At 55.9% G+C, this 57,671-nt stretch carries 48 protein-coding genes, 1 tRNA gene, 2 rRNA genes, 1 other RNA gene and 1 other annotated feature (2 of these 53 cut by a window edge); of the genes, 27 read left to right on the forward strand and 25 right to left on the reverse strand.

Features of this window, described 5'->3' with window-relative positions; genetic code table 11:
- Positions 1-275 carry the start of a short chain dehydrogenase gene (locus NQ230_RS05565; RefSeq protein WP_159514756.1) on the reverse strand. 328 nt of this gene lie to the left of the window's left edge, so 275 of the gene's 603 nt are visible here — the first part of the coding sequence; its start codon is at positions 273-275; its stop codon lies beyond the left edge, outside the window.
- A 97-nt stretch (positions 276-372) separates the two neighbouring features.
- Between NQ230_RS05565 and NQ230_RS05570 the strand changes: the two genes are divergently transcribed.
- Positions 373-1,266, forward strand: a complete 894-nt coding sequence (locus NQ230_RS05570; RefSeq protein ID WP_257260361.1) for a LysR substrate-binding domain-containing protein — start codon at positions 373-375, stop codon at positions 1,264-1,266.
- Here the strand turns inward: NQ230_RS05570 and NQ230_RS05575 are convergent.
- A complete protein-coding gene (locus tag NQ230_RS05575; protein WP_121424476.1) occupies positions 1,259-1,615 on the reverse strand; it encodes a hypothetical protein in 357 nt (118 codons plus the stop codon). The two genes, NQ230_RS05570 and NQ230_RS05575, sit on opposite strands and share 8 nt — an antisense overlap.
- 150 nt (positions 1,616-1,765) lie before the next feature.
- Between NQ230_RS05575 and NQ230_RS05580 the strand changes: the two genes are divergently transcribed.
- Both NQ230_RS05580 and NQ230_RS05585 read left to right on the forward strand, forming a co-directional pair.
- On the forward strand, positions 1,766-2,947 hold the full coding sequence (locus NQ230_RS05580) for an aminotransferase-like domain-containing protein (RefSeq protein ID WP_252034163.1): 1,182 nt from the start codon (positions 1,766-1,768) through the stop codon (positions 2,945-2,947).
- A gap of 85 nt (positions 2,948-3,032) precedes the next feature.
- Positions 3,033-3,551, forward strand: coding sequence for a DUF6622 family protein (locus NQ230_RS05585; RefSeq protein WP_121424474.1), 519 nt, complete (start codon positions 3,033-3,035; stop codon positions 3,549-3,551).
- Positions 3,552-3,553: 2 nt separating this feature from the next.
- Here the strand turns inward: NQ230_RS05585 and NQ230_RS05590 are convergent, their stop codons facing one another.
- Positions 3,554-3,973, reverse strand: a complete 420-nt coding sequence (locus tag NQ230_RS05590) for a nuclear transport factor 2 family protein (RefSeq protein WP_257260364.1) — start codon at positions 3,971-3,973, stop codon at positions 3,554-3,556.
- 97 nt (positions 3,974-4,070) lie between these two features.
- On the opposite strand from NQ230_RS05590, the gene NQ230_RS05595 reads away from it, so the two are divergent.
- Positions 4,071-4,802: an AraC family transcriptional regulator gene (locus NQ230_RS05595; RefSeq protein WP_257260366.1), complete on the forward strand. Its 732-nt coding sequence runs from the start codon at positions 4,071-4,073 to the stop codon at positions 4,800-4,802.
- Here the strand turns inward: NQ230_RS05595 and nudI are convergent.
- From nudI to NQ230_RS05620, 5 genes are all read right to left on the reverse strand, one after another.
- Positions 4,774-5,199 carry a nucleoside triphosphatase NudI gene (gene nudI / locus NQ230_RS05600; protein WP_121424471.1) on the reverse strand — a complete coding sequence of 142 codons (426 nt, stop codon included), beginning with the start codon at positions 5,197-5,199 and terminating at the stop codon, positions 4,774-4,776. The genes NQ230_RS05595 and nudI overlap by 29 nt on opposite strands.
- Before the next feature lie 733 nt (positions 5,200-5,932).
- Complete coding sequence (locus NQ230_RS05605; protein ID WP_121424815.1) at positions 5,933-7,102, reverse strand: beta-barrel domain-containing protein; 1,170 nt, start codon at positions 7,100-7,102, stop codon at positions 5,933-5,935.
- A 10-nt stretch (positions 7,103-7,112) separates the two neighbouring features.
- Positions 7,113-9,311 carry a type I secretion system permease/ATPase gene (locus NQ230_RS05610; RefSeq protein ID WP_257260368.1) on the reverse strand — a complete coding sequence of 733 codons (2,199 nt, stop codon included), beginning with the start codon at positions 9,309-9,311 and terminating at the stop codon, positions 7,113-7,115.
- Positions 9,308-10,711: a TolC family outer membrane protein gene (locus NQ230_RS05615; protein ID WP_257260369.1), complete on the reverse strand. Its 1,404-nt coding sequence runs from the start codon at positions 10,709-10,711 to the stop codon at positions 9,308-9,310. The genes NQ230_RS05610 and NQ230_RS05615 overlap by 4 nt, the downstream gene beginning before the upstream one ends.
- Before the next feature lie 80 nt (positions 10,712-10,791).
- Positions 10,792-20,880 carry a BapA/Bap/LapF family large adhesin gene (locus NQ230_RS05620; protein WP_257260370.1) on the reverse strand — a complete coding sequence of 3,363 codons (10,089 nt, stop codon included), beginning with the start codon at positions 20,878-20,880 and terminating at the stop codon, positions 10,792-10,794.
- 760 nt (positions 20,881-21,640) lie between these two features.
- Between NQ230_RS05620 and NQ230_RS05625 the strand changes: the two genes are divergently transcribed.
- The 3 genes from NQ230_RS05625 to NQ230_RS05635 are packed head-to-tail and all read left to right on the forward strand — an operon-like array spanning position 21,641 to position 23,494.
- Positions 21,641-22,168 carry a tetratricopeptide repeat protein gene (locus NQ230_RS05625; protein WP_159514749.1) on the forward strand — a complete coding sequence of 176 codons (528 nt, stop codon included), beginning with the start codon at positions 21,641-21,643 and terminating at the stop codon, positions 22,166-22,168.
- A 7-nt stretch (positions 22,169-22,175) separates the two neighbouring features.
- The gene (locus tag NQ230_RS05630) at positions 22,176-22,706 is read left to right on the forward strand and encodes a sigma-70 family RNA polymerase sigma factor (RefSeq protein WP_257260374.1); all 531 of its coding nucleotides are present in this window, start codon (positions 22,176-22,178) and stop codon (positions 22,704-22,706) included.
- Complete coding sequence (locus tag NQ230_RS05635; RefSeq protein ID WP_257260375.1) at positions 22,703-23,494, forward strand: anti-sigma factor family protein; 792 nt, start codon at positions 22,703-22,705, stop codon at positions 23,492-23,494. Before NQ230_RS05630 ends, NQ230_RS05635 begins: the two co-directional genes overlap by 4 nt.
- Here the strand turns inward: NQ230_RS05635 and NQ230_RS05640 are convergent.
- On the reverse strand, positions 23,486-24,043 hold the full coding sequence (locus NQ230_RS05640; RefSeq protein ID WP_159514746.1) for a YceI family protein: 558 nt from the start codon (positions 24,041-24,043) through the stop codon (positions 23,486-23,488). The two genes, NQ230_RS05635 and NQ230_RS05640, sit on opposite strands and share 9 nt — an antisense overlap.
- A 174-nt stretch (positions 24,044-24,217) precedes the next feature.
- Entirely contained in the window at positions 24,218-24,574 is a 357-nt protein-coding gene (locus tag NQ230_RS05645) for a KPN_00521 family repetitive protein (RefSeq protein WP_029740047.1), read from the reverse strand.
- A 1,038-nt stretch (positions 24,575-25,612) separates the two neighbouring features.
- Here NQ230_RS05645 and NQ230_RS05650 point away from each other — a divergent pair.
- Entirely contained in the window at positions 25,613-26,284 is a 672-nt protein-coding gene (locus tag NQ230_RS05650; RefSeq protein ID WP_257260377.1) for a DNA-methyltransferase, read from the forward strand.
- A gap of 452 nt (positions 26,285-26,736) precedes the next feature.
- Here NQ230_RS05650 and ssrA read toward each other — a convergent pair.
- Together ssrA and smpB are read right to left on the reverse strand one after the other, a co-directional pair.
- Positions 26,737-27,100, reverse strand: a transfer-messenger RNA (tmRNA) gene (gene ssrA, locus NQ230_RS05655).
- An 89-nt stretch (positions 27,101-27,189) separates the two neighbouring features.
- Positions 27,190-27,672 (reverse strand): SsrA-binding protein SmpB, encoded by a 483-nt coding sequence (smpB, locus tag NQ230_RS05660; protein WP_008502505.1) that lies wholly within the window; start codon positions 27,670-27,672, stop codon positions 27,190-27,192.
- Between the two features lie 156 nt (positions 27,673-27,828).
- Here smpB and NQ230_RS05665 point away from each other — a divergent pair, with 156 nt between their 5' ends.
- Positions 27,829-28,266 carry a type II toxin-antitoxin system RatA family toxin gene (locus NQ230_RS05665; protein WP_257260379.1) on the forward strand — a complete coding sequence of 146 codons (438 nt, stop codon included), beginning with the start codon at positions 27,829-27,831 and terminating at the stop codon, positions 28,264-28,266.
- The gene (locus NQ230_RS05670) at positions 28,256-28,543 is read left to right on the forward strand and encodes an RnfH family protein (protein ID WP_023308884.1); all 288 of its coding nucleotides are present in this window, start codon (positions 28,256-28,258) and stop codon (positions 28,541-28,543) included. Before NQ230_RS05665 ends, NQ230_RS05670 begins: the two co-directional genes overlap by 11 nt.
- Positions 28,544-28,651: 108 nt before the next feature.
- Here the strand turns inward: NQ230_RS05670 and bamE are convergent, their stop codons facing one another.
- From bamE to nadK, 3 genes are all read right to left on the reverse strand, one after another.
- The gene (bamE, locus tag NQ230_RS05675) at positions 28,652-28,990 is read right to left on the reverse strand and encodes an outer membrane protein assembly factor BamE (protein ID WP_008502502.1); all 339 of its coding nucleotides are present in this window, start codon (positions 28,988-28,990) and stop codon (positions 28,652-28,654) included.
- A gap of 138 nt (positions 28,991-29,128) precedes the next feature.
- Entirely contained in the window at positions 29,129-30,790 is a 1,662-nt protein-coding gene (recN, locus tag NQ230_RS05680) for a DNA repair protein RecN (protein WP_032660461.1), read from the reverse strand.
- 85 nt (positions 30,791-30,875) lie between these two features.
- Positions 30,876-31,754: an NAD(+) kinase gene (gene nadK / locus NQ230_RS05685; protein ID WP_008502500.1), complete on the reverse strand. Its 879-nt coding sequence runs from the start codon at positions 31,752-31,754 to the stop codon at positions 30,876-30,878.
- A 122-nt stretch (positions 31,755-31,876) separates the two neighbouring features.
- Here nadK and grpE point away from each other — a divergent pair, with 122 nt between their 5' ends.
- The gene (grpE, locus tag NQ230_RS05690; RefSeq protein WP_023308880.1) at positions 31,877-32,470 is read left to right on the forward strand and encodes a nucleotide exchange factor GrpE; all 594 of its coding nucleotides are present in this window, start codon (positions 31,877-31,879) and stop codon (positions 32,468-32,470) included.
- Between the two features lie 52 nt (positions 32,471-32,522).
- On the opposite strand, the gene NQ230_RS05695 is transcribed toward grpE, so the two are convergent.
- Both NQ230_RS05695 and NQ230_RS05700 read right to left on the reverse strand, forming a co-directional pair.
- Positions 32,523-33,809, reverse strand: a complete 1,287-nt coding sequence (locus tag NQ230_RS05695) for an HlyC/CorC family transporter (protein WP_032665125.1) — start codon at positions 33,807-33,809, stop codon at positions 32,523-32,525.
- 18 nt (positions 33,810-33,827) lie between these two features.
- Positions 33,828-34,619, reverse strand: coding sequence for a cytochrome C assembly family protein (locus tag NQ230_RS05700; RefSeq protein WP_014884879.1), 792 nt, complete (start codon positions 34,617-34,619; stop codon positions 33,828-33,830).
- A gap of 166 nt (positions 34,620-34,785) precedes the next feature.
- Between NQ230_RS05700 and ffh the strand changes: the two genes are divergently transcribed.
- From ffh to NQ230_RS05735, 7 genes are all read left to right on the forward strand, one after another.
- Positions 34,786-36,147, forward strand: a complete 1,362-nt coding sequence (gene ffh, locus NQ230_RS05705; RefSeq protein WP_014884878.1) for a signal recognition particle protein — start codon at positions 34,786-34,788, stop codon at positions 36,145-36,147.
- Positions 36,148-36,263: 116 nt separating this feature from the next.
- The gene (rpsP, locus tag NQ230_RS05710) at positions 36,264-36,512 is read left to right on the forward strand and encodes a 30S ribosomal protein S16 (protein WP_003863133.1); all 249 of its coding nucleotides are present in this window, start codon (positions 36,264-36,266) and stop codon (positions 36,510-36,512) included.
- 15 nt (positions 36,513-36,527) lie between these two features.
- The gene (gene rimM, locus NQ230_RS05715; RefSeq protein WP_029741020.1) at positions 36,528-37,067 is read left to right on the forward strand and encodes a ribosome maturation factor RimM; all 540 of its coding nucleotides are present in this window, start codon (positions 36,528-36,530) and stop codon (positions 37,065-37,067) included.
- 31 nt (positions 37,068-37,098) lie between these two features.
- Entirely contained in the window at positions 37,099-37,866 is a 768-nt protein-coding gene (gene trmD / locus NQ230_RS05720) for a tRNA (guanosine(37)-N1)-methyltransferase TrmD (protein ID WP_014832949.1), read from the forward strand.
- A 43-nt stretch (positions 37,867-37,909) separates the two neighbouring features.
- Positions 37,910-38,257 (forward strand): 50S ribosomal protein L19, encoded by a 348-nt coding sequence (rplS, locus tag NQ230_RS05725; RefSeq protein ID WP_002914145.1) that lies wholly within the window; start codon positions 37,910-37,912, stop codon positions 38,255-38,257.
- Between the two features lie 132 nt (positions 38,258-38,389).
- Positions 38,390-38,794 (forward strand): DUF2946 domain-containing protein, encoded by a 405-nt coding sequence (locus tag NQ230_RS05730; protein WP_257260384.1) that lies wholly within the window; start codon positions 38,390-38,392, stop codon positions 38,792-38,794.
- Between the two features lie 39 nt (positions 38,795-38,833).
- Positions 38,834-40,204 carry a PepSY-associated TM helix domain-containing protein gene (locus NQ230_RS05735; protein ID WP_257260385.1) on the forward strand — a complete coding sequence of 457 codons (1,371 nt, stop codon included), beginning with the start codon at positions 38,834-38,836 and terminating at the stop codon, positions 40,202-40,204.
- Positions 40,205-40,206: 2 nt separating this feature from the next.
- Here NQ230_RS05735 and NQ230_RS05740 read toward each other — a convergent pair whose 3' ends face one another.
- The 4 genes from NQ230_RS05740 to NQ230_RS05755 all read right to left on the reverse strand — a co-directional run bounded on the left by NQ230_RS05740 (position 40,207) and on the right by NQ230_RS05755 (position 42,982).
- Positions 40,207-40,692, reverse strand: a complete 486-nt coding sequence (locus tag NQ230_RS05740; RefSeq protein WP_159514717.1) for an OmpA family protein — start codon at positions 40,690-40,692, stop codon at positions 40,207-40,209.
- Between the two features lie 12 nt (positions 40,693-40,704).
- Complete coding sequence (dgcN, locus tag NQ230_RS05745) at positions 40,705-41,925, reverse strand: diguanylate cyclase DgcN/YfiN (protein WP_121424410.1); 1,221 nt, start codon at positions 41,923-41,925, stop codon at positions 40,705-40,707.
- Positions 41,918-42,469: a regulatory sequestration protein YfiR gene (yfiR, locus tag NQ230_RS05750; RefSeq protein WP_228057921.1), complete on the reverse strand. Its 552-nt coding sequence runs from the start codon at positions 42,467-42,469 to the stop codon at positions 41,918-41,920. Before yfiR ends, dgcN begins: the two co-directional genes overlap by 8 nt.
- Positions 42,470-42,607: 138 nt before the next feature.
- On the reverse strand, positions 42,608-42,982 hold the full coding sequence (locus NQ230_RS05755; protein WP_213823028.1) for a DUF2799 domain-containing protein: 375 nt from the start codon (positions 42,980-42,982) through the stop codon (positions 42,608-42,610).
- Positions 42,983-43,194: 212 nt separating this feature from the next.
- On the opposite strand from NQ230_RS05755, the gene aroF reads away from it, so the two are divergent.
- From aroF to NQ230_RS05770, 3 genes are read left to right on the forward strand one after another with little or no spacing between them, the layout of a single operon-like run.
- Positions 43,195-44,265, forward strand: a complete 1,071-nt coding sequence (aroF, locus tag NQ230_RS05760) for a 3-deoxy-7-phosphoheptulonate synthase AroF (protein ID WP_063930426.1) — start codon at positions 43,195-43,197, stop codon at positions 44,263-44,265.
- Between the two features lie 10 nt (positions 44,266-44,275).
- On the forward strand, positions 44,276-45,397 hold the full coding sequence (tyrA, locus tag NQ230_RS05765) for a bifunctional chorismate mutase/prephenate dehydrogenase (RefSeq protein ID WP_121424407.1): 1,122 nt from the start codon (positions 44,276-44,278) through the stop codon (positions 45,395-45,397).
- A 59-nt stretch (positions 45,398-45,456) separates the two neighbouring features.
- The gene (locus NQ230_RS05770; protein WP_121424406.1) at positions 45,457-46,329 is read left to right on the forward strand and encodes an SMP-30/gluconolactonase/LRE family protein; all 873 of its coding nucleotides are present in this window, start codon (positions 45,457-45,459) and stop codon (positions 46,327-46,329) included.
- Here the strand turns inward: NQ230_RS05770 and pheA are convergent.
- From pheA to bamD, 4 genes are all read right to left on the reverse strand, one after another.
- A complete protein-coding gene (gene pheA, locus NQ230_RS05775; RefSeq protein WP_257260388.1) occupies positions 46,326-47,486 on the reverse strand; it encodes a bifunctional chorismate mutase/prephenate dehydratase in 1,161 nt (386 codons plus the stop codon). The two genes, NQ230_RS05770 and pheA, sit on opposite strands and share 4 nt — an antisense overlap.
- A 30-nt stretch (positions 47,487-47,516) precedes the next feature.
- Positions 47,517-47,642 (reverse strand) — a sequence feature (Phe leader region).
- A complete protein-coding gene (gene pheL, locus NQ230_RS05780; RefSeq protein WP_100249759.1) occupies positions 47,594-47,641 on the reverse strand; it encodes a pheA operon leader peptide PheL in 48 nt (15 codons plus the stop codon). Its footprint overlaps the feature before it by 48 nt.
- Before the next feature lie 110 nt (positions 47,643-47,752).
- Positions 47,753-48,094 (reverse strand): ribosome-associated translation inhibitor RaiA, encoded by a 342-nt coding sequence (gene raiA / locus NQ230_RS05785; RefSeq protein WP_003863162.1) that lies wholly within the window; start codon positions 48,092-48,094, stop codon positions 47,753-47,755.
- 268 nt (positions 48,095-48,362) lie between these two features.
- Entirely contained in the window at positions 48,363-49,100 is a 738-nt protein-coding gene (gene bamD, locus NQ230_RS05790; RefSeq protein ID WP_063144127.1) for an outer membrane protein assembly factor BamD, read from the reverse strand.
- Positions 49,101-49,231: 131 nt separating this feature from the next.
- Between bamD and rluD the strand changes: the two genes are divergently transcribed.
- From rluD to NQ230_RS05820, 6 genes are all read left to right on the forward strand, one after another.
- Positions 49,232-50,212 carry a 23S rRNA pseudouridine(1911/1915/1917) synthase RluD gene (gene rluD, locus NQ230_RS05795; protein ID WP_023333072.1) on the forward strand — a complete coding sequence of 327 codons (981 nt, stop codon included), beginning with the start codon at positions 49,232-49,234 and terminating at the stop codon, positions 50,210-50,212.
- The gene (gene yfiH / locus NQ230_RS05800; protein WP_257260391.1) at positions 50,209-50,940 is read left to right on the forward strand and encodes a purine nucleoside phosphorylase YfiH; all 732 of its coding nucleotides are present in this window, start codon (positions 50,209-50,211) and stop codon (positions 50,938-50,940) included. The genes rluD and yfiH overlap by 4 nt, the downstream gene beginning before the upstream one ends.
- A gap of 129 nt (positions 50,941-51,069) precedes the next feature.
- Positions 51,070-53,643, forward strand: coding sequence for an ATP-dependent chaperone ClpB (gene clpB / locus NQ230_RS05805; protein ID WP_213328577.1), 2,574 nt, complete (start codon positions 51,070-51,072; stop codon positions 53,641-53,643).
- Positions 53,644-54,073: 430 nt separating this feature from the next.
- Positions 54,074-55,613 (forward strand): 16S ribosomal RNA (locus NQ230_RS05810).
- 85 nt (positions 55,614-55,698) lie between these two features.
- A tRNA-Glu gene (locus NQ230_RS05815) sits at positions 55,699-55,774 on the forward strand.
- 193 nt (positions 55,775-55,967) lie between these two features.
- A 23S ribosomal RNA gene (locus NQ230_RS05820) occupies positions 55,968-57,671 on the forward strand; it runs 1,202 nt beyond the window's last position.
- The 16S and 23S rRNA genes sit together here with 1 tRNA gene alongside, the layout of an rRNA operon.

Consider the following 57,671-nt stretch of genomic DNA (forward strand, 5'->3'; position numbering starts at 1 on the left):
CGCACCTGTCCGAGCAGCTTATCCTGGAGGCCCTGGTTGAAGTCGCTGTCCTTCATGGTCGCGAGCGGGCCAAAGTAAAGGCTGCCGCTGGCGGACACAATCGCATCCACCGGACCGATTTTCTCAAACAGCGCCTGGACGCTCGCCTGGGAGGTGATATCCACCTGCTCGTCGCCCTGCGTGCGGCCCACGCGGATGACCTCGTGGCGACGACTCAGCTCTTCCGTTACCGCACGACCGACCGTACCGCTGGCACCAATAATGACGATTTTCATAGCAGACTCCTTATGTTGTGAGCCTTCATTCTTTAATAAATAAAAAGTCAGATAAACTGGGCTAACGTTAGAAGATTGATAACCAGAGGTTCGGAATATGGATAAGCTTCGCGGTATGGAGACGTTTATTGCGGTGGTGGAAAGCGGCAGCTTTACCGGCGCGGCGTCACGTCTGGAGATGTCGGCGGTGATGGTGGGGAAGTATATTGCTCTGCTGGAGTCCCAGCTCGGCACGCGGCTGCTGGAGCGCAACACGCGCCGTCAGAGCCTGACCGATGCCGGACGGGTTTATTTCGACGAGGCGAAGCGGGTGCTGGAGCAGGTCGTGATTGCTGAAAGCGCGGTGGAACGGCTGCGCGCCGCACCGTCTGGCACCCTGCGCGTCACGGCCCCCACGTCGTTTGGCGGCTGCGTGATTGCCCCGCTGACGGCAACCTTTTTACAGCGCTACCCGGAGGTACGCATCGAGCTGGATCTCACCAACCGGATGGTCGATCTGGTGGAGGAGGGCGTCGATCTGGCCATTCGCATTGGTGACGTTCGTAATGACGATCTGGTGGCGAAATACCTGTGCCCCTACAACATGGTGATCTGCGCCGCGCCGGACTATTTAGCGCGACACGGCACGCCGCAAACGCCAGACGATCTGGTGGATCATCTGTGTCTTTCGCACACGGTGTGGACCGCGCGTAACGAGTGGCGGCTGCCGGGCGTGGAAGGGGAGGTGCGCTGGAAGCGGGATGCGATCTTAAGATGTAATGACGGCTACGGCTTACGCATGGCGGCGCGAGCCGGGGCGGGGCTATTGCTGCAACCGGAAGTGCTGGTGGCGGAAGAACTGGCAAGCGGCAGGCTGGTGCGGGTGCTGGAGCAGTACACGCCCGTGCCGAGGCCGGTGCATTTACTGTGGCGCCAGGATTTGCGGCCGCTGCCTAAACTCACTCAGTTTATTGCGCACATCATGCAGAATGGGCATGTCAGCGTTAATTAGGGCAACGTCCGGTTGGCGCTTTGAGGGGGCCACACTCGTCATAGCCGTAGACGGTATAGCCCTTCTGCTTCATGCAATTCGATATTTTATCTTCTCTGGCAACGATTTCCTGAAGTGTTTGGTCAGGTCTGCTGCTGCCCCCGTTATAGCTGCCGTCATCAAGATTGGCGTCTTTGTCTACGCCACAGAAGTAAAGATCTTTCTTGCGCTGCTCGTTATCGGTGTAGCCTCCCGGCCCCGGCTTCTGGAAGGTTTGAGCATAGCGAACATATTTATAGTTGGAAGAGTCCATGTTATCGACAACACAGCCGCTCAGCAGGAAACAGGATAACGTTACGATGATTTTCATTATTGATGCCTTATGAGAATGTGTTTGCAGAGAAGACCACATCGAGCAGTGTAGCGAGGATCCTACGAAGCGCATGAAAAGAAGTTATCAAATCCAGGGACTTGTGCTAGTAAGAGTGGTCATATCATAAAAAAAGAAGGTAACAAGAGAATGTCCGTGAGTAAACTCGCCAGCAGTGCGCAGGGCCTGCAATCATCTGCCATCCGTGAATTATTAAAACATAGCAAAATGGCCGGCGTCATTTCGCTGGGCGGGGGTATTCCTAATCCCGATCTGTTCGATCACGAAGGGCTTAAAATTGCCGCCGATGCCGTCTTATCACAGCATTTTGGCGAGGCGTTCCAGTACGGCCTGACGGAAGGCGTCCCGGGGCTGCGCGAGGAAATTAAACGCATCTGCGAAGGGCGCGGTATCGCCTGTAAGGCCGACGATGTGGTCGTGACCTCTGGTTCACAGCAATCGCTTGACGTGCTGGCGCGTGCGTTAATCAACCCGGGTGACACCGTTGTGGTTGAGCGTCCAACCTATCTTGCCGCGCTGCAGGTCTTCGGCCTGGCGCAGGCCAACTTTGAATCCGTTGGCACCGACGGCGACGGCATGAAGGTGGATGAGCTTGAAGCCCTGGCGGCGAAGAAAACCATCAAAGCGGTCTATATTGTTCCGACGTTTGGCAACCCTGGCGGGGTAACCCTTTCTGAAGCGCGTCGCAAACAGCTGGTGGAATTATCGAAGCGTTATGACTTCGTGATTATTGAAGACGACCCGTACAGCGAAATTAATTACACCGACGAAGTCTTCCGCCCGTTGATTGCTCATGCCAAAGATATCGGCAATGAAGAGAACGTGGTGTATACCTCAACCTTCTCTAAAATCCTCGCCCCGGGAACTCGCGTAGGCTGGGTGCTGGTGCCGGAATGGCTGAAGCGTGCGGTAGTAAACCTTAAGCAAACCACCGATTTGCACACCAGCACGCTGTCGCAGCTGATGACGTATGAGTACCTGAAAACCGGTCGTCTGGCCGATCAGATTAGAATGATCCGTGAAGCCTATCGCCAGAAATACCAGACGTTCGCAACCGAGCTGGAGGCCGAGCTGGGCGATGTGATGTCGTTCCACAAGCCGAAGGGCGGTATGTTCCTGTGGGCGAAGATGAATAATGGGTGTAACACCACCCGCTGGCTTGAAAAAACGTTAAGCAACGGCGTAGTATTTGTGCCTGGCGAGTTTTTCTACTGCAATGAGCCAGACCCAACGACGCTGCGCATGTCATTTGTGACGCCAACGGATGAAGATCTGAAAGAGGCGGTTCAACGCCTGAAAAAATCGCTCTAAAAAAGCTGCGCATAATGGCTTTCCTGCCGTTATGCGCAATACGCGTTCAGGGCGGCACGGGCCGCGATCGTTCATGGTGAGTTCCATGTTTGAATTTCTGATCGGTGTCGTTACCCACACGCCCGTCTGGGTGTGGGTGCTGTTTATCTTCCTCATCTCTCGCGGCATTAAAGCACGCAGGCCCGCCACCGTTACGCTGGAGAGGCTTGCCATCATTCCGGCGATCTTTCTTATCTGGGATATTTACGATCTGGTGGTTTACCGCACGTTGACCCCCGGGACTGTCGCATTGTGGACGGCGGGGATCCTCGCCGGGGCCGCGCTGGGGTATTTCCTGATTAAGCAGGCGGTTATCACCCGTACAGAGGCGCCGCGCACCCTTTTCCGCCAGGCAGACTACACCGCGCTGCCGTTTATGATGCTGGCGTTCGGGGTGAAGTATGTGCTGGGCGTGATGAGCGCGGTCTCTCCCCAGACGATGCAGCAGCCCGCCATGAGCGCGCTGGCGATCGTCTCCGGCGGCGTGTTTGCCGGCGTGTTTATCGGAAAATTTGTGCGCTATATTGGCGTGTATAACAGCGCCGCACCGCGCCCGGCGGAGTGACGTTATTCTGTCGCGTGTGCCAGCGTGCGGTCTGCAGCATTGCCGCTGAGGGCTCGCGTGACTTCATGGATCCGCCAGATTTTCCCTTCACGCAGCGCGGCAAACAGATAAACCTCGATCTCTGCCTGACGACCGTCGGGATACGTGACCGTCACGATATGCCGGTCAGCCAGAAGTTCGTCATGACAGGCTATCTCCGCCACGGTAAAGGCGATCGTGCGGATCTGCGAGCTGACGTGGCTCAGATGCTGGACAAAACCCCGGTAGTCAAGCGCGTGATCGTCCGTAAACTGCTGGTAATCGGGCGTAAATACCTCTGCCGGATCGATATCGCCGTTGAATAAGCGGGTTAACAGGCACGCCATCTTTTCGCGCTGCGCGGCGTTGTCGGTGTCGGCTATCAGGGACGTGATAATGCTCATGCGGACTCCTTATGTGGTTGAATCACCATTATCCTTGACAGCCGAAGACGTAGTTTCTGTAATGCGTCGATGAATAACGATTTTCGGTCAAAATGAGATGGTCAGTTTTGAAACGCTCCTTCATCCCGGCGGGTACCGAACGCCATGGCACAGTCATCGCACCGGCCAGCTGTGGCGCATTGCAACAGGGCTGCTGGTCATTGAGACGCCGCAGGCGCGCTCGGTCGTACCGGCAAAACACATCGGCTGGATCCCGCCAGGTCAGCAGCACGCCGCTTTTTCTGAAAGTGAGATAGAAGGCTGCGCTATCTATCTTGAACCCGCCAGCTGTGCAGGGCTTCCCGATACGCCCGCGCTGTTCGAGCCCGACGATCTGACCCATGCTCTGTTTAGCCGTTTATGTGGTGCAGAGAGTGAGTACGATCCGCGAAAGCTGACTTTGCTGCTGGATGAGCTTGCCCTGACGCCCCAGGCTCACTTTTCTCTTCCCGTGCCGACGGATCCGCGTCTGAAGAACGTGGTCAGCCATTTGCTGCAGTTTGTCGATGATAACCAGACGGTCGAGAGCCATGCCCGCCGTGCGGGGATGAGCGTGCGTACGTTCAACCGTCGGTTTAGTGCCCAGACCGGAATGAACTTTGTTAACTGGCGGCAGCTGGCACGCGTCATGCGGGCTATGGAGTGGCTGGCGGCGGGGAAGCCGGTAGGGTGGATTGCACTGTCCTGCGGCTACAGCAGCGTCAGCGCATTTATTGAGGTTTTCAGAGCCTGGACCGGTAAAACGCCGGGGCAGTGGGCAATTAAAGAAGGCCCTTTTGGGCGAAGGTAATACGCGTGGCTTCGTTGAGATCCAGCTCTTTTAACGATTCCGGATTAACCCAGGCGATCTCCTGAAACTCGTCATTAAACGTGACGGCCCGGTTGGTGCTGATGCAGTCGAAGATCAGATAGATCATGTAAATCTCCTCTGTGGTGCCATCGGCGTAGGTTTTCACCCTGATGTCATCGCGAAAAGCCCATGGCGTGATCGAAGCGATCTCCAGCGCTTCGCCCAGCTCTTCGCGGATCTCACGGCGCAACGCCTGTTCCATGGTTTCGCCCGGCTCCATTCCACCACCGGAGAGAGCCCACTGGCCGGGGAACACGCCGCGATCGTCAGCCATTTTACATAGCAGGTAGGCACCGTCGTTCTGGATGATGGGGCAGACAATGGTTCGTTGGCGCATGATTTCTTCCTGAAAAATGAATTTGGGCTACTTTAGCAGAAGAAGTGGGGAGGTTATGTTAGGGGTGTTCGATTCTCATTCCTTTGTTTTCTGCGTTTTGTTGCAGATTCAGCCAGAATTCAATGCTGGTATCGAATGCGTTTGCCAGTTTTAACGCCATAACGGCGGTGAGTTTTATTTTTCATCCGCATGCAGGTGGTGTTGCGCTCTGATGCCCTCACCCCAACCCTCTCCCACAGGGCTGAGGGATCCCCAGTTATTTTTAACCCAAAGCGATGAATGTTGCTTAAAAGAAATAAATAACTTACAGCGATGCCCTGGTCCGGCTGTAAATCGCTGAGGCGTTTCCTGCAGGCCGGGGCGAGGCGCAGGGATGCGCCGAGAGGGCGGGCTTTACAGGGATGTTACCTTCGCCCGTCCCCGATAAGCCGGAAGGAATAAGCTGAGGGTACCGCGAAGCGGCGGTTTACCGCCGGAAGCCCGGGTCGCCAGGGTGGTGGCGATTGAGCCACCCTGGCACGTTCACCGGTCATGTCGTTACAGAGTAGCAAGGAACATGAAGTGAACGGAATGACCACCAGAGCCGTATGTTCCCCCTCACCCCAGCCCTCTCCCTCAAGGGAGAGGGGGTCGTCCGTGCAGGCATTATTTTGTGGAGATACCTCGACCCATAGGGAGAGGGAGATTAGAATGTAGGCCGGGTAAGGCGAAGCCGCCACCCGGCAATCCAGGCTTAACGCTCCCTCAGCGCCTCTTTCGCCCGGTTAAACGGCTTAATCAGATAATCCAGCACTGTTTTCTCTCCGGTCTTAATGTCCACCGTCGCAATCATCCCGGGCACAATCGAGAAGTGCCTGCCCGCCTTATTCACCAGGTAATCCTGGCTGGTGCGGATAAACACCCGGTAATAGAACACTTCCGGCTTGGCTTCGTCCTGGATGGTATCCGGGGAAATCGTCTCCACCACGCCATGCAGCCCGCCGTAAATGGCGTAATCATAGGCGGTGATTTTGACCAGCGCCTCCTGGTTCGGGTGGATGAAGGCGATATCGCGCGGCGACAGGCGGGTTTCAATCAGCAGGTGATCGTCCACCGGCACAATCTCCATCAGCTCGCCGTTGGGTGGGATCACGCCGCCGATGGTGGTGACCTTGATGTTTTTCACGATCCCGCGCACCGGGGATTTTACCGTCAGACGGGTGACGGAATCCTGGCGGCCCTTGAGGATCGCCGAAACCATATCCACCTCCGCGTTGGCTTTGGAGAGTGCCTCGCGCGCCTGAACGTAATATTGCGAGCGCACGTCGGTGAGCTTCAGCTCCAGGTCGCTTTTCTGCCGCTGCAGGCGCAGCACCTCCACGTGGCTGGCGGCGCCGGTTTTGACCAGCCGCTGGGTGATGGCCAGCTCCTTGTTGGCGAGATCTAACGCGGCGCGCAGCTCCCGCTGGGTATCCTCCAGCTGCGCGCGGCGGGAGTTGTAGAGCCGCGTTTCGTCAGCCATCAGATCCGGCCATTGTGCCAGCGAGGGGGGGAACTTCAGCGGGAGATCGTTCACCTCGGCGTACAGGCGGGCGCTGGAGGCCAGTGAGGCCCGGTAGCGCGCCGCGCTTTCGCCGACGTTCGATTCGGAACGCGTCGGATCGAGCCGCGCCAGCACCTGTCCGGCCTGCACCTGATCGCCCTCGTGGACGTTCAGCTCGGTGAGGATCCCGCCGTCGAGAGACTGTAAGACCTGCTCGCGGGAGCTGGGGATCACTTTACCCGAGCCGGTTGACACCTCATCCAGCATGCCAAACCACGCCCAGATGCCCAGCGCCACGAACATCAGCAGCGAGAAGATCACGATCCGACGCGCGCCGGTGTAGCCGCTTTCGGAGTCGAGGGCGTTATCCAGATCGTCCATTGCCGCCACGTCACGCTGACTGATTTTCATTTTTCCACTCCCGTCCGGTTGCTGCCTGCTGCTGCTGTTGCTGCATACGGCTGTTGTTCAGCGCCTGGGCTTTTGGCGCGTCCATTACCAGCATCCCCTCTTTCAACACCACGACGCGCTCCACCAGTTCGAGCACCGGCACGCGATGCGTGGCGACAATTAGGGTGCGATGCCCGAGCCAGTCGCCCAGACGCTGGATGAATTCCCGCTCGGTGTGCTCGTCCAGCGACGCGGTGGGTTCATCCATCAGCACAATATTCGGATCGCGCAGGAGCATTCGCGCCAGCAGAATCGACTGGCGCTGCCCGCCGGATAACCCCACGCCGTTTTCCATGATCGGGTAGTCCAGCCCTTTGGGGAGTTTCTGCACAAAGCCTGCCGCGCCGGTCAGCTCCAGCGCCTCGAAAATTTCTTCGTCGGTGGCGCGCGGCATGCCGAGGGTGATATTTTCGCGCAGGGTGCCGTAAAACAGCCGGGCGTTCTGGGTCATAAAGCCGACGTTTCGCCGCACGTCCGCCACGTCGAGATGCGGCAGGCTGAAGTTATCAAGCCGCAGCTCGCCGGCCGCCAGATCCATCCCGCCCGCCATGGCCTGCAGCAGGGTCGATTTCCCCGCGCCGTTGCGCCCCAGAATCGCCACTTTTTCACCCGGCCGGATCTCCAGCCGGTTAATGCGCAGCGCCATGCGCGGATCGTCCGGCTGATAGCGGAACTGCGCCTGCTCGAAGAGGTAGTGTCCGCGCAGCACGTCCTGGCGGATCGGCGTCTCCTCGCGCTGGTTTTCGGTGGGAAGCTGCATGATGCTGTCCAGCCCCTCTTTTGCCGCTTTGACCTGCTGCCAGCGCGCCAGCACACCGCACAGCGTCGCCATCGGGGCGATCATGCGGGAGGCCAGCATCGACGCGGCGACCACCGAGCCGGTGGTCAGGGTGCCGTCGATCACCATCGGGGCGCCGACCACAATCACTCCGGCGTAGACCAGGCTCTGAATGGTCATCCCCCAGCTGATCAGGTTCTGCGTCAGCTCGCGGGTGCGCAGGCCGGATTCGGCGGTGATCTGGATATAGCTGTTCCACTGCTGCAAAAAGCGGTTTTCCGCCTGCATCAGCTTGATGTCCTCCAGCCCCTGCACGCTCTCCACCAGCACCGCGTTGCGCAGGGTCGATTCATGGGCCGACTGTTTCGCCAGCTCCGCCAGCTTCTTCTGCAGCAGCAGGCCGGGCAGGACCATGATCACCGCCGCGACCGGGGCGATCCACGCCAGCTGCGGGGCGATGATCGCCAGCACCACCACGAACAGTAAAAAGAAGGGCAGGTCGACAATCGTCGAGATGGTGGACGAGGTCACCATCTCGCGGATCTGCTCCAGCTCGCGCAGCTGAGAGATAAAGCTGCCGGTGGAGCGGGGGATCGCGCTGTTGCGCAGCCGCAGCGCGTGGCCGAAGACGCGATCCGAAACGCGCATATCCGAGCGCTTGCCCAGCAGGTCCATAATGTGCCCGCGCGCCACGCGCAGCACAAAACCAAACAGGGTGGCGATCAGCACCCCGATGGTCAGGACGTAAAGCGTCGGATAGGACTGGGCGGGGATCACCCGGTCATAGACCTGCATGGAAAAGACGATCCCGGAGAGCGACAGCACGTTGATAAAGAGGGCGGCCAGCATGACCCAGCTGTAGGGGCGCAGGTCGCGCATGACCAGCCGGTAGAGCCAGTCCGGGCGGTATTTTGAGATATAGGCGTCCACGCGGCTGTCCTTCAGCGCGGCGAGAGGACGCAGGGCAATAACGTGGCGGATAGCGGGCAGCATCGCCGTCATCGACAGCCGGTTGGTGTAGGTCTCATTGTCGAAAAAGCTGACCTCCAGCGTATCGTCCCCGTCGAAATGCTCGATCACGCCGATCCTGCCGTCATGCATCGCCACCACCACCGGCAGACGCCAGCTGTTGATCGCCTGCCGATCGTCGGTAAGGAGCTGAAACGACAGCCCCGCTTCGCGGGCAAGCTGGGTGAGGGCGGGTACCATCGGTTTGCCTTTCAGCCACGGCGCACCCGCCAGCAGCGCGCCGGGAGAGCAGGCGACGCGGTAGCGCGTGGCGACAAAACCAAAGGCCTGCGCCCACTGCGCCAGCGCCTCATCCGTCATGTTTTCACCTTGCGGGATATCACGCTGCTTCATGGCAGGATCTCCACGGTCTGGATGGTGCGGTTATCAAGATCGAACGCATGACGCAACTGCCCGGTGTTATACAGGCAGTTGAGCTGCAGCTGGTGCAGCTGACCGAGGGTCTGCTGCTGGGTGAAGCGCGCCTGATAGACCTCCTGCTCGGCGTTGAGCACGTCGAGCAGCGGGCGCGAGCCGAGATCGAGATACTGCTGCTGGTACAGCTCGCGGGTGCGGGCGCTGAGGGCTTCCTGGCGGCCCTGGATTTGCAGCGTGCTTTGCAGGCTCATCACCTGGCTGCGGGCTTCCAGCAGCTTCTGGCGGACGTCAAGACGCGTACGCTGAATGGTGGACTGCGCTGCCTCCACCGCGTGTCCGGCAGCGTTACGCCGGGCGGTGAGGCCGCCGCCCTGGTAGAGCGGCATCTGCACTTTCACCCAGGCGGAATACTGGGTGCGATCCCGCGTTTCACTTCCCGCATAGCGATCGTTCATGTAGTGACGCACCTCCGGCTCCAGCGAGACGGTTGGCGTCATCTGCGCGTCGGCGTAGTCGAGGTTTGCCTGGGCGACGTTAGCCTGCGCCCAGGCGGCAAGCACCGCGGGAACCAGACGGTCATCCGGTTCGGCGATGTCGCAGCTCCGGCCCAGCTTTTGCGGAAAGTCATTGCTGATGGCGTTCAGGCTGTTCCAGCCGAGAAAGCTCATCAGCGTGGCGCGGGCGCTGTCCAGGCTGGCCTGGTACTGCATCAGCTGGGCGCGCGCGCCTTCAATGCGCGCATCGGTCTGCACCACGTCAGAGAGCGATGTGGCCCCTTCGTCGTTACGCTGGCGGGTCAGCGTACCAATAGAGGAGAGGGCGTCGAGCTGTTCTTTAGCAGTGTCGACCATCTGCTGCAAGGTTTGCACCTGCACCATGGCGATGGCGGTATCGTGGGCGATAGTGTCGATACTCACCAGCACGTTGGCCTGCTGCTGGGCAACGCCTGCGCTCTCGGCGCGCACCTGGCTGGCCACTTTGCCAAAGTCGTAGAGCATCTGTGAGAGAGAGAGCACCAGCGACGGCGTAAAGCCGTTCTGGTCGCCGTCATGGGAATAACCGCTGTCCACGCCGGCATTAATCTGCGGATAGTATTTTGATTTAGCGACGTCCACCTCTTCGCTCTGTTCATAGAGTTTCCCCACGGCTTCGCTAATGGCCGGGTGCCAGGTGACGGCGCGGTTGACGGCCTCGCCAAGCTGCAATGAACCGGGTGCGGCTTTGCCAGCCGCAGGGGCGACGCGGCCATTGAGTGAGGGGAGTTCCTGCGTTTCACGAAGCTGGCCGGTATTGATGGTTGCCGCCGGGTTCGCGCAGAGAGCGGGCACAGATATCAGGCAGCACGAGAGCCACCAGTAAGGCATCTTCATTCCCATGTCATGTCCCTATTAAAAAAATATAGCTTTATTATTTATGCCCGGGCGCTGTGCGCCCGGGTCATCTCTTGCAGGTGCTATCAGGTAATGATGTGTTGCTGGTTAACAAGCTCGTCGTAGGTGGTCTGAACGCCATCAAGCGTAACGAGAGTAGTATTAGTGTAGGTGGCTCCTGCGCCGTCACGGTCGATGGAGATCACGGTATTGCCATTACTATTAGTGACATGGATATAACTCCCCAACGAGGCGGTATTGCCGTCCCAGCCCACCAGCAGATCGCCGATGTCGATCTTGTCTCCCTGCGCCAGCGAGAAGCCGGTCCAGTGATCGCCCGCGGTGCTGCTGACGTTACCCGCCGTGGCATTCCCCACCGTACTGTTCAGCACCTGGTAAATCAGCGTATCGCCGTAGGCCGTACCGGTGATGGCGTCGTTATGCTCCGAGCTGATGAACTGCGGCGCCATATTGATGGTCAGCGTGGCGGTATCCGTGTTGCCGTTGGCGTCAGTCAGGGTGTAGTTGAAGGTCTCCTTCGAGGTCATGGATGAGAGCGATACCCCGCTGTTGAGGGTATAGGTGTAATGACCGTCAGCGCCGATCGCCAGGATGCCGTAATGGCCGGTGATGTTCACCGTTGCGCTACCGGTATACGGATCCAGCGTGGTGGCCACGCCGTTGTAACCGGTCACGCTCAGACGGGTATCCACCGAGTGGAGCTGATCCAGCACGCCGCCAGAGTCGGTGCCGTCAAAGATATTGCCGTTGACGGTGTGGCTGCCGGTGACGTCGAAATCACTCAGCGAGTAGGTGGTGCCGTTCACGCTTGGCGTGATGGTGATGGTCCCCACGCTCAGCCCCGGGACGCTACCGGTAAAGTTCAGCGTATAGGTCCCGGCGTTGAGATCCAGCCCGGTCAGCGGGACGTCGATACTGCCGCCCAGCAGCGAGCCGCCGCTGAAGGAGCCGCTGCGGATCACGCCCGAGCCGTCGCTGATGGACCAGTTTACCGTCAGCCCGCCCAGCGACAGCAGCGAGGCTACGTTAAAGTGCAGCGACGCGTTGTGCAGCGCGGTGTTCGGGTCGACCACGAAGGTTCCGCTGCCGGAGCCCTGGGTTGATGAAAACAGCGCCGTCGTCCAGTTGGCGACACCCACGGTAGTATCCGAGTAGACCGACGTGTGGTGCACCGAGGTGAGGTCCATCGTGGTGCTGACATCGTTAACCGCATTCATCGCCTGCGCGGTTGGGGTGATGTTAAGCGATGCCGTATCCTTTGAGCCGTCAGGCGCGGTAACGGTGTAGACGAAGGTGTCCGGCGTGCTGATATGGTCCGCCCCCACGCCGCTTCTCAGGGTATAGGTGTACTGGCCCAACGAATTGATGGTCAGCGTGCCGTATTCCCCCTGAATGTCGGTTGTGCCGCTGCTGTTGACCGTCACGCCGTTCACTTCCGTGACCACCGTGCCCGCCGGAACAGGGTCATTCGCCAGCACGTCGCCCGTAGTGGTTTCGCTGATGCTCGCCACGCTGTAGACATGATCCTGCAGGACGCTCAGCGTATACCCCGTCAGGACGGCGATCCCCGAGGCGGTATTGAGTAAGAACAGGTACTCCCCGGCAGGCAGATTCAGCGTCAGCTGGGATGACGTTCCTCCCAGCAGCGGAGCGCGCAGCCAGCCCGACTCGACGCGAACCTGCTCGAAGGTCTGGGTGGCGTTGTTGAACTTATAGACGTACAGATCGAATACCGACGCCAGCGCCACGCCGCCCACGGAGGCCTGGATGGTCATGGTGCGGGTCGTGCCTTCCTCCACGTTGTAGATAATCGGGTTGGTCATGTCGTCCAGCAGGTTAAGCCCCAGCGTGCTGCCGAGATTAATGCCCACCAGGGTAAAACCGTTCTGAGACGAGGCGCCGTTATTAATCTCACTCACGGTGGTGTCAAAGGTCAGCGAGGCCGTGTCGTCCACCGCCACAATGCCGTTGATTACCGTACCGGCCCCCAGAGACAGCACCAGGTTTGCTGACGCGCTGACGCCGTTATGGGTGATGGTGTAGGTGAAGCTCTCCGTCCGGCCAATGACTGCGGCGCTGGTGTCGGTCAGGTTGTAGGTGTAGCTGCCGTCGCGGTTAATGGTCAGCGTACCGTACTGCCCCTGGATCACCGTGCCGTCGGCGTTCACGCTGGTGGTGACGCCCTGGGCGTTAGTGACCGCGGAGATAGTGGTTCCGGCCGGCGCGTTGTCGCTGCCGGCGGTCGGGTCCGTATCGAGGATCACGTTGCCGTTGAGGCTGGTATCGCCTGTGACCGTACCCGGACCGGTCTCTTTTACCGCCACGTCGAGGCTGGTGTAGGAGCCAGTCGCCAGCAGGTTGGTGTTGTAGCTGAGCACGCGATAGTCGCCGTCAGCCAGCCCGGACAGGTTCAGCGATACGCCGGTTGCGCCGAGGGTCAGCAGATCGGCAAACTGTGGCTGGCCGGTATCCACCACGGTGGTCCAGGCGCCGTTGACGTAATGCTGAACCACCAGCTCCAGGGTATTGAGCAGAGAAAGCACCGCCCCCGTAGCGTTGGCGTTCACCACGATATCCGCGCTGCCGCCGCTGCCCACCGTGAAGTTCACCTGGGCGGTATCATTGCCCAGCAGCGTCAGAACGTTGCCTACGGCGCCGACCAGCAGGAAGCCGTAATCGCTGTACTGGCTGTTGGTCACGGTCGCCGTGGTGCTGAGGTTCAGCTCTTCGACGTTATTGCTGGCGGAGAGCGGCACCACCGGCGCAAGGGCGGAGCCAGGCAGCGAGGTGTTACCTGCGACGTCGGTGGCGGTGATTTGCAGCGTCTGGCCTTCAGTTTGTTTGTTAATGAAGGTGTAGCTGTAGGTGCCGTTGCTGCCCGCAATGGCGGTCACCGTCGAGCCGTCCGCAAGGCGGATAGAGACGGTGCTGCCTGCCTCCGCGGTCCCGGTCAGAACGCTACCGTCGGCGTTGAAGGTCCCGGTCGGCGCCGTTGGGGCGGTCGTATCGACGATAATCGTCGTCACGGCTGACGCCACGCTGGTGTTGCCCGCCGCATCGGTGGCCGTAGCGGTGAAGTTATGGGTGCCTTGCGTCAGCGTGGTGGTGGTTTGCGGCAGGGTCCAATTGCCGCTGCCGTCGGCGGTCACCGTGCCCACCAGCGTGATGCCATCGTAGATCCGCACCGTGGCATTCGCTTCGGCTGTGCCGCTCAGCGTTGGGCGCGTGTCGTTGGTCGGGTTCGTACCGGTCACCGGCCCGGTGACGCTGCCGACATCATCAATGACCGAGCTGATGACCGGTGCGCCCGGCGCGAGGGTATCGACGTTAATCACATACCCGGCGGTAGGCGCGCTGGCGTTGCCCACCGCATCGGTGGCGGTAAAGGTTAAATTGTGCGGACCGTTGCTGAGCGCCGGAGAAGGCGTATAGCTCCACGCTCCGCCGGTGGCCGTCACGCTGCCAATCTGCACGCCATTATCAAAGATTTTCACCGTAGAACCTGCTTCCGCCGTGCCGCTGAGGGTTGGCTGCGCGTCGTTGGTGAACCCGCCGTTCGCAACCGGCGTTGCCGCATTGCCCACGTCATCCAGAATGCTGGTCAGCACCGGCAGCGCAGGCGGCGTGGTGTCGACGGTGAGGCTGAAGCTGGTGGACGACACGCTGGTGTTGCCTGCCGCATCCGTCGCCTGCGCGGTGAAGCTGTGCGCGCCCGCCGTCAGCGTGGTGGTGAGCAAGATACTCCAGCTTCCGCTGCCGTCCGCGGTGCCCGTTCCGACAAGCGTAGTTCCCTCATAGATCTTCACGGTGGCAAACGGTTCGCTGGTCCCGACAAGGCGCGGTACCGTATCGTCGGTTGTTTGCCCGGACGTGAGCGGACCGGTAATGCTGCCGACGTCGTCAATCGCCTGGCTGATAACCGGCGCGTTCGGTGCCGCGGTATCAACAATCAGGGTAAAGTCCGGCGAGGTCGGGCTGACGTTGCCCGCTGCATCGGTAACCGTGGCGGTCCAGGTGTGGCTGCCGCTGGCCAGCGGCGTTGACGGCGTAAAGCTCCATGCGCCGGTAGCGTCCGCCTGCACGGTGCCGACCGGCTGCCCGTTCTCATACACGGTGACCGTGGCATTGGCGGTCGCGGTACCGTTCAGCGTCGGCGTGGTGTCGTCGGTGCTCTGCCCGGAAGTGAGCGGGGTTTGAATGCTGCCCGCGTTGTCACCCGCGGTCGAAATGATCGGCGCCGACGGCACGCCCGTATCCACCGTCAGGTTAAACGGCGTCGTCGTGCTGCCGGTATTGCCAGCCACGTCGGTGGCGTTGAAGGTGATGGCGTGTGGTCCGTCGGGCAGATCGGTACCCGGCGTGAAGGTCCAGATGCCCTGGGCATTGACCACGGCAGTGCCAATTTCGTTGCCATCAACGATCACGTGCACGGTAGAACCCACGTCGCCCGTGCCGTTGAAGGTTGGACGCGCGTCGTTGGTGCTGTTGCCTGTCGTGAGCGTCCCGGTGGCCGGACCGACATCGTCAATCACGCTGGTCACCACCGGTACGCCAGGGGCCGCGGTATCAATGGTGAAGGCGAAGACCGACGAGTTCGCCGAGGCGTTGCCTGCCGCATCCGTTGCATACGCGCGCAGGGAGTAGCTGCCATCGCCCAGCGGTGTGGTCGGCGTAAAGGTCCAGTTGCCGCTTCCGTCAACAACCGCAGTACCAATCTGCGTGCCGTTGTTCATGACGTGAATGGTGCTGCCCGCAAGCCCGGTGCCGCTGATGGTTGGGGTGCTGTCGTTGGTCACCTGGCCGCTGGTGAGGTTGCCCGTGACGCCGCCAGGGACGTTGTCGTTCACCGTGTCAAGCGTCGGAACCGTCGGTGCCGTCAGGTCAACCACCACGCTCCATGGGGCTGACACCGCGCTGACGTTGCCCTGCGGATCGGTCGCCCGAACGGTGAAGCTGTGCGAGCCTTCGCCGAGCGCGGTGTCAGGGGTAAACGTCCATGCGCCGTTGCTGTCAGCCGTCACCACGGCAATCTGCGTGCCGCCGTCGAAAATGGTCACCACGCTGTTTGCGTCCGCAGTCCCCGAAAGGGTTGGCGTGGCGTCGTTCGTTTCGCTGCCGCTAACCACCGTAGTGGCGGCGTTACCGACGTTATCCGTGACGTTGGTGATAACCGGCGTGGCGGAAACGGAGTCCACCACGACGGTGAAGCCCGCCGAAGGACCGCTCTGGTTCCCCGCCGGGTCTGTCTCGCGGATGGTCAGGACGTTATTACCCTCTGCCAGGGGCGACGTGGTGTAGCTCCAGGTGCCGGTATTGCCGATTACCACGCTGTCCAGCAGCACGCCGTTGTTGTAGATGGAGATGGTATCGCCCACCGCGCCGGTGCCGGTGAGGGTCGGCTGATTGTCGTTGGTGGTCTGGCCGCTGGTCAGCGGGCCGGTGCCCGGACCAACGTCGTCAATCACCGCACCGATAGTTGGTGTGCCCGGCGCGGTAAGGTCGACGGTTACGCTGGCCGCCGGAGAGCGGCCGCTGGTGGCGCCGTTGAGGGTCGCGGTCACCTCAAAGGTATGCAGCCCCTCGCCAAGCGCGGCTGGCGTATAGCTCCAGTTGCCGCTGCCGTCGGCGGTCACCGTCGTCAATGGGGTCGCGCTACCGTCCTGATAAATGGTGATCAGGCTGCCCGCTTCGGCCGTACCGGTAAGCGTTGGCGTGGTGTCGTTGGTGGTTTTGCCTTTCACATCGCCGGTGACCGGGTCCACGTCATCGACGATCGCCGTGATGACAGGTACCTGCGGCAGCTCAAGCGACGAGTCGGTGACGACAAAAGGCACGCCCGCGCTGGCATTCCCTGCGGCGTCCGTAGCGTTCACGGTCAGAGTGGTCGGATCCAGCTGAGCCGGACTCAGCGCAATGGAGAAGCTGCCGTCGCTGCCGACAACGCCGGTACCAATGACGGTACCACCGCTGTCTTTCACGGTAATGGTACTTCCTGCCTCGGCGTTACCGGTCAGCGGTGTTCCTTCCTGAGCCAGGGCCATGTTGATCGGGTCGGCAGGCGCGGCGGTATCCACCGTCACGCTCAACGGTGCTGAATTTCCTGATGTGTTACCGGCAGGATCGACAGACGAGACGGTGAACGTATGCGGACCATCCGGCAATGTTGTACCGGCAGTCCAGCTCCAGCTGCCGTCCGGCTGTATCGTCACCGGCACGCCAGACGGGTTACCGTCGACGGAGACGATAACGGTAGTGCCGGGTTCGCTGGTTCCGGTGAGCGTCGGCGTGCCGTCTTTCGTGTAGAGCACGTTATTGGACAGCTGGCTGTCAGCTACGGCGCTAATGACCGGGATCTCTGGCGCTACGGTATCGAGCGTGACGGAAACGACCGGGCTCAGCGCGCTGACGTTACCTGCGGCATCCACTGCTGCAACGGTGATGTTCAGCAGGCCGTCCGTTTGTTGTGGCAGGACAAGGCTCCATTCTCCGTTAACGACATCGACACGTCCTACCTCGACGCCGTTGTTGTAAACGATGACCGTCTCACCGTTAACGCCGGTTCCTCCGACGGTTGGCGTCGCGTCGGTGATAAAGCCACCATTCGGCTGCCCCCCGACGGCGTCAAATACCGGCGTATCCGGTGCTACGGTATCTACGGTAATCGTAATCGCTGGAGACGGGTCAGAGACGTTGCCCGCCTCATCGGTGGCGGTGGCGGTATAAACGTGGCTGCCCTCGCCAATATTACTGTCAGGACGCCAGCTCCAGTTGCCGTTACTGTCTACCGTGACGGTGCCCACGACGGTCGGTGTGCCGTTAACGGTATCAGTGATGTTGATAACGTCATTCGCCGTGCCGGTGCCGCTCAGGACCGGACGCGGATCGTTGGTGGTTCCGCCATCGGGAACGGGGCCGGTGATCTGGCTAACGCTGTCGGTGATCACCGGTGCCGCAGGCGTAGCCGGTGCATCGGTGTCAATGGTGATGGTGACCGGCTGCGACGGGGCGCTTTCGTTGCCCGTGCCGTCCATGTTGGTCACGGTCAGGGTAATGTCATAGGTGCCGTTAGGCAGCGGGGTAGCGGGTGTCCAGGTCCAGTTGCCGGTACCGTCCACGAGCACATCATCAAGTTTGACGCCGCCGTTGTAGATCGTCACGGTATCGCCCGGATTGCCGGTACCGCTAAGGGTCGGCGTGGTGTCGCGGGTGGTCTCGCCCGGGTTCAGCGGTATTTCTGTGCCGCCAGGATTGACGGTAATTGTCGGGATATCCGGCGTGGCAGGCGCGACGGTATCCACCGTCAATACAAACGGGCTGGAGATGGTGGTATTGCCGGCGGCATCCGTGGCGTGAACCGTCAGGGAATGCGGGCCGTCGGTGAGCGGGGTAACGGGTGTAAAGCTCCAGCCGCCGCTACCGTCGAGCGTAGCGGTACCGAGCAGGGTGGCACCGTCATAAATGGTGATCAACGCATCCGCCGGGGCGGAGCCCTGCAGCAGCGGCTGGGTGTCATCCGTGGTATCGCCGCTGCTGAGCGTGCCCTGAACGCCGCCGACGTCATCCGTCACGGTGGCGATGGTGGCTGCTGCTGGCGGTGTGGTATCGACGGTCAGAGTGAAGCCGCTTGACGGCTGGCTGGTATTACCCGCCCCATCGGTGGTAACGGCGGTAAAGGTATAGGTGCCGTTAACAAGCGGCGTGGTCGGGGTATAGCTCCACGTGCCGCTGCTGTCGATCACAATCGTTGTGACATCGACGCCGTCCTGGCGGATGGTGACGGTTGAGCCCGGCTCCGCGGTGCCGTTGAGCGTTGGCGTGGTGTCGTTGGTACTGTCACCAGAATTGAGCGCGCCGAGGCGTTCTGGCACGTCATCCACAACCTGGGTAATGACCGGCGCTCCCGGGGCCACGCTGTCAATAGTGATGCCCCAGCTGTTGGAGACGTTGCTGGTGTTGCCCGCCGCGTCAGTTGCGACGGCGGTCAGGGTATGTGGGCCTTCAGCGATCGGGGTGTCAGGGGTAAAGATCCACACGCCAAGGCCATTGGCGACGGTGGTACCAATAGCAACACCGTCCACGCGGAGGGTAACCGTTGCGTTTGGTTCGGCGGTACCGCTGAGGGTCGGGGTGGCGTCGTTGGTGGTCTCATTAATATCAAGCGAGCCGGTACGCCCGGGGACATCGTCCACGACTTGTGAAATTACCGGGGCGCCAGGTGCCGTCCCGTCGACGTTAATTGTCCACGCGGTTGATATTCCGCTCGGGTTACCGGCGGGATCCGTCGCCGTTGCCGTCAGCACGTACGTGCCATCGGTCAGCGGTGTGGACGGCGTAAAGCTCCACAGGCCGGAGGAGGGAACAACCGTCGTACCGAGGACATCGCTGCCGTTATAAATCGTGATGGTCGAGCCCGCCTCGCCCGTTCCGTTCACGGTCGGCGCCCGGTCGTTGGTGATCCCGTTCGGGCCCACAGGCCCGGTGGTGGCCTGCACATCATCAATCACAGATACGATAATTGGCGTCTGCGGTGGGGTAATATCCGGTGACGCTGCGGCGGTTGCAGGCCCGGTGTTGCCCGCAGCGTCAGTGGCGTCAGCGGTCAGGATTTCGCCGTTGATCTTCGGCGGGCTCAGCGTCAGGCTGAAGTTCCCCTGGCTATCGGCAACAACAGTGCCAAGGGTGACGTCGCCTTCACGGATGGTTACCGTGCTGCCTGGCTCGGCGGTGCCGGTGATGGTGCCGCCATCATTCGAAACGACGAGGTCGCCGGGGGCCAGCGGCGGTGTGGTATCCACGGTGAAGACGATAGGTTCTGATGCCGTACTCTGGTTTCCGGCGGCATCGGTTTCAACGACGGTTATCGTGTGCGTCCCGTCCGGGAGCGGGCCGTCTGGCGTGACGCTCCAGGTGCCGTTCGGCAGCACCGTTGTGGTTCCAACCGCGACGCCGTTATCGTAGATAGTGATTGTTCCACCGGGTTCGCCCGTTCCCGCCAGGATCGGCTGTGAAGCATCGGTAGGGGTGCCTGAGGTAATGGTCCCTCTGATAACGCCCGTATCGTCGGTCAGCACAATCGCGGTCGGTGCGTCTGGCGGGGTAAGATCCACCGTCAGGGTAAACACCGGTGAGGCTGGCCCGGTGTTGCCTGCGGCGTCGGTTGCCCGCACGGTAATCTGGTGAGTGCTTTCACTCAGGTCAACCGACGGGGTAAAGGTCCAGGTGCCGTTGCTGGCGACCACCGCCGTACCAATAGCGACGCCGCCGTCATAAATCGTCACGGTCGAGCCCGCTTCGCCGGTGCCGCTAAGCTGCGGACGCTGATCGTTGGTGCTGCCGCCGTTGCTGACTGCCCCCGTCTGCGGGGCAATATCGTCCGTTACGCTGGTGATTGCTGGCGCATCGGGCGCGGTGATGTCCGGCGCGTTGAGCGTTGTGCCCGGGCTGGTATTCCCGGCGTTATCCGTCGCGGTGGCGGTCACCTGCTCGCCGTTGGTCAACGGTGTGCCGAGGGAGACGGTAAAGTTGCCGTCGCTGCCCGTTTTTCCTGTACCAATAACATTACCGTTCGCGTCTTTCAGCGTAACGGTACTGCCGGGTTCGGCGGTACCGGTGAGGGTTTTGCCATCTGAAGAGAACTTAAGACCGGAAGGCGCATTCGGCGGTGTTGTATCCGGATCGACAGGTGTGTTGGGGTTGGTGCTATTGTTATTGCCGTCATCGCCACCCCCGCCGCCGCCACCGGTGCTTGCCGCCGCCGCGATGCCGCCCGCTGCGACAATGCCGCCCAGTGCCCACGGCCAGATGGCGGCGCCGCCGGCGTCACTCCCGGAGGCTGCAAGCAGCACGTCCGTAGAGGCGATAGATTCGTACGTCGCGGCTCCGGTTGGATCTTCAATCCACCATAATGCGCCGTTGCTGTCCTGCAGTACCAGCTGGCTTACGCCCTGCGCGTCCGTGACGTAGAAATTTTTAAGGGTGATCACCTCGCCGGAGTGCAGCGTAACCAGCAGATCGTTACCACTTCGCGCGAAGTGGGAGACGCTCGCTCGCTCGACGTGAAGCTCAACGATAGAGGAATGGCTCAGCGTAACCTGTGTGCCTTCCGTGGTCGTTTCCACGCCAGTAAGTTTCGATATAACAGAGATTTGGCTCATTTAGGTATTACTCCAGCAGATGTGTCATGAACGGCGAGCAAGACGAGCCATCTCTGCAGAAGGTAAAGGGCGCCCCCGGCGCAGTCGCTGCTATCACGCAGCACTGACCGTTGTTTTTAGCGCGCACGATGCCCGCCAGAATTCAGAGTGGCAACATCAGAGCGAATCTAATTTCTTATGAAAGTGAACCGTTTTTGTTGGTATTTTTTGTCGTATAAAACCCTGTAATTAATAGAGGAATTATTTTGAGGATATAAAAATGATATAGACAGAAAACGTAAGTTGTGCAAATTAAGCTTTCGTAAATAAGTGCTGAAATAGTGAAGAGGGTATTAATATATTCGCTCCGCTAATAGTTAAATTGGTTCAACTCTATGTTTTATATTGTTTTTGTCTGGCTCTCTGATGCTGATTGTTAATGTGGATTACGCAGTATGATTATTGGTAGGGAGTGTTTTTAATATAATGTCAAACGTTATTGTTTAAGTGTGCTTAATATGCATTTAAGTTAGGGTAACGTTTCTGATATAAGATATATTATGTTGCTTGAGAAATAAAATATATTCTCATATGGAGTTAAAACTCTGCTATCGCGCGAAAATAATAACGTTAAAACAAGGGTGAAATAACCTGATTCATTTTCACTGGGGCTACGACATCAGCATGGTTTTGCGACAGTAAAAAAATTACGGGGAGAATGAATAAAACTCGTCAGTCAGGCGTTTACTGACGTCACTCTCTTCTTACCCTGGAGCTTTATATGAACACGACCTCGTTTCGTTTGATCCCGGTGCTGATTTTTTCCCTGCTGTCTCCACTGGCGCTGGCCATGGGCGATAATAGTACCGAGAGCAAAACGCCCGACTGTCCTTCCGGACAGGTGTATGACAGCGCCACCCAGAAATGCGTGCCGGACAAGAGCAGCAGCCTCAGCGACCAGGACAAAACCAACTATGCGTACCATCTTGCGAAGAAAGGCGAGTACCAGGCGGCGCTGAATCTGCTTGATTCGCTGAAAAATGGCAATACGGCTGAAGCGTGGAACTATCGCGGGTTCGCCACGCGCAAACTTGGCCGCACGGACGAAGGTATTGGTTACTACCAGCGCGCGCTGGCTATCGCACCGGATTATGCCAAAGCCCGGGAGTATCTCGGTGAAGCGTGGATGGTAAAAGGACGTCCCGATCTCGCGAAAGAACAGCTGAAGGTGATTGCCGGTATTTGTGGCCAGTCCTGCGAAGAGTACCGTGACCTGCAGGCCGCCATCAACGGACATCCGGAATCCTGATTTTCTCGTGGAGGGAAAACACATCGCTACCCGTGAGGTTCGTCAACAGCTAGCGGCACACCTGTCGCGTCTCTGGCGCTATGGGCTGGTGCTGTCGCGAAACAGGGATATCGCCGAAGAGCTGGTTCAGTCCACCTGCGTGCGTGCGCTTGAAAGGAGCAGCCAGTATACGCCGGGCACGCGCATCGACAGGTGGCTGTTCGCGATACTGCACTCCATCTGGATCTCTGAGCTTCGGGCACGACACGTGCGTCAGGGGCAGGGGTTTGTGGCCAGCGACGAGCTCATGGCGCCAGACACCCGCGAACAGGATGAGACGCGCCTGCATTATCTGAAGGTGATGCAGCGCGTTAACGCGCTGCCTGAAGCCCAGCGCAACGCGGTATTTTTGGTTTATGTCGAAGGCTTTACCTACCAGGAGGCGGCGGAGACCCTGGCGGTGCCAATCGGTACCGTGATGAGTCGACTGGCGACGGCGCGGGCTCGGCTTGCCAGGTCCGCTGACGCACTGCCTCCGGTAAAGGAGAAACGCTCTTGAACTCGCACCGTTTTGCACCGCCCTATAACGACGACGCTATCGTGGCATGGATAGATGGCGAGATGTGCCGCGCCGACGCGCAGCAATTTGAAGAACAGTTGAAAAGTGACGAACGCCTCTCCGGGCGGACCGCGGAACTGATGAAAAGCAGCCAGGATTTCGCCGGGGCGTTTACCTCCCTGCTGGATGACGCCCCTCTGGAGACAATGCAGGCGCGTCTGGCAGCGATTCCCGATCCCCAGTCCTCCACGCCGGTCGGCGTCAGCAGGCGGGCGCTGATTGCCGCCTCGGTCAGCTTCTTGATGGTCGGCTCCGGGCTGGGCTACCTGCTGCGGCCCGCTTCCGCGCAGGCGGATGAGAACGCCCACATTCGCGACCTCGAAGCGCAATATATGTCCCTTTACAGCGTCGAAACGCTGCTGGATATGGACAGCGCAACGCCGGTCCTGCAGCGCGGGCTGGAACGGGCCGCGCAGGACATCGGCATGAAGCTGCAGATGTCGCAGCTTGTCCTGCAGGGGGCTGAGCTGAAAATGGTGCGAATGCTGCGCTATGAAACTACCTCGATCGCGCAAATTGCCTGGATCAACGCCGACTACGGCCCGATGGCGCTCTGTATCTCTCCTGTAGATGAGAAGACGACGGCCTCTCTGCGCCAGGAGCACCGGCACAGCATGAACCTGGCGTGGTGGCAGGAGGCGGGCTACCAGCTTGTCCTGATTGGCCGCAACCCGCCGTCTCACCTGCGGGAAAACGCGGAGCAGCTCCAGCGGCTCATCTCAGGATGAGGGCACGTCGTTCGTCTTAATCGCAATGGCGATGGCAATACGATCGTCCACGACCAGCGCAAACTTATCCATCCCGTAGGACGCGCGCGAGATCGCCGTCGTGGCATCCAGCGTGAGGGCTTGCGCATGCGGGTCTTTTACGATGGCCTCCAGGATCACCGGGCGGGCGATGTTGCGCACGGTCAGCGTGCCGAATACCCTGAACCGCCCGTCGCCCTGGGCGACCACGCGAGAGCTGATGAACTCGATAGTCGGGTAGCGCTCAGATTCAAAAAACATGTCGCTTTTCAGCTGCCAGGTGAGCAGCTTGTTCGACGCCACAAGCGTCGCGACAGGAATGGTGACGTGAATATGGTCGTCGACGTCGTTTTCCGGGTTGAGCGTCACGGCACCCGTCACGCCGCTGAACGTCGCCCAGGAGAGGATGCCGCCGAAGGCATGCCACGATAGCCGAATGTCGGTGTTATCGGTGTCGATAATGTAGCTCTTCGGGGCAGCCATCGCCCACGGACAAACCAAAACCAGTACTATCACCAGGCGTCGCAGCATCTCAGGATCTCATTTAGGGGGGCAGGGAGTAAACGCGTTACCTCCGGGATCTATTCGGCTTTGTTGACATTATTTCAACCGGAGCGCGATAACCGGACCTGGTGACAAGTGTAGCCTTGAGAACACAGAGCTACGGGGAATAAAAAAGGCCGCGTCTGCGGCCTTTCGAAGGGATTACTCAGTGACTTTCTTTTCCAGCTCGCTGGCACCTTCTTTGGTTTTGTTCCAGCCTTTCTCAGCGCCTTCTTTGGTGGCATCCCACCCTTTCTCGGTGCCTTGTTTGGTTTTATGCCAGGCTTTTTGGGAATCTTCGCTGACCTTGCTGCCCAGGCTCTCGCTTTTACCTTCCGCAGCATGCTTCTGTTTCAGCTTCAGCTCTTCACCTTTGTTCTGCTCTTCGTGCAGTTTTTGCTTCGCCTCGTTGGCGTTTGCGTTCGCCGCAGCGACGGTATCGTCAGTTGCATGTGTGGTCGCAGCAAATACTGGGGAAGCCAGCAGAACGGCAGATAATGCGATAATTGTTTTTTTCATAATATCCTCATTTAACGTTATCGGTTATGAGCGTGATTCAGCATGGCACAGGCGAAGCGGGATGGCTTTAGGAAAAAACTGTAATGAGATCAATGTGCCCTGATGAGAGGTATTTCGCCTGAGGATTATCCAAAGGATAAAAAGCCTATTTCAGCAAGGGCGGCGAGGGTCAGGAGAATGAAGATTATGACGGTTATGGGTTTGTACATGGTTGGGGTTCCTTCCGGGTTGGACGGCTAATCCGTAGCGCTGGGTGGGTTTTTTTTTATTCTGCATAATGGGAGGGGAGGCGTCGTTGATGTTTGTCAAAGGTAAACATTTAGCAAACGAAAAATGTCGAATAGGCATTGCAGAGTATTAGCAGTCGCGACAATCGGCTATTGTAATGAAAGATATATTTTAATGTTTTTAATTGTTACCTGGTTTTAACTTATTGATTTTAAATGAATTTATAATTTATAAATATAATTCTTTTAAACAATTTTTTAATAATTCAAATGTAATTCAGGCTAAATGCGTTTTGATAACTTCCTTACGGAAGTTATCAGTAGTGTTTAGTTGAAATGAATGTTAGATACACGTTCCAAATTTATTTTTTTGTTAAACTAACATTCAACCCACTGATTTTATAATAGAAATTTGTTGTTGATCACGGTTTAATAATTTTGGTAATTGTTTCGTTTTTTTTTGTTGACTCTGCTTAAAAGATAGAAGATAAATCTATCAAAGGTGATTTCGGGGAATGTAAATCATCTTTATCCGATTTTTTTAAAGGGAGGTTCTTATGGCTGCATGTAGTTGTTGTGGTAAAGCTCTGAATAAAGGGATTTGGTCTATAGATGGTAAACACAAAAGTTGTCCGCTTTGTTCCTCTACTCATGGTCAACAGCATATATTTCGACGTTATCCTGAGGATTTTGGTACAACGGAAGCCAGAGTCACACCCACCAACCCTGATGGCGCTCAAAGCTATTGTATTGACTGTAGGGGGGCAGATAAAGGACAATCTTCACCGGTTGATCTCACCCAACAGAGATTATGCAATACAGTGATAACTTAATGAATTTAAATAATTTAGATGCAGTAGAATGGCTTAAAACACTCCCGACTGGGAGTGTTGATCTTTTTGTGACAGATCCTCCGTACGAATCACTTGAAAAACATAGAAAAGTAGGAACGACAACTCGTTTGAAAGTAAGTAAGTCGTCAAGTAATGAGTGGTTCTCTATCTTCCCAAATCATAGGTTTGGAGAGCTTTTGACGGAAATGTACCGTGTTCTTAAAAATAATCGACATGCTTATATTTTTTGTGATCAAGAAACCATGTTCCACTTGAAACCAGTTGCTGAAGATGTAGGCTTTAAATTTTGGAAGCCGATTGTCTGGAACAAAATGTCAATTGGAATGGGGTATCATTATCGTGCCAAATATGAGTTTGTATTATTTTTTGAAAAAGGTAAGAGGAAACTCAATAACTTGGGTATACCTGACATTCTTGAGGCTAAGAGAGTTGCAAGAGGATATCCAACCGAAAAACCTGTTGATCTAATGAAGATATTGATTGAACAAAGTACCATTCAAGGTGAATCTGTTTGTGATCCATTTTTTGGCTCCGGTGCCGTTTTAATTGCTGCTTCTGAACTGGGACGTACGTGTTTAGGAACAGATATTTCACCATCAGCGCATTCTTACTTAAAAAATAGGTTGTGATTAGAACGGGTATAATAAATTACCGACCACTATATAATGATAATTTTCTATATCGATAGATGCTACTAACTGATTAATGATGTTAATGATGCTGACTTCTTTTTAGTGGTCTTTTTATCTTTTAAGTGCGTTGAATGAAGCCCCCTATTAATAACTAAAAAATATTACGCCGATAGGATGTCGGCATCTTCTTTATTTGAACTAAGTCACAAAAAATGAATGGAACTGAAACGGTTCTATTTACAGTCTGGCTTGCTCTTACCGGAATTTCATAGTCTTTAAGCGTCTCGTAATTAATAAAGCTTTATAATATGTCTTAAAGGTGTGAATTTAATCAGTTCTCTTCGGACTTCGCGGGACAAATTGCAGACACAAAAAAGCCCGCAGGGCTTGCGCCGTGCGGGCTCTTAGGACTTCATCGGATGACTCTGGTAATCACCGATGGAGAATTTTGGTGGAGCTGGCGGGAGTTGAACCCGCGTCCGAAATTTCTACATCCTCGGTACTACATGCTTAGTTTGTCTTTACATTCGCACGCCAGCTGCGGACAGACACGCCACTAACGAACTAGCCTGATTAGTTTTAACGCTTCAACCCCAGGCAGGGCTTCCACGCGATCTCTTTTGGGTTTGACCTCTCTTTGATCCCCGTCTTAAGAGCGGAAGCTAGGGAGAGAGGGCTCAGAGCAGGTTATTAAGCTGCTAAAGCGTAGTTTTCGTCGTTTGCGACTATTTTTTTGCGGCTTTTAACGAGGCAAACCGCCCCTCGGCATGCACCTTGGGTTTCGCAAATCCCGTCGAATCCAGAATCAGCCCCAATAGTGTTGAACTGAGTATACCAGATTTCACTTCCTGGATACCAGCCCGGAACGCTAACTTATTGAATAGTACAATAAGTGTGCAGAATCAACGTCCTGCGTTTTTCATGATGCGCGCTTTGTCCAACTGCCACTCGCGCTCTTTCAGGTCAGTACGTTTGTCGTGCTGTTTTTTACCCTTCGCGACGCCAACTTTCACTTTGCACCAGGCGTTTTTCCAGTACAGCGACAGGGCGACCACGGTGAAACCTTCACGGTTGATGCGTCCGTAGAGGGATTCCAGCTCACGCTTGTTCAGCAGCAGCTTGCGGGTGCGCGTTGGGTCACACACGTAGTGTGAGGAGGCGACGGTCAGCGGCGTAAAGTTCGCGCCGAACAGGAAGGCTTCGCCATCTTTCAGGATCACGTAGCTATCGCCGATGTTGGCTTTCCCGGCGCGCAGCGATTTTACTTCCCAGCCCTGCAACGCAAGGCCAGCTTCGAATTCTTCTTCAATGAAATACTCGTGGCGAGCACGCTTGTTGAGCGCAATGGTCGCCGAGCCTGGTTTATGTGCTTTTTTCTTCGTCATAAGTGTCGTAAAGCCGTCGGTAATCTGATTTCAAAAAGTCACCTCATTGCGTCCTGTGAGGTCTAACGCGCTATCTTAGCACGAGATGAGGCTTAGCGTTTTTTTAACAGGTGATAAATGTTATTATTTGTCCGTTGTGTGACCATGGGAAATGCTATGCCTCAGATTAGCCGTACTGCGCTCGTGCCTTACAGCGCGGAACAAATGTATCAGTTAGTGAACGATGTTCAGTCTTATCCAGAATTTATTCCGGGATGCACCGGGAGCCGCGTTCTGGAGTCCGGCCCGACGCAGATGACCGCGGCGGTGGATGTCTCCAAAGCGGGGATCAGCAAGACGTTCACCACCCGCAATACGCTGACCAACAATCAGAGTATTTTGATGCATCTGGTGGATGGTCCGTTTAAAACCCTGATGGGGGGCTGGAAGTTTACGCCGCTGAGCGCTGACGCCTGCCGCATCGAGTTCCAGCTGGACTTTGAATTTACCAATAAGCTGATTGAGCTGGCGTTTGGCCGCATCTTTAAAGAGCTGGCATCCAATATGGTTCAGGCGTTCACCACCCGCGCCAAAGAGGTTTACAGTGTCGCATAAGATTGCTGTAGAAGTGGTGTACGCGCTGCCGGAGAAGCAGTATCTGCAGCGCGTGACGCTGGAAGAGGGGGCAACCGTTGAGGCAGCTATCCGCGCGTCCGGCATCCTTGAGCTTCGCAGCGATATCGACCTGGCGAAGAATAAGGTCGGGATTTACAGCCGTCCGGTGAAGCTGGGTGATGTGCTGAAAGAGGGCGACCGGGTTGAGATTTATCGTCCGCTGATTGCCGACCCGAAAGAGCTGCGTCGTCAGCGTGCGGAGAAGGCGGGTAAGTAGCGCTTTCTCCCCCGGTGGCGCTTCGCTTACCGGGGCTACGATTCTGCGCAAGAATTCTGATACAAAAAAGGTGCTCAATGAGCACCTTTTTGCATTTCTGACTTCTGATTATTTGGTCAGGGCAGGCTTGTTGTCGATGTTGGTCAACACACCGGCGCTGCTGAAGGTCAGCGTCAGGGTCTGCTGGGTCGCATCTTCGTGGCCCGGCTTCTGACGGAATACATAGAACCAGGTGTTAGTGCCGAACGGATCGGACATCATCGGGGTTCCCAGTGCATAAGCGACCTGCTGTTGTGTCATCCCCACACGGATTTTGGACACATCGTTAGGGGTAAGGTAGTTCCCCTGGTTGATGTCAGGACGGTAAACCACTTTCTCCAGAGTGGAACAGCCTGCGGTCAACATCAGAAGAACCGCTGCGGCAGCGGTCAGCATTTTACAACGCATAGTGATTTGATTCCTTTTCGGGCCCGAGCAGAACGCGGCTCATATGTAATATGCCGATGATAATAGACCTTGCCCCACTTTGAAACCGGTCTGGCGGCGTTTTTGTTGTTCTGTATGACCCTGAGATCCCGAAAAAGTTTATGCCGCCAGCAGTTCTTTCGCGTTCGCGAGCGTGTTACGCGTGACTTCGCTGCCGCCGAGCAGGCGTGCAAGCTCCTGCAGGCGCGCACGTTTATCCAGCGGCTTCATGTGCGTTTCGGTCATTTCACCGTCGGTTTCTTTGCTGACGATAAAGTGATGATGACCACAGCCCGCGACCTGTGGCAGGTGGGTGACACACATCACCTGCGTTGATTCGCCTAGCTGGCGCAGCAGTTTACCTACTACCGCCGCCGTTGGGCCACTGATACCTACATCCACTTCATCGAAAATCAGCGCCGGAGTTTCCATTTTACGCGCGGTAATCACCTGAATCGCCAGTGCAATACGCGACAGTTCACCGCCGGAGGCCACTTTGGAAATAGCCTGCAGCGGCTGCCCCGGGTTGGTGGTGACGCGGAACTCGATGCGGTCCGCACCTTCTGCCGTCAGGTGGTTCTCTTCAAAGCGGACATCAATGGTGAAGACGCCGTGCGGCATCGCCAGCGTGTGCATGCTGTCGGTGATGTGCTGGCTTAACTCCTGGGCGTAATGCTGACGGATTTCATGCAGTTTTTGCGCTGTCGCCAGCGCCTGTTCATGGTGCAGGTTCACCGCCAGAGAGAGGGTTTCCTGCGAGTCAGCCTGATCGTCAAGCTGCTGCTGTTCTTCCAGCAGAGACTGATAGTAGCCTGGCAGCTCTTCCGGCGTGACGTGGTGCTTGCGCGCCAGTGAAATCTGACGGGAGATACGTTGCTCCAGCTCGAACAGACGGTTCGGGTCGAGATCCAGACGTTCACAGTAGTGGCGCAGTTCGTCGCTGGCTTCGGAGATCTGAATCGCCGCTTCTTCCAGCATATCCAGGACGCCTGAAAGCTTGCTGTCCATGCCGACCAGTTCGGTAATCAGCTGGCGGACGTTATACAGCTGGCTCTGCAGGTTCACGTCTTCGCCATCCGCCAGCAGGTTGAGCGCATTCTGACTGGTTGAGAGCAGGTGACCGCTGTTCGCCAGGCGTTTGTACTCTTCGTCGATTTGCTCAAACTCACCCGGCTGCGGGTTGAATTCGTTCAGCTCTTTAAGCTGGTACGCCAGCAGCTCCGCACGTGCGGCGCGCTCCTGGCTTTGCTGCTGGTGCTGAGCGAGCTCGCGGCAGCTCTGATGCCACTGGCGATAGTGCTCCGCCATAAGCTGAGTAAGCGCGTACTCACCCGCATAGCCATCCAGCAGCGCTTTCTGCTGTTCTGGTTTGACGAGTTGCTGATGCGCGTGCTGACCGTGGATCTGGATAAGCAGCTGGCCGAGTTCGCGAAGCTGGGAAAGCGGAACCGCCGTGCCGTTGATAAAGCCACGTGAACGACCGTCGCTGCTGATGACGCGGCGAAGTAAACACTCACGTCCATCTTCAAGCTGGTTCTGTTCCAGCCAGCGCTGGGCGGCAGGGGTGTCTTTCAGGGAGAAACGGGCGCACAGGTCGGCACGGTTTGCGCCCATGCGCACCATATCGCCCTCTGCGCGGCCGCCAAGGCACAAGCCGAGGGCATCAATGGCAATGGATTTACCTGCGCCGGTTTCCCCGGTGATCGCCGTCATGCCGCTGTGGAAATCGATCTCAAGCTCACGAACAATGGCAAAGTTGCTGATGGTCAGTTGTGCCAGCATAATTGTTTTCCTGTATGAAAAACCATGACTGTGTTTTCATACAGTATAAACTGGTTTTATATACAGTAAAGTACTGGATGCAAAATCAGAACAATTTTTTTGACCAGCCAAGCTTCGAGCTTAATGTGTTGAAATAGCTGTAATCTTTCGGATGAATCAAATTCAGGTGGTAATCACACCGACGAATGAGGACATCTTCACCTTCCTGGATCGGCAGCGCTATCTGGCTGTCGCAGCTGATCTCCAGGTCGTTACGGCGGTGCGAGAAGCGCAGACGTATCGTGCTGTCGCCGTTGATGACCAGCGGGCGGGCGGAGAGCGTGTGCGGGAACATTGGCACCAGGGTAATGGCATCCAGCGAGGGTGTAAGGATCGGGCCGCCGGCAGAAAGCGAGTAGGCGGTTGAGCCGGTCGGGGTGGAGATAATCAGCCCGTCAGAACGCTGGGAGAAGGCAAAGATTTCGTCGATATAGACTTCGAACTCGATCATGTGCGCCACTTTACCAGGGTGAAGGACCACCTCGTTAATCGCGGTGCTGATGCGCTTCTGGCAGTCCTGTTGGCATACCTGCGCTTCCAGTAAAAAGCGTTTTTCACTGATATAGTGGCCTTCCAGCACGTCGGCCAGCTGCTGTTGCGCATTGTCCGGGTCAAGGTCGGTTAAAAAGCCGAGATTGCCACGGTTGATGCCGATGACCTTAATGTCATAGCGCGCCAGCGTGCGGGCCGCACCGAGCATGTTGCCGTCGCCGCCCACTACCACGGCGAGATCGGCCTGTTGGCCAATTTCCGCCAGCGTGCCGGTTTTGACGCTCTTCAGCTGCAGCTCCTGGGCAATCTGCTGCTCGACCATCACTTCATAGCCTTTGCTACACAACCAGCGATACAACATTTCATGTGTCGTCAATGCGGTAGGGTGACGCGGATGCCCGACGATCCCAATACACCTGAAATGATTATTCATTTTCTGGAGGTCCTTGTGCCTGATGAATGATGACAATCTGTCTTGTTCCCTTGAATCCCGGAAACTGATCCCCATAATAAGCGAAGTTAGCGAGATGAATGCAGAAAAACGCGGAGAAATTCATGAGTAGTAAAGAACAGAAAACGCCTGAGGGGCAAGCCCCTGAAGAAATTATCACGGAACAGCACGATGAAGTTGAGGCTGTAGAGCCAGACGCATCTGCTGAGCAGGTGGACCCGCGCGATGAAAAAATTGCGAATCTGGAAGCCCAGCTGGTAGAAGCACAGAATCGCGAACGCGATGGTGTTCTGCGCATCAAGGCGGAAATGGAAAACCTGCGTCGTCGTACCGAGCAGGACGTTGAGAAGGCGCATAAATTTGCGCTGGAGAAATTCGTCAACGAACTGCTGCCGGTAATTGATAGCCTCGATCGCGCGTTGGAAGTGGCTGACAAAGCGAATCCGGACAACGCGGCGATGATCGAAGGTATCGAACTGACGCTGAAATCCATGCTCGACGTGGTGCGTAAGTTTGGCGTGGAAGTTATTGCCGATACCGACGTACCGCTGGATCCAAACGTTCACCAGGCGATTGCTATGGTGGAGTCCGAAGAGGTGGAAGCCGGTAAGGTGCTGGGCGTGATGCAGAAAGGTTACACCCTGAACGGCCGTACCATTCGCGCTGCGATGGTGACCGTGGCGAAAGCGAAAGCGTAATTTGCCATTCGTAGTGCCGGGTGGCGGCGTTCGCCTCACCCGGCCTACAGCCTTACTCAGCGATACTTTCGCGCAGGGGTTTAACGGGCAGGACTTTCACCTGCTTAATCATGTTGTCCTGCACGTCCAGGATATCAATATCGTACTGCTCAATGCGTACCCGCGTGCCCGCCGCCGGGATCTCTTCCAGCGCTTCCAGAATCATCCCGTTAATGGTTCGAGCCTCATCTTCCGGCAAATGCCAGTTAAAGGCTTTGTTGAGTTCACGAATGTTCGCACTACCGTCAATCAGCACCGAGCCGTCGTTTTGCGGGGTGACCTCTTCCGCGAGGGAAGGCGACATTGACGTGGTAAAGTCTCCGACAATTTCTTCCAGAATATCTTCGACCGTCACCAGCCCCTGAATATCGCCGTACTCATTGACCACCAGGCCGACCTTCTTCTTGTTGCGCTGGAATTTCACCAGCTGCGTGCTGAGCGGGGTTCCTTCCGGCACGTAGTAAATCTCGTCGGCGGCGCGCAGCATCACCTCTTTGGTGAACTCTTTTTTCTCGGTCATCAGACGGTAGGCTTCGCGCACGCGCAGCATGCTGATGGCGTCATCCAGCGAGTCGCGATACAGCACAATGCGCCCGTGCGGGGAGTGCGTCAGCTGGCGAACGATGGCTTTCCAGTCGTCATTGATGTCGATACCGACGATTTCGTTACGCGGCACCATGATGTCGTTTACGCTCACCTTTTCCAGATCCAGCACCGACAGGAGCATGTCCTGATTGCGTCGGGAGATCTGCGAGCGGGATTCATGCACGATGGTGCGAAGCTCTTCTTTGCTGAGCGCGCTGCTGATGGTGACATCGGCTTTGATCCCCACCATCCGCATCAGTACGCGCGTCACCATGTTCAGCAGCCAGACCAGCGGCATCATCAGGATCAGCAGCGGTGCCAGCAGGAAGCTGCTCGGGTAGGCCACTTTCTCAGGGTAAAGCGCGGCGATGGTTTTCGGCAGCACTTCGGCAAACACCAGCACCACGAACGTCAGCACGCCGGTGGCAATCGCCACCCCGGCGTTGCCGTACAGGCGCATCCCGACAATAGTGCCGAGGGCGGAGGCCAGAATGTTGACAAGGTTGTTGCCGATGAGCACCAGGCTTATCAGGCGATCCGGCTTGCGGAGCAGTTTTTCAACGCGACGTGCGGCACGGTTACCCTGCTTAGCGCGATGACGTAACCGGTAGCGGTTTAAGGTCATCATGCCGGTTTCCGAGCCGGAGAAATAGGCGGAAATGACCACCATGACGATCAGGATAACGATCAGCGTGGTGGTAGAGATGTGTTCCAGGGGGAACTCCTTTGTTTCTTAGCCAGCAAATTGCTGTATGAAGCGGCTGCCAAAATAGGCAAGGGTGAGAATGCCCGCACCCGCGACGTTGAACCAGACCACGCGACGACCGCGCCAGCCTTCATGATAATGGCCCCATAACAGGACAATATAGACAAACCACGCGATGATGGAGAGCACCGCTTTATCGATGTTCTCCACGCTGAACAGGTTCTTCATGTAAAACAGGCCCGTGCAGAGCGTCAGCGTCAGCAGCACCACGCCCACCTGGGTGATGTGGAACATCTTACGCTCAATGACCATCAGCGGCGGCATCTCGTGGTTAAACGCCAGCTTTTTGTTTTTCAGCTGGTAGTCAATCCAGGCGAGCTGCATCGCGTAAAGCGCGGCGATGATCAGCGTCGCGTAGGCAAAGAGCGACAGGCCGATATGCACCAGCATCCCCGGGGTAGCCTCCAGATGCGTAATGAATTCATTAGGCATAAAGGTGGCGAGGGCCAGATTGATCAGCGCGAAGGTATAGACAATCGGCAGCAGCAGCCAGCCGCGATTTTTAGACGCGACGATGGTCATTACCGTACAGATCATCAGGCTGACCAGCGAGCCGACGTTGAGGACGCTCAGGTTTTGCACGCTGCCGTCGCCGGGAATGATGCGTGATTCCAGCGCAAACGCGTGGCTAATCAGTGCGATCACCGCGGAAAGAATAGCCATGCGCCGCCAGCCGCTGTTTTTTTGCAGCAGGCCGGGAACGATCAGCGCGAGGCTGACAGAGTAGGCAACAAGGGCGATCAGTGCGAAAACAGGCATATAGGCATCGACAGTTGTCTTAATAAGAAAGAGAAGCAGTATAACGTTACGTGACGCCTGCTCCAACCGTTGCATAACAACAAAGGCGCCTTCATGTTATACTCCGGCAAAATTCTGTGTATGTGTCGCCCATGGCGGCCCAACGTTTCTACTCAGGCGAGAGACAATGTTTGATAATTTAACCGATCGTTTGTCGCGCACGCTGCGCAACATCAGCGGCCGCGGACGCCTTACTGAAGAGAACATCAAGGAAACGCTGCGCGAAGTGCGCATGGCGCTGCTGGAAGCAGACGTCGCGTTGCCGGTTGTTCGTGATTTTATCAACCGCGTAAAAGAGAAGGCGGTTGGTCATGAAGTTAACAAGAGCCTGACCCCGGGTCAGGAGTTCGTCAAAATCGTTCGTAATGAACTGGTTTCGGCGATGGGCGAAGAGAACCAGGTGCTTAACCTGGCGGCTCAGCCGCCGGCCGTGGTGCTGATGGCGGGCCTGCAGGGTGCGGGTAAAACGACCAGCGTCGGTAAGCTGGGTAAGTTCCTGCGAGAAAAGCACAAGAAGAAAGTGCTGGTGGTCTCTGCGGACGTCTATCGCCCGGCGGCGATCAAACAGCTGGAAACCCTGGCCGAGCAGGTCGGCGTAGATTTCTTCCCGTCCGACGTGGCGCAGAAGCCTGTCGACATCGTTAACGCGGCGCTGAAAGAAGCGAAGCTTAAATTCTACGACGTGCTGCTGGTGGATACCGCCGGTCGTCTGCACGTTGACGAAGCGATGATGGACGAAATCAAGCAGGTGCATGCCTCTATCAACCCGGTAGAGACCCTGTTCGTTGTCGACGCCATGACCGGTCAGGATGCGGCGAATACCGCGAAAGCGTTTAACGAAGCGCTGCCGTTAACCGGCGTGGTGCTGACCAAGGTGGACGGTGACGCCCGCGGCGGTGCGGCGCTCTCCATTCGTCACATCACCGGTAAGCCGATTAAATTCCTCGGCGTGGGCGAGAAAACTGAAGCGCTGGAGCCGTTCCACCCGGATCGTATTGCCTCCCGTATCCTCGGCATGGGCGACGTGCTGTCGCTGATCGAAGATATTGAGAGCAAGGTTGACCGCGCGCAGGCCGAGAAGCTGGCCAGCAAGCTGAAAAAAGGCGACGGTTTCGATCTCACCGATTTCCTTGAGCAGCTGCGTCAGATGAAAAACATGGGCGGCATGGCCAGCCTGATGGGCAAACTGCCGGGCATGGGCCAGATCCCTGACAACGTGAAAGCGCAGATGGATGACAAGGTGCTGGTGCGTATGGAGGCGATCATCAACTCGATGACCCTTAAAGAACGCGCTAACCCAGATATCATCAAAGGTTCCCGTAAACGCCGTATCGCAGCCGGTTGCGGCATGCAGGTGCAGGACGTTAACCGTCTTCTGAAACAGTTCGACGACATGCAGCGCATGATGAAGAAAATGAAGAAAGGCGGCATGGCGAAGATGATGCGTGGTATGAAAGGGATGATGCCCCCCGGTTTTCCAGGGCGTTAATCGCTTTTGAGATTGCTTTTTGCCCGAAAATGAGTAAAATTTTCGGGCTTTTAATATGACACCCGGGCTCCGTTCCTCGATGGGGCCCGGTTGTTTTATTCACACAAGAGGATGTTATGGTTACTATTCGTTTAGCTCGTCACGGCGCTAAAAAGCGTCCGTTCTACCAGGTTGTTGTGACTGACAGCCGTAATGCACGCAACGGTCGCTTCATCGAGCGCGTTGGTTTCTTCAACCCACTGGCCGCTGGCGCAGAAGAAGAAACTCGTCTGGATCTGGATCGTATCGCTCACTGGGTTGGCCAGGGCGCTACTGTTTCCGATCGCGTTGCTACGCTGATCAAAGCAGCAAACAAAGCAGCTTAATCTGTCACGGTGGTCATGATGAGCAATAAAGCACCTGTTGAACCGATCGTATTGGGAAAAATGGGTTCTTGCTACGGTATCCGTGGTTGGCTCAGAGTGTTTTCCTCCACTGAAGACGCTGATAGCATTTTTGATTACCAGCCCTGGTTTATCCAGAAAGGCGGTAAGTGGGAAGAGGTCGAGCTGGAAAGCTGGCGTCACCACAATCAGGACATCATCATCAAGCTGAAAGGCGTTGACGATCGTGATGCCGCGAATGCGCTGACTAATTGTGAAATTGTCGTGGATTCGTCGCAGTTGCCACAGCTGGAAGAGGGCGACTACTACTGGAAAGACCTTATGGGTTGCCAGGTAGTCACTACCGAAGGCTACAGCCTGGGGAAAGTCATCGATATGATGGAAACCGGGTCAAATGACGTTCTCGTCATTAAGGCAAACCTGAAAGATGCATTTGGCATCAAGGAGCGGTTGGTTCCGTTCCTCGATGGACAGGTTATCAAGAAAGTCGATCTCACTACTCAAACCATTGAAGTAGATTGGGATCCTGGTTTTTAAATTCTCCGGATAAACGGTAAAAGACGGCGCTATGTGGATTGGCATAATTAGCCTGTTTCCTGAAATGTTCCGCGCGATTACCGATTACGGGGTAACTGGCCGGGCAGTAAAGAATGGCCTGCTGAGCATCCAGAGCTGGAGTCCTCGTGACTTTACTCATGACCGGCACCGTACCGTGGACGATCGTCCTTACGGCGGCGGACCGGGGATGCTAATGATGGTGCAACCCTTACGGGATGCCATTCACACAGCAAAAGCCGCGGCAGGTGAAGGCGCAAAGGTGATTTATCTGTCACCTCAGGGACGCAAGCTTGATCAAGCGGGCGTGAGCGAACTGGCGACGAATCAAAAGCTGATTCTGGTCTGTGGGCGCTACGAAGGGATAGATGAGCGCGTAATTCAAACCGAGATTGACGAAGAATGGTCTATCGGCGATTACGTTCTCAGCGGTGGTGAGTTACCCGCAATGACGCTGATTGACTCCGTCGCCCGGTTCATTCCGGGGGTTCTGGGCCATGAAGCTTCGGCAACGGAAGATTCCTTTGCCGATGGGTTGCTTGACTGTCCACACTATACTCGTCCTGAAGTGTTAGAAGGGATGGAAGTACCGGCAGTGTTACTGTCTGGAAACCATGCCGAGATACGTCGCTGGCGTTTGAAGCAGTCGCTGGGCCGAACCTGGCTTAGAAGACCTGAACTTCTGGAAAACCTGGCTCTGACTGAAGAGCAAGCAAAGTTGCTGGCCGAGTTCAAAACTGAACACGCGCACCAGCAGCATGAACATGATGGGAATGCGTAATACGCTCCCGAATATCAGTTTACCCAGGATAAGAGATTAAATTATGAGCAACATTATTAAGCAACTTGAACAAGAGCAGATGAAGCAGGACGTACCTTCCTTCCGTCCAGGTGACACCGTGGAAGTGAAAGTATGGGTTGTTGAAGGTTCCAAAAAACGTCTGCAGGCATTCGAGGGCGTGGTTATCGCTATTCGTAACCGCGGTCTGCACTCTGCATTCACTGTTCGTAAAATTTCCAACGGCGAAGGCGTTGAGCGTGTCTTCCAGACTCACTCTCCGGTAGTTGACAGCATTGCTGTTAAACGTCGTGGTGCTGTACGTAAAGCTAAACTGTACTACCTGCGTGAGCGTACTGGTAAGTCTGCTCGTATTAAAGAGCGTCTGAACTAAGATTCGCTTAAGCGACATCCTGTTAGAAAGGGCTGGCCGAAAGGCCGGCCCTTTTTTTATCCCTGCGCATTTCTCACGTTAACCCTTTTGTCATAAATCATTTACAATGCTTGCCTCTTGAGTGGAGGGGACGTGGATAACGTACTGCATCAGCCTAACCGGAAACGCGCAGCGGCATTGACCGCGCTGTTTGCGATCCTGCTGATCGTGGTGGCGCCGCTTATCTCCGTCTCGCTGCAGAAAGATCCCATGAGCGCGATGCCGGGCATGCATCATGACATGAGCATGATGTCGATGAATGAGCATCATGGCGATATGCCGCACACGATGCCTGTCGACCATGCGGAAGCGTGCGGCTACTGCGTGCTGTTAGCGCACGTCCCTGGCGTGATGCTGGCGCTGATCGTCCTGCTCAGCGTGGTGCTGCAGAGGCTTCGCGTTAAGCCGCCGCGCCAGGCGGTCAGCCACTGGCACTTTTTCCCCTGGCTTTATCCTGATACCCGCGCGCCGCCGCGGCAGTCTGCTTTTTCCCTTTAAAAAATAAATCAATAACTTACTGCCTTAAAAAGGAAAAGTATGACTACCTGCACTCCGCGCGCGGCATGGGGAAACCTGCTGCGTCGCCTCCATTTCTACGTTGGGCTGTTTGTCGGCCCGTTTATCTTCTTTGCCGCGCTGACCGGTACGCTGTATGTGGCGACCCCGCAGCTGGAGAATGCGCTCTACCGGCACGCGCTCCACGCGGATTCCGTGGGCAAGCCGCAGCCGCTGGCGGAACAAATTGCTGTGGCGGAAAAAACCGTTGGATCAGATATGCGTTTGCACGCCGTGCGTCCGGGGCTGGCTGAAGGGGAAACCACCCGCGTGATGTTTGCTGACCCGGCGCTTGGGCCATCGGAGAACCGGGCTATTTTTATTGATCCGGTAAGCCTGGCGGTGCTGGGGGATATGACGGTATACGGCACCAGCGGGATTTTACCGCTGCGTCAGACCATTGATTACCTGCATACCTCTCTGATGCTGGGCGACGTGGGGCGACTCTACAGCGAGCTTGCGGCCTCCTGGATGTGGGTTGCCGCGCTGGGCGGTGTTGGACTGTGGTTTTATACCCGACCCAAACGGCGGATCAATAATCGCTTCCAGAATCGACGTCGCCTGCACGTGACGCTGGGCTGGGGTCTGTTGGGCGGAATGCTGCTGTTCTCGGCAACCGGCCTGACTTGGTCCCAGTGGGCTGGCGGGAACGTTGACAGGCTGCGGGCTGAGATGAACTGGCTGACCCCGCAGGTGAACACGACGCTTTCCGGCCAACATGAGATCGTGGATGAACATGCCGAACACCGTGGCCATCACGGCAGAATGATGATGCCGGAAATGGCGATGGATTTGACGCAGTTTGACGGGGTGTTAAACGCGGCGCGTAACGCAGGGATTGATGCCAACAGGCTGGAGATCCGCCCGGCGAAAACGGCGGATCGCGCCTGGACCGTGACGGAAATTGATCGCAGCTGGCCGACCCAGGTCGATGCCGTTGCGGTTGATCCTTCTACGATGCAGGTCCTGGACAGAACCCGTTTCGAGGATTTCCCGCTAATGGCAAAACTGACCCGCTGGGGCGTAGATTTCCATATGGGGATCTTATTCGGGCTGGTGAACCAGCTGCTGCTCGTGGCGTTCGGTCTCGCTCTCTGCGTGCTCATCATCTGGGGATACCGGATGTGGTGGATGCGCCGTCCGGCGCAATCGGCCGTGGATCCGGTGCAGACGCTTTGTCAGAGCTGGCTGGCGCTGTCAGGGTGGGGAAGAGGGGTTACGGTGATAATCAGCGTACTGCTGGGGCTGGCCTTGCCGGTCATGGGCGTGAGTCTGGCGCTGTTTGTTCTGGTGGACTGGCTGCGCTGGCGAGCGGCAACCAGGGTGACGCTCGCCGAACCATCCGCTAAATAACCCTATGGCGTGCTGATAACCACTGCGACGCGGCGGTTTTCAGCGCGCCCTTGCGGGGTACTGTTGCTCGCAACCGGGTATTTTTGACCTAATCCCTGCGTGGTGAGATTGCTGCGCGGGATATTTGCCCCCTTCGCCCAGGCATCGGCCACGGCGTTGGCGCGTTTTAACGACAGCGCTTCATTGTAGCTTTCTTCCCCGTAGTTATCCGTGTGACCGTCCATTCGCGCGTGGTTCAGGCCGGTTTCCGCCAGGCGGGAGGCCATGGATTGGATCTGCGTTTCACTTTCCGGACGCAGTCTGGCGTCATTTTTATCAAACAGGATGGTGTCCGACATGCCGAGTGACCAGTCACCGTTCAGTTCGTTAAAACCGTAAGACTTCATCGCCGCAATTTGCTCAGGAGTGAATTTGCCTTCCGGCGGCGACTGACAGCCTGCCAGAACCAGTGAGGCCAGTACTATCGGCGCGAAGTAACGTTTTAACATAGTGTATCCTTTCTAACTTATTGTTTTCGTACGCTGGTTTTTTACCTGGTACATATTGCGGTCAGCCCTCTCCAGTAATGCTTCCACGGAAGCATTTTCCCACGCCAGAGCAAAGCCAATGCTGAGTGACATCGTTGCTTTTTGTCCGTTATGCAGATCAAACGGACGGATAAACTGCTGCGAAAGCGCAGCGCAAATATGTTGAACCTCAAGCTCAGAGTGCACGCCGTACAGCACCATGGCGAATTCGTCACCGCCAAGGCGGTATGCCTGGTGACGTTTGTCGCCAAACTCCATCATCCTGCTGGCGACTTCAATCAGCACGCAGTCTCCTGCCGCATGTCCCCAGGTGTCGTTAATAAACTTAAAATTATCACCGTCGAGGAAGAGCAGGGCCGAGTTCATTTTGGCAGAAGGGTCGTTCATTAAGGCCCCAATGCTGTTCCGAAACGCAGCGCGGTTGGCAAGACCGGTGAGCGGGTCGTGCATGGCGGTACGTAACAGCTGGGCGTTTTTCGCCTGGAGCTTCAGCTGCCACTCTTCCATCTCATCCAGAAGGCTGTTGAAGTCTTCACCAAACTGGTGAAACTCTTCGATACGCCCGTCTTTCACCCGGCGGGAGAAGTTGCGGTTGGTACGAACGTCATGCACGACGTCGGTAATGTTTTGCAGGGCCGTGACCATGCCGTGATGCAAAGACTGGGTAATGGCAAGCGCGACGGCGGTAGCAAAAAGAATGCAGCCGGTAAGCACGGCAAACGACATCCAGATGAAATGGCTGATTAGGCTGTCGCGCGCGGTAAGGCGGATTTCGCCGATCGTTAAGCCGTTATGCATGATGGGCTGCGCAACCGGTACGGGGAAAAGCCAGCGGCTTACCAGCGCGCCCAGCGTGTCGTTGTTATCTTCCGGGTTCCAGGACCAGTAGGCAAACCGCTTTTTATGCGCGTTGATAACCTCGGCCTGGGCAAACTGGCCCTGTTTGCCCAGGGCTGCGAGCGTTTCGTTGGCCGCCAGGGAATCGTTGAACACCAGAGAGGCTTCCAGGCTGTGGCTCATTGTGGCGCCGGTGAGTTCGAGATTCTTTTGCGCGTATTGTTTTAAGGTTACGACGGAAGCAAAACAGAGCAACAGCCATATTAACGTCATCGTGATGATGACGCTTATCATGCTGTTTCGCCTCAACGTTCTTTTAAACGTCGGACGCGGCGTTGAAGTGAAATCTTTATCCATGCTGCTTATTCCGGGCAAGCATTAATACATCCGGATTGACTCTTACGCCACTGCGCGTCAATGCGTCCAGGTTGACGGAGAACCGTACCTGGCCACGATCGATTATCAGGCAAAAGGCACTGCCAATTACGCATTCCGGATTTTGCTCTGAGATTAATAGCAATGCTCTGCCCTGATATTGACTTATTAATTCAAGTTGTTTTGCCGGTGATTCAGACCCGAAATAAATCGCATCGCACGTCGCGGCCAGGGCTTCCCGATCGTTACGAACAATAACGGGAGTATAAGGTAACTCGCTATGGCCTTCATCGCCGCTGAGGGCGTGCGTATAGTGAGAAGTGGCGTAAACGCAGAGTTTAGGCTGACCGGAAAGTGACGGCCATCGCGTATAGCTCACAATGCCTGAGACAATCGAGCGTACCGATTTATCCGTTTCCGTAAGCGTGCCTGCCGCCGCAGGGCCCACCATAAGGAACAGCATTAACACCAGAGTGAGTCGGAAAAAAGAGATCAAGAATAAATTTCTCACCAGAATCCGCCACATCGCTCCGGAAATAGATGTCCTTAAGAGTTGCGGGCAGAATACCATTGTTTGTCAGAGCCGTCATTATGTCAGAAATAGCCTAAGGCCGACCTAAGCTAAATCCTACTGTTGTTTATTTTCCGGTGGATAAAAATAACCTTAATTCAGTCTGCTGGAACGCATACTTTCATCCATCCCTTTCTGCCATGACGCATGCAGTTTTGCCGCGTTTTCAGCAGTATCGCAGCTGGCAGGGAAAGACTTGCCAGCTAATCCCCAGGCATGCATAAACCCTTCTTCACAGACTTTCTTCTGACCATCGGCATAGCCACGAAGATATTCGCTACGATCAACGTGTGTGTCGTTAAAACTATCGGCCAGGGCCTGGTTATCTTTAACCGGCAGGCCATTCATGGCGTCTTCTTTACCGGCATCAAACCAGGATGGGCTGGTCCAGTCGGGATGGAAAGTATAAGGATTGATCTGACAGCCCGTTAAAAACAGCGACAACAGCACGAGAGCAATTGAACGCATAGCTATTCTCCTTTTTCTTCAGCATAGCCTGGCAAAAGAAAACCGTCTGTAATTTAAAGTTTACGTTTTTATCGGCTGTTTTTTGCAATAAAGTGGCTTATGTAAACTAAAGTGTACGTATTTTGGATTGAAATGTTTACTTTTTATGGTATCGTGGTTTCACCTCATTGAGGAAAACAACTATCGCAAACGAGCTTTACAGGATCGCCATCATGCAAAAAGACGCGCTGAACAACGTACATATCACTGACGAACAGGTTTTAATCACTCCGGATCAGCTGAAAGCGGAATTCCCGCTGAGCGTCGCGCAGGAGGCTCAGATCGAGCACTCCCGCCAGACCATTTCTGACATTATCGCCGGCCGCGATCCGCGCCTGCTGGTGGTATGCGGTCCTTGCTCCATTCACGATCCTGAAACCGCCATTGAGTACGCTCGTCGATTTAAAGCATTAGCGGAGGAGGTCAGCGATAGCCTCTATCTGGTGATGCGCGTCTATTTTGAGAAGCCACGTACTACCGTCGGCTGGAAAGGGTTGATTAACGATCCGCACATGGATGGCTCGTTTGATGTGGAAGCAGGCCTGAAGATTGCGCGTCGCCTGCTGGTGGAGCTGGTTAGCATGGGGCTGCCGCTGGCAACCGAAGCGCTGGATCCAAACAGCCCGCAGTACCTGGGCGATCTGTTCAGCTGGTCCGCGATTGGTGCGCGTACCACGGAATCGCAAACCCACCGCGAAATGGCGTCGGGCCTGTCGATGCCGGTTGGCTTTAAAAACGGTACCGATGGCAGCCTGGCGACGGCAATCAACGCCATGCGCGCTGCCGCCATGCCGCACCGTTTCGTCGGTATTAACCAGGCAGGCCAGGTCTGCCTCCTGCAAACGCAGGGCAACCCGGACGGCCATGTGATCCTGCGCGGCGGGAAAGCGCCTAACTACAGCCCGGCGGACGTGGCGCAGTGTGAAAAAGAGATGGAACAGGCGGGACTGCGCCCGGCACTGATGGTAGATTGCAGTCATGGTAATTCGAATAAAGATTACCGTCGCCAGCCTGCGGTTGCGGAATCCGTGATCGCACAGATCAAAGATGGCAACCGTTCGATTATCGGTCTGATGATTGAGAGCAACATTCATGAAGGCAATCAGTCATCTGAACAACCGCGCAGCGCAATGAAGCACGGCGTCTCCGTGACGGATGCCTGCATCAGCTGGGAGACGACCGATGCGCTGCTGCGTGAGATCCACCAAGATTTGAACGGCCAGCTGGCGACGCGTCTGGCTTAAGAGGTTAGTTATGGTTGCTGAATTGACCGCACTGCGCGATCAAATTGATGAAGTGGATAAGGCGCTGCTGGACCTGCTGGCGCGCCGCATGGCGCTGGTTGCCGAAGTCGGTGAGGTGAAAAGCAAATACGGCCTGCCGATTTACGTCCCTGAGCGCGAAGCCTCAATGCTGGCCTCCCGTCGTAAAGAGGCCCAGGCGCTGGGCGTTTCGCCGGATTTGATTGAAGATGTTCTGCGCCGCGTGATGCGGGAATCCTATTCCAGCGAAAACGACAAGGGCTTTAAAACCCTCTGCCCGTCCCTGCGGCCGGTAGTGATTGTCGGCGGTGCAGGGCAGATGGGGCGTCTGTTTGAAAAAATGCTGACGCTTTCTGGCTATCAGGTGCGCATTCTGGAAAAAGAGGACTGGGGGCATGCTCCGGAACTCATGAAAGATGCCGGGATGGTTATCGTCAGCGTGCCGATCCACGTGACGGAGCAGATCATCGAAAAGCTGCCTCCTTTACCGAAAGACTGCATCCTGGTGGATCTGGCCTCCGTCAAAAATGGTCCGCTACAGGCCATGCTGGCTGCGCATACTGGCCCGGTGCTGGGTCTGCATCCGATGTTTGGCCCGGACAGCGGCAGCCTGGCAAAGCAGGTGGTGGTTTACTGCGACGGTCGTCAGCCGGAAGCCTATCAGTGGTTCCTGGAACAGATTCAGGTATGGGGTGCGCGACTGCACCGCATCAGCGCGGTCGAGCACGATCAGAACATGGCGTTCATTCAGGCGCTGCGCCACTTTGCGACGTTTGCCTACGGTCTGCATCTGGCGGAAGAGAACGTGCAGCTTGAACAGCTGCTGGCACTCTCTTCACCTATCTATCGTCTGGAGCTGGCGATGGTCGGGCGCCTGTTTGCTCAGGATCCGCAGCTTTACGCGGACATTATTATGTCCTCCGAGAACAATCTGGCGCTCATCAAGCGCTACTATCAGCGCTTTGGTGAAGCCATTACGCTGCTAGAGCACGGAGACAAGCAGGCGTTTATCGACAGCTTCCGCAAGGTCGAGCACTGGTTTGGCGATTACGCGCAGCGCTTCCAGAGTGAGAGCCGGACGCTGTTGCGCCAGGCAAATGACAGTCGCCAGTAATGCGATGATGTATATACTGAAAGCCAGCATTGCTGGCTTTTTTATTTTGGGGAACTGTCATGGCCGAACCGCAGCTGCTGTTGAATTACACCGGGCATCTGCCTGAATGCCCGACGTGGAGCGCAGAAGAGCACGCGCTCTACTGGGCCGATATTCTGGAAGGGGAGATCCACCGCTACCATCTGCCGACGGCAGAACACACCGTGCTCTCTTTCCATGAGGAGGTGGGCTGTTTTGCTCTGCGCGAGCAGGGTGGTTTTATCGTTGCGATGCGAACGGGTATCTGGCTGACCGATAAACACGGCCTGCTGCGCCGCAAGGTGTGTGATAACCCCTCTAACCCGCAGCTGGCACGTTTTAACGACGGCGGCACCGATCATCAGGGACGGTTCTATGCGGGCACCTTTTGGGGGCCGGGAGATTACAACGGTGCCCTGCTGATGCGCATCGACAACGATCTGACGCCGAAAGTGATCCAGTGCGATATTCACGGGCACAACGGCTTAGCGTTTAGCCCGGACAAGCAGTGGATGTTTACCTCAGACACGCCAAACGGCGTAATTTACCGCACGCCGCTTGACGAGCAGGGCGAACCCGGCAGGCGTGAGGTGTTTCGTCAGTTTAAAGAGGGCGAAGGGATACCGGACGGCGCGGCCATGGATGTGGAAGGCTGCTACTGGAGCGCGCTGTTTGACGGCTGGCGTATTGCGCGTTTTTCTCCGCAAGGGGAGCAGCTGGAAGAATACCGCATGCCGGTACGTTGCCCGACGATGGTCTGTTTTGGCGGCGATGACATGAAAACGCTGTTTATTACCACCACGCGGGAAAATATGGACGCGGAGGAGGTGGCGAAGTATCCGCTCTCCGGCGCCATCTTCACCCTGCCGGTGAGCGTGGCAGGGATGAAGAAAAGCCGGTTTATCGAACGTTAAGCCGGGTCAACCGGGACCACGTTCTCGCTCGGATAGCAGCCCAGCACCTTCATGGAGCGCGTGATCTCGCCCAGTTCGCGCAGGGCTTTCTGCATGGATGCAGATTCCAGGTTGGCCTGGATATCAAGGTAGAACATCTCTTCCCACGGATTACCGTGGATCGGACGTGATTCCAGTTTGGTCATGATCAGGTTGTGATTACGCAGCACCAGCAGGGCTTCAACCAGCGCACCGGCCTGTTGGCCGGTGGCCATCAGCAGGGTCGTTTTAGCCGGAACCTGATCCGAGACATCAATAGCTTTACGCGCCAGCACCACGAAACGGGTGATGTTTTGCGTCTGGTTTGCCAGATTGCGTTCCAGTACCTGTAAACCATACAGCGCGCCGCCCGCTTCGCTGCCGAGCGCAGCGACGGTTGGGGAGTTAGCCTGCGCCACTTTTTCCATCGCCGCCGAGGTGCTTTCGGTGTACTCAATTTTCCAGTTCGGATAGCGGTTCAGGAACTGGCTGCACTGCTGGAACGGCTGTGGATGACTGTAGACCGTTTCGATCTTGCTCAGGTCTGTTGAGCCGGAGACCAGCACGCAGTGATCGATAGGGATCGTCAGCTCGCCAACCAGCGACAGGCTGGTGTGCTGCAGCAAATCGTAGACGTCGTTGATGGCGCCGGAGCTGGTGTTCTCAATCGGCACCACGGCGTAATCCGCCTGGCCGGTCTCAACCTGATTAAAAATGTCGGCAAACTTTGCACAGCCGCTCTCGATAAACTCTTCAAAATGGCGTGCGGCATACTGACGTGCGGCCAGGTGAGAATAAGAGCCCTTCGGCCCGAGGAAGGCGATACGCGCAGAGTGCGGATTGGTTTTATTCAGATGCTGCTGGAGTAACGCTTGCTGGGTGAGGACGGAGTCTTCGATGATGAGCTGGAACAACCGGGTGATGTAGTGGGCATCGAGGTGATGCGCTTTACCGAGCTGGATCAGACGCTCCAGCAGATCGCGCTCGCGGTCGATATCACGTACCGGGCGATGGGAGTCCAGCTTGGCTTTGCCCACTTCGATGGCGAGCGCGCGGCGTTCGGCCAGCAGCGCCAGTAATTTCTCGTCCAGCGCGCTGATTTTTACGCGCAGATCCAATAACGGGTTTTCCGGTGTCATAGTGTTGCCTGTCTCATTTTATCGTTATCAATAAAAAAGGCCTCCCGCTGTGGGAGGCCTTGTTGTTCGTCTTCGCATTCTTTATCACACGACGAAACGCCTCCCAGTCAGGGGAAGGTAAAAAAGAATGCAAAGAAGAACGGCGTAAGTTTCATAAAGTCATCCTGTGATTGATACCGTTAAAGTACCCGTACTGTTTTCACCCTGTCAATAAAAAACAAAAAACGCGCCCGAAGGCGCGTTGGCGGTACACTCAATTTAAAGGATTACTCTTCTTCAACCTCTTCCGCGAAGCTGGCGTCTTTCACCGATGTTGCGGCGCGACGGGCTTCACCTTTGTGTTGCACTTTATTGAGCTGCCGTTCCAGCTTGTTGATCAAATCGTTAATAGCGGTGTACATATCCTCGTGTTTTGCGCTGGCGACCAGATGGCCGTTTGGAGTATTGATAGTTGCGTCAGCGATGAAACCCTGCGGCTCCTTGGACAGGATGATATGTGGATTAATCAAATGAGTTTGCCATTTATCCAGTTTGGCGAGACGGTCTGCGACGTGCTGGCGGATTGCCGGAGTAATTTCCATTTGTTTACTGGTAATGTTCATTGTCATAAATTTTACCTCTTGTCTTTCCGTCTTGGTGATTCCAGCATACCTGACCTAATGTCAAAATGTGTGATTTAGATCACGTTATTTTGTCGGTTTTTGTCAGGGAATCTTTTTTGTGAGGAAGGGCAGGAAGAGGTGAGATTTACCTTGTCGAAGGCAAAAATTGGGGCCATAGTTGACTGGATGTGTTGAGGCTAACGCGCTTCGGCGACGCTCTAAAATGAATAAAAAAACGGCAGCCTTCGGGCTGCCGTTTTGCATTGAGGCAAGATCAGGTGTTGCTGCTGTTCGCGGCGATGATTTTCGCCACTTTTTCAGCCTGAGCGGTCATCTGCATCTGACGGTAAGCGTTCTCCATCAGCTTCAGGCCGTCGCGCGTTGCCTGAGTATCCGGATAATCACGCAGCATACCTTCTACGCGGTTAACCACGGCAACCCATGCGCCACGGCGGGTATAGTATTCCGCCACGGAGTATTCATATTTCGCCAGACGATCTTTCAGGAACACCAGACGCTTGGTGGCATCGGTCACGTACTGACTGTTCGGATAGCCGCGCACCAGCTTGGAGAAGTCATTGAAGGCATCACGCGCATGCTGCGGGTCACGGTCTGAACGATCCACGCCGAAGAAGCCCTGCAGCGCACTGTCGTCCAGCGCCATGTTGGTGAGGCCGCGCATGTACATCACATAGTCGATGTTAGGATGAGTCGGGTTCAGACGTATGAAACGATCGATGGTTGCCTGAGCCAGCGGCAGATCGGCATTTTTATAGTATGCATAGATGAGATCTAACTGTACCTGCTGCGAATACGGGCCAAATGGATAGCGATTATCCAACGCTTCCAGTTGCGTTATCGCCTGTTTCCAGTTACCGTCCTGCAACTTTTGTTGTGCAGTCGCATAGATTTCATTCGGCGGATTGTCAGGGACCTGTTCATTTGAACCGGAGCAGCCCACCAAAGCCAGGCTCAACGTGGCCGCTGCCACCAGATATTTCATGCGCGTCATGACGTTTTGACTTTCCTCAAATGTTTGTCCGGGAGAAACTCTGTTCCTGCTCCCGATTAAGACCAGCTACAATAGCACACTATATTAAACGGCAAAGCCGTAAAACCCAACGTTAAACGAAGAAGCAGTTTATGGCACAACGAGTAGAACTCACCGCAACAGTCTCCGAAAATCAGCTCGGTCAACGCTTAGATCAGGCTTTGGCCGAATTGTTCCCTGATTATTCGCGTTCACGCATAAAAGAATGGATCCTTGACCAGCGCGTGCTGGTAAACGGCAAGATCTGGGACAAACCAAAAGAGAAAGTGTTAGGTGGGGAAGCTGTCGCCATCAATGCTGAAATCGAAGAGGAAATCCGCTTCGAGCCGCAGGATATCCCACTGGACATCGTCTATGAAGATGATGACATTCTGGTGATCAACAAGCCGCGCGACCTGGTTGTTCATCCGGGCGCGGGAAATCCTGACGGTACGGTACTTAACGCACTTCTCCATTACTATCCGCCGATCGTGGATGTCCCGCGCGCGGGCATCGTGCACCGTCTGGATAAAGACACCACTGGTTTGATGGTGGTGGCGAAGACCGTTCCTGCTCAGACCCGTCTGGTGGAATCGCTGCAGCTGCGTGAAATCACCCGCGAGTATGAAGCGGTAGCCATTGGGCATATGACCTCTGGCGGAACGGTGGAAGAGCCAATCAGCCGTCACCCAACCAAACGTACCCATATGTCGGTGCATCCGATGGGTAAACCGGCGGTGACGCACTATCGCATTATGGAACACTTCCGTATTCATACGCGCCTGCGTCTGCGTCTGGAAACCGGGCGTACTCACCAGATCCGCGTGCATATGGCCCACATTACCCATCCGCTGGTGGGGGATCAGGTCTACGGCGGTCGTCCGCGTCCACCTAAAGGCGCATCGGATGAATTCATCAGCGTATTGCGTAAATTCGATCGTCAGGCGCTACACGCGACCATGCTGCGTCTTTATCACCCTATCACCGGTATTCAGATGGAGTGGCATGCGCCTATCCCGCAGGATATGGTGGACCTTATTGACGCCATGCGTGCTGATTTCGAAGAACATAAGGATCAAGTGGACTGGTTATGACCAAACTGATTGTCCCGGAGTGGCCATTGCCTGCAGGCGTGGCTGCCTGCAGTTCAACCCGTACTGGCGGTGTTAGCCAGGGCGCGTGGGAGTCTTTGAACCTCGGTGCGCACTGTGGCGACAACCTGGAACACGTTGAAGAGAACCGCAGGCGTCTGTTTGCTGCGGGGAACTTTCCGTCGAAACCGGTCTGGCTGGAACAGGTTCATGGTAACGCGGTGCTGAAGTTGACGGGGGAACCCTATGCTTCTAAACGCGCTGATGCCTCTTACAGTAATACTCCGGGAACTGTTTGTGCCGTGATGACCGCCGATTGTCTGCCGGTTCTGTTCTGTAACCGTGCAGGTACCGAGGTGGCAGCAGCACACGCGGGCTGGCGTGGTCTGTGTGAAGGCGTGCTCGAAGAAACAGTTGCCTGCTTTAACGATGAGCCTGCCAATATTATGGCCTGGCTTGGCCCGGCCATTGGTCCTCGCGCTTTTGAAGTGGGGCCAGAGGTTCGCGAAGCCTTTATGGAAAAAGATCCGCAAGCGGTGGAAGCCTTCCTGCCTTCGGGGGATAAATATCTGGCCGATATCTACCAGCTCGCCCGCCAGCGCCTGAACAACGTTGGCGTGTCGCAGATCTTCGGCGGCGATCGCTGCACATTCACCGAAAAGGGTGATTTTTTCTCCTATCGCCGCGACAAGACCACGGGACGTATGGCAAGTTTCATTTGGCTGATATAACCTAAAGAATCAAGACGATCCGGTACGTGCCGTTTTCTTTTCACATAATTCAGGTCATTAACCTTGAATAATTGAGGGATGACCTCATTTAATCTCCAGTAGCAAATTTGACCTGTTATGGGAGGAGTTATGCGTCTGGATCGTCTTACTAATAAATTCCAGCTTGCTCTCGCCGATGCCCAGTCCCTCGCACTGGGGCACGACAACCAATTTATCGAACCTCTTCATTTAATGAGCGCCTTGCTGAATCAGGAAGGGGGATCGGTACGTCCTTTATTAACGTCCGCTGGCATTAATGCTGGCCAGTTACGCACCGCTATCGATCAGGCGCTGAGCCGTTTGCCGCAGGTAGAAGGTACCGGCGGCGACGTTCAGCCGTCGCAGGATCTGGTACGCGTACTGAACCTTTGCGACAAGCTGGCGCAAAAACGTGGGGACAACTTTATTTCGTCAGAGCTGTTTGTTCTGGCGGCGCTTGAATCACGCGGCACCTTGACCGACCTGCTGAAATCTGCCGGCGCGACCACCGCCAATGTGACTCAGGCGATTGAGAAAATGCGCGGAGGTGAAAGCGTGAACGATCAGGGAGCCGAAGACCAACGTCAGGCTTTGAAGAAATTTACGGTCGATCTGACCGAGCGTGCTGAGCAGGGCAAACTTGACCCGGTTATCGGCCGTGACGAAGAAATCCGCCGTACGATTCAGGTACTGCAGCGTCGTACCAAGAACAACCCGGTGTTGATTGGTGAACCGGGTGTCGGTAAAACCGCCATTGTTGAAGGGTTGGCGCAGCGTATCGTCAACGGTGAAGTGCCGGAAGGCCTGAAAGGCCGCCGCGTACTGGCGCTGGATATGGGCGCGCTGGTGGCCGGTGCGAAATACCGCGGCGAGTTCGAAGAGCGTCTCAAAGGCGTGCTTAACGACCTGGCGAAACAGGAAGGCAACGTTATCCTGTTTATCGACGAACTGCACACCATGGTCGGTGCGGGTAAAGCGGACGGCGCGATGGATGCCGGGAACATGCTGAAACCTGCGCTGGCGCGCGGTGAACTTCACTGCGTCGGCGCCACTACGCTTGATGAATATCGTCAGTACATTGAAAAAGATGCTGCGCTGGAACGTCGCTTCCAGAAAGTGTTTGTTGCTGAGCCAAGCGTTGAAGACACCATCGCGATCCTGCGTGGTCTGAAAGAGCGCTATGAACTGCACCACCACGTGCAGATCACAGACCCGGCCATCGTTGCAGCGGCGACGCTTTCTCATCGTTATATCGCTGACCGTCAGCTGCCGGATAAAGCGATCGACCTGATTGATGAAGCGGCTTCAAGCATTCGTATGCAGATTGACTCGAAACCGGAAGAGCTGGACCGGCTCGACCGACGCATCATTCAGCTCAAGCTGGAACAGCAGGCGCTGAAGAAAGAGTCTGATGAAGCCAGTAAGAAACGCCTGGATATGCTCAATGAAGAACTGGACGATAAAGAGCGCCAGTACTCTGAACTGGAAGAAGAGTGGAAAGCCGAGAAAGCATCACTTTCCGGCACTCAGACCATCAAAGCTGAGCTCGAACAGGCAAAAATTGCCATTGAGCAGGCGCGTCGCGTCGGCGATCTGGCGCGGATGTCTGAACTGCAGTACGGCAAAATTCCTGAGCTGGAAAAACAGCTTGAGATAGCGACACAGTCAGAAGGGAAAACGATGCGTCTGTTACGTAATAAGGTGACGGATGCAGAAATCGCGGAAGTGCTTGCTCGCTGGACCGGTATTCCGGTGGCGCGCATGCTGGAAGGCGAGCGTGAAAAACTGCTGCGCATGGAGCAAGATCTCCACAATCGGGTGATTGGTCAGAACGAAGCGGTTGAGGCGGTATCGAACGCTATTCGCCGTAGCCGAGCGGGGCTGTCCGATCCAAACCGTCCGATTGGTTCGTTCCTGTTCCTGGGGCCGACGGGGGTCGGTAAAACCGAGCTGTGTAAAGCGCTGGCTAACTTTATGTTCGACAGCGACGATGCGATGGTGCGTATCGACATGTCCGAGTTTATGGAGAAACACTCCGTCTCACGTCTGGTCGGTGCGCCTCCGGGATACGTGGGTTATGAAGAAGGTGGCTATCTAACAGAAGCGGTTCGCCGTCGCCCTTATTCCGTCATCCTGCTGGATGAAGTGGAAAAAGCGCACCCGGATGTGTTCAACATCCTGCTTCAGGTGCTGGACGATGGTCGTCTGACCGACGGGCAGGGGAGAACGGTCGACTTCCGTAATACGGTTGTCATCATGACCTCGAACCTGGGTTCCGATTTGATTCAGGAACGTTTCGGCGAACTGGATTACGGTCATATGAAGGATCTGGTACTCGGTGTGGTCAGCCATAGCTTCCGTCCGGAGTTCATCAACCGTATTGATGAAGTAGTGGTCTTCCATCCTCTGGGTGAGAAACACATTGCGTCGATTGCGCAGATCCAGCTGCAGCGTCTGTACAAACGTCTGGAAGAGCGTGGGTATGAAATTCACATCTCCGACGATGCGCTGAAGCTGCTGAGCGAGAATGGTTACGATCCGGTGTACGGTGCGCGTCCATTAAAACGTGCTATCCAGCAGCAGATCGAAAACCCGCTGGCGCAGCAGATCCTCTCCGGAGAGTTGATTCCAGGCAAAGTTATTCGTCTGGAAGCCAACGACGATCGCATTGTGGCAGTGCAGTAAGTCACAAAACGCAAAAACGAGCCGCGTGCGGCTCGTTTTTGTTTAAAAACCAGGCGAAAATTGAGGTCTGGAGTTAGTTTTGCCTGGAAAATGAGCAGTCAGTAAATAAATTTCACTTTATCCTTGCAGGTTCGGAATTACTCCCTATAATGCGCCTCCACTGACACGGAACAACGGCACACACGCCGCCGGGTCAGCAGAGAAAAGCGAAAATAAACGCTTGACTCTGAAAGAGGAAAGCGTAATATACGCCACCTCGCAACGGTGAGCGAAAGCCGCGTTGCACTGCTCTTTAACAATTTATCAGACAATCTGTGTGGGCACTCAAAGTGACATGGATTCTTAATGTCTTCGGACAATAAATGAATACCAAGTCTCTGAGTGAACATACGTAATTCATTACGAAGTTTAATTCACGAGCATCAAACTTAAATTGAAGAGTTTGATCATGGCTCAGATTGAACGCTGGCGGCAGGCCTAACACATGCAAGTCGAGCGGTAGCACAGGGAGCTTGCTCCTGGGTGACGAGCGGCGGACGGGTGAGTAATGTCTGGGAAACTGCCTGATGGAGGGGGATAACTACTGGAAACGGTAGCTAATACCGCATAACGTCGCAAGACCAAAGAGGGGGACCTTCGGGCCTCTTGCCATCAGATGTGCCCAGATGGGATTAGCTAGTAGGTGGGGTAACGGCTCACCTAGGCGACGATCCCTAGCTGGTCTGAGAGGATGACCAGCCACACTGGAACTGAGACACGGTCCAGACTCCTACGGGAGGCAGCAGTGGGGAATATTGCACAATGGGCGCAAGCCTGATGCAGCCATGCCGCGTGTATGAAGAAGGCCTTCGGGTTGTAAAGTACTTTCAGCGGGGAGGAAGGTGTTGAGGTTAATAACCTCAGCAATTGACGTTACCCGCAGAAGAAGCACCGGCTAACTCCGTGCCAGCAGCCGCGGTAATACGGAGGGTGCAAGCGTTAATCGGAATTACTGGGCGTAAAGCGCACGCAGGCGGTCTGTCAAGTCGGATGTGAAATCCCCGGGCTCAACCTGGGAACTGCATTCGAAACTGGCAGGCTAGAGTCTTGTAGAGGGGGGTAGAATTCCAGGTGTAGCGGTGAAATGCGTAGAGATCTGGAGGAATACCGGTGGCGAAGGCGGCCCCCTGGACAAAGACTGACGCTCAGGTGCGAAAGCGTGGGGAGCAAACAGGATTAGATACCCTGGTAGTCCACGCCGTAAACGATGTCGACTTGGAGGTTGTTCCCTTGAGGAGTGGCTTCCGGAGCTAACGCGTTAAGTCGACCGCCTGGGGAGTACGGCCGCAAGGTTAAAACTCAAATGAATTGACGGGGGCCCGCACAAGCGGTGGAGCATGTGGTTTAATTCGATGCAACGCGAAGAACCTTACCTACTCTTGACATCCAGAGAACTTAGCAGAGATGCTTTGGTGCCTTCGGGAACTCTGAGACAGGTGCTGCATGGCTGTCGTCAGCTCGTGTTGTGAAATGTTGGGTTAAGTCCCGCAACGAGCGCAACCCTTATCCTTTGTTGCCAGCGGTCCGGCCGGGAACTCAAAGGAGACTGCCAGTGATAAACTGGAGGAAGGTGGGGATGACGTCAAGTCATCATGGCCCTTACGAGTAGGGCTACACACGTGCTACAATGGCGCATACAAAGAGAAGCGACCTCGCGAGAGCAAGCGGACCTCATAAAGTGCGTCGTAGTCCGGATTGGAGTCTGCAACTCGACTCCATGAAGTCGGAATCGCTAGTAATCGTAGATCAGAATGCTACGGTGAATACGTTCCCGGGCCTTGTACACACCGCCCGTCACACCATGGGAGTGGGTTGCAAAAGAAGTAGGTAGCTTAACCTTCGGGAGGGCGCTTACCACTTTGTGATTCATGACTGGGGTGAAGTCGTAACAAGGTAACCGTAGGGGAACCTGCGGTTGGATCACCTCCTTACCTTAAAGAACCTGCCTTTGTAGTGCTCACACAGATTGTCTGATGAAAAGTAAATAGCAAGGCGTCTTGCGATTGAGACTTCAGTGTCCCCTTCGTCTAGAGGCCCAGGACACCGCCCTTTCACGGCGGTAACAGGGGTTCGAATCCCCTAGGGGACGCCACTTGCTGGTTCGTGAGTGAAAGTCACCTGCCTTAATATCTCAAAACTCATCTTCGGGTGACGTTTGAGATATTTGCTCTTTAAAAATCTGGATCAAGCTGAAAATTGAAACGACACATCTTTAATGGTGTGTTCGAGTCTCTCAAATTTTCGCAAGTCGGTGATGAATCGAAAGAAACATCTTCGGGTTGTGAGGTTAAGCGACTAAGCGTACACGGTGGATGCCCTGGCAGTCAGAGGCGATGAAGGACGTGCTAATCTGCGAAAAGCGCCGGCGAGGTGATATGAACCTTTGACCCGGCGATGTCCGAATGGGGAAACCCAGTGTGATTCGTCACACTATCGTTAACTGAATACATAGGTTAACGAGGCGAACCGGGGGAACTGAAACATCTAAGTACCCCGAGGAAAAGAAATCAACCGAGATTCCCCCAGTAGCGGCGAGCGAACGGGGAGCAGCCCAGAGTCTGAATCAGCTTGTGTGTTAGTGGAACGGTCTGGAAAGTCCGGCGATACAGGGTGACAGCCCCGTACACGAAAGCACACAGGTTGTGAACTCGAAGAGTAGGGCGGGACACGTGGTATCCTGTCTGAATATGGGGGGACCATCCTCCAAGGCTAAATACTCCTGACTGACCGATAGTGAACCAGTACCGTGAGGGAAAGGCGAAAAGAACCCCGGCGAGGGGAGTGAAAAAGAACCTGAAACCGTGTACGTACAAGCAGTGGGAGCACCTTCGTGGTGTGACTGCGTACCTTTTGTATAATGGGTCAGCGACTTATATTCTGTAGCAAGGTTAACCGTATAGGGGAGCCGAAGGGAAACCGAGTCTTAACTGGGCGTTAAGTTGCAGGGTATAGACCCGAAACCCGGTGATCTAGCCATGGGCAGGTTGAAGGTTGGGTAACACTAACTGGAGGACCGAACCGACTAATGTTGAAAAATTAGCGGATGACTTGTGGCTGGGGGTGAAAGGCCAATCAAACCGGGAGATAGCTGGTTCTCCCCGAAAGCTATTTAGGTAGCGCCTCGTGAACTCATCTTCGGGGGTAGAGCACTGTTTCGGCTAGGGGGCCATCCCGGCTTACCAACCCGATGCAAACTACGAATACCGAAGAATGTTATCACGGGAGACACACGGCGGGTGCTAACGTCCGTCGTGAAGAGGGAAACAACCCAGACCGCCAGCTAAGGTCCCAAAGTCATGGTTAAGTGGGAAACGATGTGGGAAGGCACAGACAGCCAGGATGTTGGCTTAGAAGCAGCCATCATTTAAAGAAAGCGTAATAGCTCACTGGTCGAGTCGGCCTGCGCGGAAGATGTAACGGGGCTAAACCATGCACCGAAGCTGCGGCAGCGACGCTTATGCGTTGTTGGGTAGGGGAGCGTTCTGTAAGCCGTTGAAGGTGTGCTGTGAGGCATGCTGGAGGTATCAGAAGTGCGAATGCTGACATAAGTAACGATAATGCGGGTGAAAAGCCCGCACGCCGGAAGACCAAGGGTTCCTGTCCAACGTTAATCGGGGCAGGGTGAGTCGACCCCTAAGGCGAGGCCGAAAGGCGTAGTCGATGGGAAACAGGTTAATATTCCTGTACTTGGTGTTACTGCGAAGGGGGGACGGAGAAGGCTATGTTAGCCGGGCGACGGTTGTCCCGGTTTAAGCATGTAGGCGGGAGTTTTAGGTAAATCCGGAACTCTTCTAACGCTGAGGTGTGATGACGAGGCACTACGGTGCTGAAGTAACAAATGCCCTGCTTCCAGGAAAAGCCTCTAAGCATCAGGTAACATCAAATCGTACCCCAAACCGACACAGGTGGTCAGGTAGAGAATACCAAGGCGCTTGAGAGAACTCGGGTGAAGGAACTAGGCAAAATGGTGCCGTAACTTCGGGAGAAGG

Source organism: Enterobacter asburiae, assembly GCF_024599655.1.
Lineage (GTDB): Bacteria > Pseudomonadota > Gammaproteobacteria > Enterobacterales > Enterobacteriaceae > Enterobacter > Enterobacter asburiae_D.

What these genes read in the sequence shown, in the direction of transcription:
- NQ230_RS05570 (WP_257260361.1), top strand. Translation starts at nt 373, where the DNA reads ATGGATAAGCTTCGCGGTATGGAGACGTTTATTGCGGTGGTGGAAAGC.
- NQ230_RS05575 (WP_121424476.1), bottom strand. Translation starts at nt 1,615, where the DNA reads ATGAAAATCATCGTAACGTTATCCTGTTTCCTGCTGAGCGGCTGTGTT.
- NQ230_RS05580 (WP_252034163.1), top strand. Translation starts at nt 1,766, where the DNA reads ATGTCCGTGAGTAAACTCGCCAGCAGTGCGCAGGGCCTGCAATCATCT.
- NQ230_RS05585 (WP_121424474.1), top strand. Translation starts at nt 3,033, where the DNA reads ATGTTTGAATTTCTGATCGGTGTCGTTACCCACACGCCCGTCTGGGTG.
- NQ230_RS05590 (WP_257260364.1), bottom strand. Translation starts at nt 3,973, where the DNA reads ATGAGCATTATCACGTCCCTGATAGCCGACACCGACAACGCCGCGCAG.
- NQ230_RS05595 (WP_257260366.1), top strand. Translation starts at nt 4,071, where the DNA reads ATGGTCAGTTTTGAAACGCTCCTTCATCCCGGCGGGTACCGAACGCCA.
- nudI (WP_121424471.1), bottom strand. Translation starts at nt 5,199, where the DNA reads ATGCGCCAACGAACCATTGTCTGCCCCATCATCCAGAACGACGGTGCC.
- NQ230_RS05605 (WP_121424815.1), bottom strand. Translation starts at nt 7,102, where the DNA reads ATGGACGATCTGGATAACGCCCTCGACTCCGAAAGCGGCTACACCGGC.
- NQ230_RS05610 (WP_257260368.1), bottom strand. Translation starts at nt 9,311, where the DNA reads ATGAAGCAGCGTGATATCCCGCAAGGTGAAAACATGACGGATGAGGCG.
- NQ230_RS05615 (WP_257260369.1), bottom strand. Translation starts at nt 10,711, where the DNA reads ATGGGAATGAAGATGCCTTACTGGTGGCTCTCGTGCTGCCTGATATCT.
- NQ230_RS05620 (WP_257260370.1), bottom strand. Translation starts at nt 20,880, where the DNA reads ATGAGCCAAATCTCTGTTATATCGAAACTTACTGGCGTGGAAACGACC.
- NQ230_RS05625 (WP_159514749.1), top strand. Translation starts at nt 21,641, where the DNA reads ATGAACACGACCTCGTTTCGTTTGATCCCGGTGCTGATTTTTTCCCTG.
- NQ230_RS05640 (WP_159514746.1), bottom strand. Translation starts at nt 24,043, where the DNA reads ATGCTGCGACGCCTGGTGATAGTACTGGTTTTGGTTTGTCCGTGGGCG.
- NQ230_RS05645 (WP_029740047.1), bottom strand. Translation starts at nt 24,574, where the DNA reads ATGAAAAAAACAATTATCGCATTATCTGCCGTTCTGCTGGCTTCCCCA.
- NQ230_RS05650 (WP_257260377.1), top strand. Translation starts at nt 25,613, where the DNA reads ATGCAATACAGTGATAACTTAATGAATTTAAATAATTTAGATGCAGTA.
- smpB (WP_008502505.1), bottom strand. Translation starts at nt 27,672, where the DNA reads ATGACGAAGAAAAAAGCACATAAACCAGGCTCGGCGACCATTGCGCTC.
- NQ230_RS05665 (WP_257260379.1), top strand. Translation starts at nt 27,829, where the DNA reads ATGCCTCAGATTAGCCGTACTGCGCTCGTGCCTTACAGCGCGGAACAA.
- bamE (WP_008502502.1), bottom strand. Translation starts at nt 28,990, where the DNA reads ATGCGTTGTAAAATGCTGACCGCTGCCGCAGCGGTTCTTCTGATGTTG.
- recN (WP_032660461.1), bottom strand. Translation starts at nt 30,790, where the DNA reads ATGCTGGCACAACTGACCATCAGCAACTTTGCCATTGTTCGTGAGCTT.
- nadK (WP_008502500.1), bottom strand. Translation starts at nt 31,754, where the DNA reads ATGAATAATCATTTCAGGTGTATTGGGATCGTCGGGCATCCGCGTCAC.
- grpE (WP_023308880.1), top strand. Translation starts at nt 31,877, where the DNA reads ATGAGTAGTAAAGAACAGAAAACGCCTGAGGGGCAAGCCCCTGAAGAA.
- NQ230_RS05700 (WP_014884879.1), bottom strand. Translation starts at nt 34,619, where the DNA reads ATGCCTGTTTTCGCACTGATCGCCCTTGTTGCCTACTCTGTCAGCCTC.
- ffh (WP_014884878.1), top strand. Translation starts at nt 34,786, where the DNA reads ATGTTTGATAATTTAACCGATCGTTTGTCGCGCACGCTGCGCAACATC.
- rpsP (WP_003863133.1), top strand. Translation starts at nt 36,264, where the DNA reads ATGGTTACTATTCGTTTAGCTCGTCACGGCGCTAAAAAGCGTCCGTTC.
- rimM (WP_029741020.1), top strand. Translation starts at nt 36,528, where the DNA reads ATGATGAGCAATAAAGCACCTGTTGAACCGATCGTATTGGGAAAAATG.
- trmD (WP_014832949.1), top strand. Translation starts at nt 37,099, where the DNA reads ATGTGGATTGGCATAATTAGCCTGTTTCCTGAAATGTTCCGCGCGATT.
- rplS (WP_002914145.1), top strand. Translation starts at nt 37,910, where the DNA reads ATGAGCAACATTATTAAGCAACTTGAACAAGAGCAGATGAAGCAGGAC.
- NQ230_RS05735 (WP_257260385.1), top strand. Translation starts at nt 38,834, where the DNA reads ATGACTACCTGCACTCCGCGCGCGGCATGGGGAAACCTGCTGCGTCGC.
- NQ230_RS05740 (WP_159514717.1), bottom strand. Translation starts at nt 40,692, where the DNA reads ATGTTAAAACGTTACTTCGCGCCGATAGTACTGGCCTCACTGGTTCTG.
- dgcN (WP_121424410.1), bottom strand. Translation starts at nt 41,925, where the DNA reads ATGGATAAAGATTTCACTTCAACGCCGCGTCCGACGTTTAAAAGAACG.
- yfiR (WP_228057921.1), bottom strand. Translation starts at nt 42,469, where the DNA reads ATGTGGCGGATTCTGGTGAGAAATTTATTCTTGATCTCTTTTTTCCGA.
- NQ230_RS05755 (WP_213823028.1), bottom strand. Translation starts at nt 42,982, where the DNA reads ATGCGTTCAATTGCTCTCGTGCTGTTGTCGCTGTTTTTAACGGGCTGT.
- aroF (WP_063930426.1), top strand. Translation starts at nt 43,195, where the DNA reads ATGCAAAAAGACGCGCTGAACAACGTACATATCACTGACGAACAGGTT.
- tyrA (WP_121424407.1), top strand. Translation starts at nt 44,276, where the DNA reads ATGGTTGCTGAATTGACCGCACTGCGCGATCAAATTGATGAAGTGGAT.
- NQ230_RS05770 (WP_121424406.1), top strand. Translation starts at nt 45,457, where the DNA reads ATGGCCGAACCGCAGCTGCTGTTGAATTACACCGGGCATCTGCCTGAA.
- pheA (WP_257260388.1), bottom strand. Translation starts at nt 47,486, where the DNA reads ATGACACCGGAAAACCCGTTATTGGATCTGCGCGTAAAAATCAGCGCG.
- raiA (WP_003863162.1), bottom strand. Translation starts at nt 48,094, where the DNA reads ATGACAATGAACATTACCAGTAAACAAATGGAAATTACTCCGGCAATC.
- bamD (WP_063144127.1), bottom strand. Translation starts at nt 49,100, where the DNA reads ATGACGCGCATGAAATATCTGGTGGCAGCGGCCACGTTGAGCCTGGCT.
- rluD (WP_023333072.1), top strand. Translation starts at nt 49,232, where the DNA reads ATGGCACAACGAGTAGAACTCACCGCAACAGTCTCCGAAAATCAGCTC.
- yfiH (WP_257260391.1), top strand. Translation starts at nt 50,209, where the DNA reads ATGACCAAACTGATTGTCCCGGAGTGGCCATTGCCTGCAGGCGTGGCT.
- clpB (WP_213328577.1), top strand. Translation starts at nt 51,070, where the DNA reads ATGCGTCTGGATCGTCTTACTAATAAATTCCAGCTTGCTCTCGCCGAT.